The organism is Vreelandella stevensii S18214 (assembly GCF_000275725.1).
In the GTDB taxonomy this organism is placed as follows: domain Bacteria; phylum Pseudomonadota; class Gammaproteobacteria; order Pseudomonadales; family Halomonadaceae; genus Vreelandella; species Vreelandella stevensii.
This window is the reverse complement of record NZ_AJTS01000048.1, coordinates 1-55991: the sequence shown is the minus strand read 5'-3', so window position 1 is coordinate 55991 and position 55991 is coordinate 1. Positions and strand designations below refer to the sequence as shown.

Sequence of the window (55991 nt, the reverse complement as noted above, 5' to 3'; positions counted from 1 at the left end):
GATACTCAGGAACCCAAGGTGAAGGCCGCTGCCCAGCTGCCCTCCGGGTTCGACCCAGCCAGCCTGTACCGCAGCGTACACCACCCGCGCGGGCTGGCCATGGCCATTTTCGGGGCCAGCGACTGCCTTGGCGCCAGTGGCCTTGACTGGGAGACCCTGCGCCAGCAGCTCAACCCTGACCATATCGCCGTCTATGCGGGCAATTCGATTGGTCAATTGGATGACGAAGGCTGGGGCGGGCTGCTGAAGAGTCTGGTCAGTGGCCAGCGCGCAACGTCCAAGCAGATGCCCCTGGGGTACGGGCAGATGCCGGCCGATTTCCTCAATGCCTATGTACTGGGCAGCGTGGGTGGCACCGGCGCGGCGCTGGGCGCCTGCGCCAGCTTCCTCTACAACCTGCGCCTGGGCATCGACGATATTCGCGCCGGACGCCGCCGCGTGGTCATGGTCGGCACCGCCGATGCGCCGATCACCCCCGAGATCATCGAAGGCTTTCGGGCCATGGGCGCGCTGGCAGACGACGCCAGCTTGAAAGCCCTGGACGCCCTGACGCTGCTCACCGATGCCGACTACCAGCGCGCCTGCCGCCCGTTTGCCCGCAACTGCGGCTTCACCATGGCCGAAGCCAGCCAGTTCGTGCTGTTGATGGACGATACGCTGGCTCTGACGCTGGGGGCCGACATTCTGGGGGCCGTCCCCGATGTGTTCGTCAACGCCGACGGCTACAAGCGCTCCATTTCGGCGCCGGGGATCGGCAACTACATCACGCTGGGCAAGGCTGCGGCGCTGGTCAGGAACATGCTGGGAGAGACCGCGCTCAAGGAGCGTACCTATCTGCATGCCCATGGCACCAGTACACCCAAGAACCGCATCACGGAATCCCATGTATTCGATGAGATTGCCCGTGCGAACGGAATCGAGCAGTGGCCGGTGGTGGCCATCAAGGCGTTCATTGGCCACTCCCAGGGCTCTGCGGCGGGCGACCAGCTGGCCAGCGCCCTGGGCAGCTTCGCCCACGGCCTGCTGCCGGGCATTCCCACTCTGGATGCAGTGGCCGATGACGTTTACGCCGAGCGGCTGCGCTTTTTCACGACGCCCCAGGCGTTCAGCGCCGATGCGGCCTTCATCAACGCCAAAGGGTTTGGTGGCAATAACGCCACCGGCGTGGTGCTGTCCCCCCAGGTCACCGAGCAGCTGCTGCTCCAGCGCCATGGCAGCGCTGCCGTGGAGGCCTGGAAAGCCAAGCGGGAAACCGTGCGTGCCCAGGCCGCCGCGTATCTCAGCGAGGCGGACAAGGGCCACTACGCCCCGCGCTACCAGTTTGGCGAAGCCGTGCTGGAAGGCCCCGAGCTGGATATCCGGGCCGACCGCATTCATATCCCCGGCTACCACCAGGCGGTATCGCTGAACGTCGACAACCCGTTTGGCTCACTGAACGGCGAGGGGCAGTCATGAGCGCCCCACGCCGCAATATCGCAGTCTACCCCGGCACCTTCGATCCCATCACCAATGGCCACTTCGATCTCATCGAGCGTGGAGCGCGCATGTTCGATCAGGTGGTCATCGCCGTGGCGGCCAGCCCTGGCAAACGCCCCGCGCTGGAGCTGCCGACCCGTATCGCGCTGGCTCAGCAGGTGTGCGCGTCGCTGGAGAACGTGTCGGTGATCGGCTTCTCGTCGCTGCTCACCACCATGATGCACGAACAGGGCGCGACGATCATTCTGCGCGGCCTGCGCGCCGTCTCGGATTTCGAGTACGAACTACAGCTGGCCAACATGAATCGCGCCCAGAACCCCGAGCTGGAAAGTGTCTTTCTGACGCCTGCGGTGGAGAACTCCTACATTTCCTCGACCATAGTGCGTGAAATCGCCAAGCTGGGAGGCGATATTTCAGCGCTGGTGCATCCGCAGGTCGCAGAGGCGCTGCGTAAGCACTACACTAACTAGCCATCGCTATTGTTGAGTAAAACACTCGGGTATATCACCGCCCGAGTGTTCCGCCATTCGTGAGGTATGCCCATGGCCCTGATGATTACTGACGAATGCATTAACTGCGACGTCTGTGAACCCGAATGCCCCAACGATGCCATTTCTCCCGGCGAGGAGATCTATGTCATCGATCCCAACCTGTGCACCGAGTGCGTCGGCCACTTCGACGAGCCTCAGTGCCAGCAGGTGTGCCCGGTCGACTGTATTCCCCTGGACCCGGAGCGCCCCGAGACCCAGGCACAGCTGATGGAGAAGTACCGCATCATCACCGCAGCCTGACCCGTGCGTATCTGGGCGTTAGCCTGGCCCATCATTCTCTCCAACATCACCGTTCCGCTGCTGGGACTGGTGGATACCGCCGTGGTGGGCCACCTGCCCGACCCCCGCTACCTGGCAGGCGTCACGCTGGGGGCCACCCTGTTCAGCTTTCTCTATTGGGGGTTCGGGTTCCTGCGCATGGGCACCACTGGCCTGGTGGCGCAAGCCATGGGGCGCGATGCGCCCAGCGATGTACGCAACCTGCTGGGCCAGTCGCTAATCATCGCCATGGGAATTGGCGTGCTGCTGATCCTGCTGGGCTCCCCGTTGATCTCGCTGGGGCTGTGGCTGCTGGACGGCAGCGCCGAGGCCACCCCGCTGGCCCGGGAGTACGCTGAAATCCGCCTCTGGTCGGCCCCCGCCGTGCTGGCCAACTATGCCATCCTGGGCTGGTTCCTGGGGCAGCAGAATTCCCGAGTGACGCTGATGATCCTGCTGCTGACCAACGGCGTGAACATCCTTCTGGACGTTTGGTTCGTGGTGGGGCTGGGGATGACCAGCAACGGCGTCGCGCTGGCCAGCGTACTGGCCGACTACAGCGCGCTGGCATTTGGCGGTTATCTGGTGATGCGCCAACTGGGGCTTCTCGAGGGCCACTTTCAGCGCCAGCGGCTGCTGGCATGGAACGCCTATGCGGCGCTGTTCAATGTCAACGCCAACCTGTTCGTGCGCACCCTGGGGCTGCTGTTCGCCATGGCATTCTTCACCGCCCAGGGGGCTCGCCAGGGGGATACCGTGCTGGCCGCCAACGCCGTGCTGCTGCAGTTCATCATGCTGACCAGCTACGCCCTGGATGGCTTTGCCCACGCTGCAGAATCGCTGGTGGGCAGAGCCTACGGGCGCCGTGATTGGCCAGCGTTCGCCGCCACCGTCCGGGCCACGGCACGCTTCTCCTTCTGGACCGCCGGGGCCGCCGCCCTGCTGTTTGCGCTGGGCGGCAACCAGCTGATTGCCCTGCTCACCGGGCTCGAAGAAGTGCGCGCGGTGGCCGCCGTCTATCTGCCCTGGATGGTGCTGATGCCGTTGATCGCCGTGTGGAGCTACCTGCTGGACGGCGTTTTCATTGGTACCACCGCCGTCAGCCAAATGCGTAACAGCATCTTTGCCGGGCTGGCCGTCTACCTGCCCTGCTGGTGGTGGTTGCAGGACGCTGGCAATCATGGCCTGTGGCTGGCACTCACCCTGTTCACCGTGACACGTTCGCTGGTGCTGATTCTCTATTACCGCCACTACCGGCGCACCCGCTGGTGCGACCATCCAGCTCGCTAAGCTAGCGTTGAAGCCCACAACGGGCGGCTTTGGCCAATTACGCTAACGTGAGCTTGAGGGGGTCTGCTTCGTGAGTCGTCGAAGGGTGAAAATTATGCCGCACCGCCGTATATTAGCCGCGCACTTCCTAATAACGAATAAAGAGAGCACTCCATGCTAAAACTCATCTCGAAACCGGCGGTCAAGCTGGTCGAACGCTATTTACCCGACCCGTATATTTTTGTCCTGCTGCTGACCCTGGTAGCGGCAGTGGCGGCCATCGCCGTCGAACGACAAACGCCCCTGGCCGTGCTGCGCATGTGGGGGGATGGCTTCTGGGGCCTGCTGACCTTCTCCATGCAGATGCTGCTGGTGCTGGTCACCGGCTTCATGCTGGCCAGCTCGCCGCCGGTCAAACGTATCCTGCAGAAAATTGCCGGTACCGCTAAATCGCCGGGCGGGGCCATCATTCTGGTCACCCTGGTATCGCTGGCCGCCAGCTGGATCAACTGGGGCTTCGGCCTGGTCGTCGGTGCCCTGTTCGCCAAGGAACTGGCCCGCCTGATCAAGGTGGACTATCGCCTGCTGGTGGCCAGCGCCTACTCCGGCTTCGTGGTCTGGCACGGCGGGCTGGCTGGCTCGGTGCCGCTCACCATCGCCACCGAGGGGCATTTCTCTGCCGACCAGATCGGTGTCATCAGTACCAGCTCGACGATTTTTGCCTTCTTCAACCTGGCCATCGTGGTGTGTCTGTTCATTGCCGTACCGCTGGTCAATCGTCTGATGCTGCCGGATGAGAAGGACAGCGTCTATGTAGACCCCCGGCTTCTCGATGACGAGCCTGAGCCCGTTGGCCGCATTACCCGTCCTGCAGAAAAGCTCGAAAACAGCATGCCACTGGCCCTGCTGGTGGGTGTGCCTGGCCTGCTGTTCTTGCTGGATCACTTCTTGCTGCGCGGCGGTAGCCTGAACCTGAACGTGGTGAATTTCATGTTCCTGTTCCTGGCGATCGTGCTGCACCGCACGCCACGTAACCTGCTTACCAGCCTGAACGAGGCCATCAAGGGCGGCGCGGGCATCGTCATCCAGTTTCCCTTTTACGCCGGTATCATGGCCATCATGGTGCAGTCGGGTCTGGCCCAGAGCATGTCCGAGTGGCTGGTGTCGTTTGCCACCGCCAATTCGCTGCCCTTCTGGTCGTTCCTGAGTGCCGGTATCGTCAACCTGTTCGTGCCCTCCGGCGGCGGCCAGTGGGCCGTACAGGCACCGGTCATGCTACCGGCGGCCGAAGCGCTTGGGGCGGATATCGCTCGGGTCGCCATGGCGGTCGCCTGGGGCGATGCCTGGACCAACCTGCTGCAACCCTTCTGGGCGCTGCCGGTGCTGGCCATTGCCGGGCTCAAGGCCAAGGACATCATGGGCTTCTGCCTGATCCAGCTGTTCATTACCGGTGCGATCATCTCGGCGGGGCTGGTCTGGTTCTAAGCCCCCTGGTACGCTGTTGACCACCCGCCCCGCTCGGCCCGTGCGCCAGGGGGCGGGTATTTTTTGGCTTTCAAAAGGTGATCTCCATGACCGACACGACGCTTGAACACAGCCCACTGCCCGGCCAGCACGAGCTGTCCATGACGGTACTGATGACCCCGGACATGGCCAATTTCAGTGGCAAGGTGCACGGCGGTGCTATCCTGAAGAAGCTGGATGAGGTGGCTTACGCCTGTGCCAGCCGCTACTCGGGCCACTACGTGGTGACGCTCTCGGTGGATCAGGTGTTGTTCAAACAGCCCATCCATGTGGGTGAGCTGGTCACCTTTTTGGCCAGCGTCAATCACGTTGGCCGCTCATCCATGGAGATCGGCATCAAGGTGGTGGCCGAAGACATTCGCGACAAGCTGATACGCCACACCAACAGCTGCTACCTGACCATGGTGGCCGTGGACGAGCAGGGCAAACCGGCTCGCGTGCCGCCGCTGGCACTGGAGACGCCGCTACAGAAGCTGCGCTTCGAAAAAGCCGCCCTGCGCAAGAAGCTGCGCAAACAGGCCGAACAGGAAGAGGAGCGGGCCCAACAGCATCACCGGCAGCGCTAGATGCTGCCCTATTCGTCATGACAAGGAGTCACCATGCCCATCAGGCGGCGCTACCCCCATCTGCCCAAGGGGGTCGAATACGCACACATCGGCTGGGATTTACTGATCCTGACGGCAGTGGCCGTGAATTTGAGCCTGCTGCTGTTCGACTCGCTGTTTCTGATCGAGCCGCTCAATCAAGCCTTCGCTGCCATGGCCCCGAGCGCCCATGCGACCTACGACACGGCGATCCATAGCCGCTTCACCACCATCGACCTGATGTTTGTCGGCCTGTTCGTGGCCGATGTCCTGCTGGGCTGGACGGTGGCCATCGCCGAACGGCGCTATCACCGCTGGTTTTTCTACCCGTTCGTCCACTGGTACGACGTACTGGGCTGCATTCCGGTGGGCGGATTCCGGCTGCTGCGCATCCTGCGCGTGGTGTCGCTGCTGCACCGCTTGCATCGGCTTGGCCTCATCACGGTCACCCAGTGGCCGCTTTACCGCTTCTTTGCCAAATATTACGACATTCTGCTGGAAGAGCTCTCGGACCGTATCGCTCTGCGCCTACTGGGCAACGTTCAACAGCAGATCACGGCCAGCGACTCCCTCTCGGAGCGTGTCATCGAGCGGGTCATCATGCCGCGCAAACGTCAGCTGATCCATGAGATCACCCAGCGCCTGGAAGCCACCGCAGGGCAGGCCTATCAGCAGAACCGCAGCGCCATCCAGACCGCCATCAGCGAGCTGGTCAGCCGTACGCTGCGCGAAAGCCCGGAGATCCGTCGCCTGCAGCGCCTGCCCATGGGCCACGCGGCATCCAGCGCGCTGGAAGCGTCGCTGAGCGGCGTTGCCCAGCGGCTGGTGGACGAGATTGCCCAGCAGCTGCACTCCCCGGCCTTTCGCCAGCTGCTGGAGCAGACTGCCGATAGCGGCTTCGATAGTTGGCTGCAGGTCGACCAGGGTAGCCAGCAGGTGACCGAGCAGGTGCTGCTGGATATCCTGGAGATGCTCAAGGAGCAGGTAGCGCGACAGCGCTGGAAAGATCGCTATGATTGAGGCGGCTGGCCACGGGCCCTGGCATCAAACGGTGGTGGTGGCCAGCGGCGGCTGCGCCAGGCTGGCGCGTACGGTGTTCAGCGCCGACACCAGGGCAGGCCGGTCCGATGCGGCACCGATACAGATGCGTATGGCCTGAGGTGCCGGGGCACTGCCCACGCAGAAAGGCTCGGCGCTCTCCACCTTGACCCCCTGCTGCTGAAGCCGCATGCATAGCTCCAGGGCACGCACGCCCTCGGGCAGCGCCAGCCACACATTGCTTCCTGATGGCCGTTGGCCCAGGGCGTAGCCTGCCAGGAGCTGTTCGGCAAGCCCTTGGCGGGCCGTCAGCTCACCGGTTTGCCAGGCCAACAGTTCGCTGGCGGCTGGCTGATGAATCCAGTGGCAGACAACATCCACCATCAGCGGCGGCACCATCCAGCTTTGCGCCCGCACCCCCGCCGCAAGCCGCTCCAGGAGCGCTGGCGGTGCACGCAGCACGCCGATACGCAGGCCACCCGCCAGCACCTTGGCCGTGCTGAACACGAACAGCGTGCGCTCCGGGGCCAGCTGGTAGAGCGGCGTACCGCGCTGCTCTACCGGCAGGTACTGAACGCCATCTTCCAGTAGCCATATATCGTATCGCCGGGCCAGCGCCACCAGCTGGGTGCGGCGCTCTTCGCTGAGGCAGGTGCCCGTCGGGTTGTTCTGATCGGGGGTCAGATAGATCAGCCGTGGCGGCTGGCGTGCGCACTGCGCCTCCAGCGCTGCGATGCTCATGCCCTCCTGGTCGAAGGCGATACCGACCATTTTCAGATGTGCCTGCTGCGCGGCACTGATGGCGCCGGGATAGGTCAAGGCGTCGGCGGCGACCAGCTCGCCGGGACGCAGCAGAGTATTCAACACCAGGCTGATGGCGTGCTGGCCCCCTTGGGTCACCAGCAGCTCGTCGGCCGCCAGCGCCATGCCAAGCCTGCCCAGCCAGTGTGCCAGCTGCTGGCGATGGTGTTCGCTCCCTTGCGCGCCGGAGTAGGTAATTCCGCGTGTCAGTACCTCTGGGTCGCCGCTCAGGGCATGCAGCGCCGTACTCAGCGCCTGGGCTCTCAGCGGATGAGGCGGCGGCAAGCTCAAGCTGAGATCGGTCAGGCCGCTCTCCCGCTCATGGAGCGTGTCAAAGGCATGGGGCTGATGCGACTTGACGTAGGTGCCACTGCCCACCCGAGCCGTGACCCAACCCTGGTGTTCTGCTTCGGCATAGCCACGGGTGACCGTACCTACCGTCACACCCAACGCATCGGCCAGGCGCCGCTGAGGTGGCAAGCGCGTACCGGGCGCCAGCTCACCCCGCCGGATGGCCTCCCCAATGGCCAGGGCAATAGCGCGATAGCGGGGGCCGCTATGCGAATCGATGTGAGGCACCCAAATTGTCATGGTGACAATAAAACCTTTGACGGGAATTCAGCGGTCATTATGCTAACAATCAGGTGGGAAAAACAACTCAACCCAAAAAATTGTATGGGTACAAAATGAACAGTGAATGGTTAGTACTGGGCCCAGCAGCGCTTTACATGATGTCCATGACGCTCACTCCGGGCCCCAACAATCTCATGCTGACCGCCTCCGGGGCCAACTTTGGCTTTCGGCGCACCCTACCCCACATGTGGGGCATTCTGGGCGGCTGTTTTTTGCTGTTCTCGGCCATTGCGCTGGGGCTCGGCGTGCTGTTCGAACGCTTTCCCGTGGTGCAGAACCTGCTGCGCTGGGCTGGCAGCGGCTACTTGCTGTACCTGGCCTGGAAGATTGCCACGGCACCGCCGCCCAACCTGAACCGCCAGCAGCGCAGCGTGCCGCTCACCTTCTGGCAAGCCGCCATGTTTCAGTTCGCCAATCCAAAGGCGTGGGTGATGGGGCTGGCCCTCATGGCCAGCTTCTTGCCGCAGAGCGGGCAGCCCGTGGTGAACGCACTGGTATTGGCAAGCTTTGCCGAGCTGGTCGCATTGCCCTGCATTGCCCTCTGGGCCGCGTTTGGCAGCGCCATCGGGCAATGGATCAAGAGCGACCGGGCATGGCGGGCCTTTAATGTCACCATGGGCGTGCTCACCGCTGCCTGCGTGTGGCTGATACTGCGTTAGCCGCAGCGCACGGCCTCGATCAGCTCGTCACTGCCCAGCACAATGTTCAAACGATCTTCCCGGTAATCCATGGTCGCGGCGCTGTCAGGCCGCAATACCCGTACATGACGGGAACCGCTCTCGTCGCGCAGCGCTTCGACAAGGGCCTCGTCAAAAGAGGCGCCAATGGCATGGGCGACGGCGTTGGCATCACAGACCGCCTCGGCATCCACCGGCGTGCTGCCAACCACGGGAGGCTCGGGGGCTGGTTCACTGGGGGTCTGGGACGTACAAGCGGCCAGCAGCAAGGCAGCCAGCAGCGCCGCTAAGGCACGGGTAGGTCGGAAGGTGGAAAAGGGAAGTGGCATGCGTGTTCCTCAAGAAAAGCGCTTAATGGTCGTCCTCTAAAAGCAAGGGTCAGGCATGGCTGCCTGACCCTTGCTTGCTCAAAGCCCACCTTGATCAGCTAGCGGCATCCTGAACGGCACGACCACCTTCCTGAACATCCTGGCCAGCACCTGCCACGGTGTTACAGCCTGCCAGTGCACCCGCAGCCATCAGTAGAATGAAGCTTGTCGCCAGTAACTTTTTCATCGTGTTCTCCTTAACAGGTGATGTCGCCTTTGCGTCTTCACTTGGCTGGCATGAAGACATTACCCTTTGAGCCTAACAGATTTTCAGCATTTCGCCTGCTATGCTGAGCTTTTAGACCCATGCTTGCCCCACGCCCTACCTGGAGACGTCACTTGGCCGACCTGATTCTCGACCCCCGCCTGGAAGCGGATACCTTCCCACTGGCCGACCTGCCCCTGTGCCGGGTGCTGCTTATGAACGATGCCCGCTACCCCTGGGTGGTGCTGGTGCCCCGTGTTAACGACATCAGCGAGGTATTCGAGCTAAGCGACGCAGACCAGGCCCAGCTGTGGCGAGAAGCTGCGGCCCTGGGAGCGGCCATGAAAGAGGCCTATCACGGCGACAAACTCAATATCGCCACCCTGGGCAATGTGGTGAGCCAACTGCACCTTCACGTGGTGATCCGCTACCGCGACGATGCCAGCTGGCCCGCCCCGGTATGGGGCAACGGCACGCCTGAGCCGTATGAGCTTGCCGACCAGGGCAAACGGCGTGAACAGCTGCTGGCCCTGATCAATGGCTTGAGCGTTTAGGCTGCCTCAGCCGCCGGGCAGTACGCTGCGACTCGGCGGCTCGCTCAGCAGCGGGCCGCTGGCAGGCTGAGCCGCTCCCGCCAACGACAAGGAGACGCCCAGCGCCACGATCAGCGCGCCCCCTGTGAGGGCGACCCACCCCGCGATTTTTTCCACCGCTTGCCGACTCTGCTGCCGTTGCAGCCGCCTTGTTGCCCAGCCACGCGCCACGATGCTGGCCATGGCCAGCGCCGAAACGGTGATGCCGGTACCTAACGACATGACCAGCACCGCGGCCATCCCTACATGAAACTGCCCCAGCAGGCTGGCCGCCCCCAGCATCAACACGGCCCCGGTACAGGGGCGCATGCCAATGGCCCCCACCGTCATTAGCGCAGTACGCCACTCCAGCACCTGTTGCGGCTCGATATGGTGGGCTCCGCCGCAGCAGTGGGCATGATCGTGGCTGTGGCTGTGGCTGTGGCTGTGCTCATGATGGTGGGGCTCGGCCACCGGTGCCTGCGCGCGATGGGCGTGGCGCAGTTGCCTGATGGCGCGCCAGCATAGCCAGACGCCCAGCAGCGCCACCAGCAGAAAGCTCGCCTGTTCCACCCATACCACGCTCCCCATGGCTTGCCGAGTGACCCACCCCAGCCCGTGCACCAGCACCACTACCATGACGATGGCCGTCACACCCTGCAGCAAGGAAGCCGCAAACGACAGCCCCAGTGCACGCCGAGTCGCTCCCCCATGGGAAGCCAGGTAAGTGGCCAGCACCGCCTTGCCATGACCAGGCCCCGCAGCATGAAACACGCCATAGGCGAAGCTGACTCCCAGCAGCGTCATCCACGCACCCGTAGACGGCGTGCGGGAGAGTTCCGTGATGGCCAGCGTCAAGCTGCGATGCAAGTCGCGCTGCCAGCCCAACAACTGGTAGCTGACGCCCTGCAGATTGCTTTGCACGACCCAGACCAACAGGATGGCACACAGAATACCGCCTGCTGCCCAGGCCAACTGCTGTCGTGTTACCGGCATCCTCCCTCCACAGCTAAAAAGTTATAAAGTAACATTTTATACACGATAGCAGGTCGTCTGCGCTAGCGGCAATCCACCCTGCCGGTCTCGGCAAAATGACGCCCCAAGCCTGGCTCACCCTCTTCGTCCACATCCAGCAGGGCCGCCTGCAAGACCATTTCGGGGTCTGGGTCCGCCTCGATGATGCTCAGCTCGCAGGTGGGCTCACCATTCAACACCAGCGCCCCCTTGCTGGGGCCATCGTTATCGGCTTCATGCACCACTTCGATGTAATAGGTAGGGTCAAAGACCTGGTACTCCAGCACGTTGCCTTGCAACGGCTGAGGGCTCTCCAGGGGTAGTATGAACATGAAGGTCAAACGGCCATCCCGCTCCATGGCGGTATACTCCGTCACTTCGCCAAAGGCCTGGCGCTGGCGGTTGATACGCAGCTCGGTAAAGTAGTGCTGGGGCACCAGATTATTACGGATATCGCTGCCCAGCTGGTCCAGGCCCTCTTCCAGCGACGCGCCGGGCACCTGCTGCAGCTCCTCGAACACCACCAGGCTATAAAACGGGTCCATGCGCCAGGTTTGATGCACGCCGGTGGCCTCACCCGCTTCGTTGGTAATCACGCGCATGCTGAGATCGATCCAGCCATGGGGGTGCGCCCATACCTCACCGCTGGCCAGCCCAAGGCCCACGGCCAACGCGGCCCCTTTCATCCATCTCCATTGTTTGGCGACTGCCAGGGTCACGGTAACTCTCCTAATCTGCTTTGTAACTCCACCAGCCACGGGTCCAGCACGTAGGGGGGAATCGGCTGACTGCCGCTGAGCGCAGATACCCGCACCAGCGTGCCGCCGCCCGATTCGCTCACTTGAAGCTGCAACCGGTAGCCGGGCCAGCGGGCCAGCACCGCTTCCGCCCTCCCCAGGGACATATCGGCATGGCGCACCACATACCCCTGTTCGATCATCATCGCGACGGCTTCACGGAACGTCTGTTCGGTATCGGCACGGTAGTGCAGATCGCGGCTTTCCAGCGGCTGCGTCGTTGCACATCCAGCCAGCCACAGCAGTGTGACCAGCGCGGCTCCCCACTTGATGAAACGGCTCATAAGCCCCCCTGCCCCTGGGCCTGTTGAAAGGCCGTTTGAAAGCGTCCGCAAAAGTCATCGTTACTGGCGCTGTAGGCCTCGCGCTGCTCACCGAAGTGATCGAAACGGCGAATGTCCCGAGACAGGCGTAGCTGCGCGTCACTGACCAGCACCGATACACGCTCCACTTCCGTGGGCGTTTGCCCGACACCCGCACCAAAACGCCCGCCGCCCCCCAGGCCGATGCTGGAGCCGCGACCCACGCCCATCCCGCCAAACAGCCGGAAGCCGCTGCCGTAGGGGGAGTAATAATCATAACGGTCATAATATCCCACCAGCTCGCGCTCGCGGGAGGCGCTCACCAGACCAAGCCGAGTGTCGGTGGCGTCCAGGCTAAAGCCCCACTCTTCCAGCACATCGACAGCCCGAGTGACCGCCGCCAGGGAGTCGGCAGCCTGATGGACCGGGAATGCACAGGCCGCAGCAGGCCCAGGCTCGGCCTGAGGCAAGCGGTCTGGCACTGTCTGGCAGCCGGCCAAGGCCAGCAGGCAGGTCATGCTGATAGGGATAACCTTCATGTGAATTCCTCTTGCCCTCTGTGCGACTGGTGTGTGGTCCAGCAGCACGCTAAGCTCGCTGGCTAACACGAAAAAGAACGACAATACGCTGAGACAACGTTTCAAGGAGGTTGTGCGATGAATGTACTGCTTTGCCCGGATAGTTTTAAAGATGCCTTGAGCGCCGAACAAGCGGCCCAGGCCATGGCACACGGCATTACACGGGCGGCACCATCGGCCATCACGCACCTTTGCCCGCTGGCCGATGGCGGCGAGGGCAGTCTGGATGCCTTGATGGCAGCCACTCAGGCAGAGTGTCGCACGCTCACCGTTCAAGATGCCCTGGGCAGACCCCGCCAGGCCCGCTGGGGCTGGCTTGGCGAGCAGCGTACCGCGTTTATCGAGCTGGCAGAAGCCAGCGGCTTGCAGCACTTGAACAGCGACGAGCGCAACGCCCTGCACACCAGTACCCATGGCGTGGGCGAACTGTTCCTGGCGGCCCTGGACGCCGGTGCCACCCAGGCCCTGCTCCTGCTGGGCGGTAGCGCCACCAACGATGCGGGCGCCGGCATGCTCCAGGCGCTGGGGGCCAGGCTGCTCGACCAGTACGACCAACCGCTGCCTCCCGGCGGGGCTGCCCTGCAGCAGCTGGCCACGCTGGACCTCTCCACCCTGGACCCGAGGCTGGCCAGCCTGGACGTCACGGCCGCCGTGGACGTGGATAACCCGCTGCTCGGTGAGCGCGGTGCCAGCGCCGTGTTCGGGCCGCAAAAAGGGGCCAGCCCCGACGACGTGGCCACCCTCGACCGTGCTTTGGGGCACTTTGCCACGCTCGCCGCAGAAGCCTTGGGTCGCGATGACCGAGACATGCCGGGCGCGGGTGCCGCGGGCGGCATGGGCTTTGCCGCCAGCAGCTTCCTGAACGCCAAACTCTCGCCGGGTATCGACATGATCATGCAGCAGGCCCAGGTGAGCAGCCTGCTGGCCAAGGCGGATCTGGTGATCACCGGCGAAGGCCGCCTGGATGGCCAGAGTCTCTCTGGAAAGACCCCGATTGGCGTGGCCCGCGCCGCCCAGCGCCTGGGTAAGCCGGTCATCGTGCTGGCGGGCAGCCTGGGGGATGGCTGGCAGGCCTGCTTGAATGAAGGCGTCACCGCCGCCTTTGCCCTGGCCGACGGCCCCATGGGCCTGGAAGACGCCCTGCCGCGTACCGCTGAACTGCTCAGCGACCGCTGCGACAGCATAGCCCGGCTGTGGCTGGCTCATTGACGGCGGCGGCCCCCTTGAAAAATCGCCGAGTCGCCAACATCTCTTGATAAGTCGCGATGAGTCAGCCGTCGCCAGCTCACCGCCGGTCATGGCAGGCCGCTATGGTAGCGATGCAAAAAACCTGTTTTGCATTGGCCAACCAGGGCCTTAAGCTGGAAAAAACGAAACGATGGAGGAGCAGACAATGGAAGATACCAACAGCATTGGCCTACACGAAGGCAGCGCCAGCCAGCTTGCGGAAAAGCTGAATCATCTACTGGCCAACTACCAGATTTTCTACATGAACGTGCGGGGGTACCACTGGAACGTCAAGGGTAACGACTTTTTCGAGCTGCATGCCAAGTTCGAAGAGTTCTACACCGACCTGCTGACCAAAGTGGACGAAGTCGCCGAACGCATCCTGACCCTGGGGCACAAGCCCGTCCACGCCTACAGCGACTACATCGCCCTGTCGCGCATTCAGGAAGACAAGGACGTCCACGACGGCAAAACCTGCGTCAAAGGCGTGCTCACCGGATATCAGACATTGATCGAGCTGCAGCGCGAACTGCTGTCGCTGGCCTCGGATGCCGACGACGAAGGTACCGCCGCTCAGGCAGGCGATTACATTCGCGAGCAGGAAAAGACCGTCTGGATGCTCAACGCCTACCTGGGCAAGTAGGCCTCTCGGCGGCGCACCGCCGAGACACCACCCACGGCACCCTTGCGGTGCCGTTTTTGTTGCCCGCCAGTGTTGCTGGGCGGGCATGTCAGATCAGACCTGGCGACTGGCCGAGTCGGCGGTTTGCCTGGCCAGGGTTTCGATCAGGTCACGCAGCATGGTCCAGAACTCCGCCACGGAAGCGATTTCGACGCGCTCGTCCGGTGAGTGAGCCCCGCGAATCAAGGGCCCGAACGAGATCATGTCCAGATGAGGGTACTTGCTGCCCAGAATCCCGCACTCTAGCCCGGCATGAATGACCTTCACCTCCGGAGCGTGGCCCATCAGCGCCGCATGGCGAGTATTGAAGGTGCCCAGCAGCGGGCTTTCCGGGTTGGGCGCCCAGCCTGGGTAACCATTTTCGACCTTCACGCGGGCGCCCATCAGCCCGAACAGCGCCTGGAAGCGCCCGGCCATGGCCATCGCCGCGCTGTCGTGCAGCGAGCGCACCAATGCGCAGAGGTGAAAACGCCCCTGCTCCACGCTCAGCACGCCAAGATTGTTGGAGGTTTCGACCACTCCCGGCACATCGGCGCTCATCCGCTCGACCCCACAAGGAGCCGCATGCAAGGCGGCCAGCAGCATGGCGCTGGCGTCGCGGGTCAGCGGTTCGGCCTCGGTAGGGGCCGCTTGCGTAGCCGTCAGCACCAGGCCAGGGTCACCGCTACCCAGCTCCGCCTTGAGCGTTCTGGCGAGGGTTTCCACCGTGGCCAGCGCGGCCTCGACATCGTCGGCGGGCAGCGCCACCTGGGCAAAGGCTTCACGGGGAATGGCATTGCGCAGGGTGCCGCCCTGATAGCTCACCAGCCGCGCATCGAAGGCTTCCAGCGCCCACAGCACGCGTACCAGCAGTCGGTTGGCGTTGCCCAGCGGCTTGTCGATATCCATGCCCGAATGACCGCCCTTGAGGCCGGTCAAGGAGAGCGAGATGACCTGCTCATCGGGCTGCAGCGCCGCACCTGGCAGCTGGGCGTCCACCACCACGTCGGCACCGCCCGCGCAGCCGATATAGACCTGGCCACGGTCTTCACTGTCGAGGTTGAGCAGCAGTGCCCCCTCGAGCCACTGCTCGGCCAGATTGAGCGCCCCGCCCATGGAGGTTTCTTCCTCCAGGGTGAACAGCGCTTCCAGCGGCCCGTGGGTCAGTTCCGGGTCCTCCAGCACGGCCAGAATGGCGGCCACGCCCATGCCGTTGTCGGCCCCCAGCGTGGTGCCTTCAGCGTGCAGCCACCCCTCCTTGACCACCGTGCGGATGGGATCCCGCGTGAAATCGTGGGCCTGGCCAGCGTTGGCCTGCGCCACCATGTCCAGGTGCCCCTGCAGGATGATGCCCGGCGCTGCCTCACACCCCGGTGATGCGGGCTTACGGATACGCAGGTTGCCGAAGGCATCCCGGTCATGGGCAAGCCCCAGGCCATCGGCCCAGGCTTCCAGCTTGGCGACCAGCGCTGCCTCGTGGCCCGATGGCCGAGGGGTATTACACAGCGTGCGAAAATGCTGCCACACCAACGTGGGCGCGAGCGCTTCTAGATGTGCGTTCATGGAAACTCTTCGTCATCGATAACCGAGCTACTTTAACCGCTCCTGCCCATCCGAGAAAAGCATCGACGCGGTCATCAGCTGCTGTGTCACTCGGCGCAGTTGCTGCGTGGCTTCGCGCGGGGCATCGGCCAGCGGCTGATTCTGGTAGGCCCAGGCCACCAGCTGCTGATGCGCTAGCCGGGCCTCTCCCAGCGGCATACGACTGGCCTCCCGCCCTAGCGCCTGCAAGGCAGCCCGCGCCAGGGCGGGGTCGCGATGGGCGTAAGCCACGTCGCGGATCGTTTGTCGCTCCACGGCACTCAGCGGCCGTTCAGGCAGCTCGGACAGCAGCAGCGCCACCACCGGCGCGGGCAAGTCGCGTAGCTCGAAGGCCAATAGCCCCTGCAAAGAAGCCACAAAACCTTGCTGCATACTCTGCAATACGGCCTGGCCGGTCTCGTTCAACGACTTGGCGACCATGATGGCATACTCCCCCGTGGCGGCTTCCCGGGTCACGCCCAGGCGCACCGGCGTGAACCCAAGGGCCAGCCAGAATGACAGCAGCCCCGCCTCCGCGCCGAAGGTGGCGCCATACAGCGCGACGCCCTGCTCTGCTGCGCTGGCCATATCGGCTGCCAACAGCCTGTGCCCCAAACCTTCGCGTCGCCGCTCGGGGTGAGCCGCAATGCGCACCACCCTGCGCCAGCTAGCGGTCAACGCCTCGCGATGCCCCCCGTGAGCCGCCAGGGACTGGGCCAGCAAATGCCCCTGGGGCCGCCGCTGGCCCAGTGCCACCTGCTCGGCCAGCGCCGGGTCAAAGCCGCCCTCCTCCCGAGTGACCAGCACCGCCAGCGGCGCCGTCTCGGTGCCCCCCGTGAAAGCAGCCGAGGTGTGGCCCTGGCTTGCCATCATCATGCGCAGCCGCGTGCCGGGGCCATCCATCAGCTGGCGCAAGTCGCTGGGGGTGGTGCGATAGTGCGACTGCACCAGCAGGCCAAACAGCTGCTCCAGCAGCGGTTCGTTGGCGGCCAGCTGTGCCTGGCTCACGCTGAGGGTCTGCGCGTCGATAAGGCCATGCGCGTGGGCCTCAGGCAGCGGCGCGTTCAGCAGCAGCGCCTGTTGAATGACGCTTTCCAGAGGGTCATTGGCTGCCCAGCGAATCGGGGTTTCCAGGGTCAGCTCCCGCCATTGGGGCGTCTGGCGCTCGAGCACCTGCCGAAAACGCAGCGCAAAGCCCCGGCCAGAGCCCTCGTAACCATGCACCGTCGTGGCAAAGGCCATACGCGGGAACGCGGCCAGCCAGCGGGCCAGCATGGCCGCCGGGAGTGCCGCGGCCTCATCCACCAGCAGCAGCGCCCCATTGCCCCCCAAGATACCCTGGGCCAACTGGGTGTCGAGCACGTCTGGTGGCAAGAAGCACAGCGAGCTCCCCGTGGCAGGCAGCTGCACCTCGTGGCCATGGCGCTGCGCCTCAGGGCACAGCGCCATGACACGCTCGAACAGGCTGTCCACCGCGCTGGCCCTGGGGGCGGTGACCAGCAACTGCGGGTAGCTCCCCTGCTGCAGCAAGCGCGCGCAGGCAATGCCCAGCGCCGCGCTTTTCCCGCGCCCTCGGTCGGCCGTTATGACCAGCGGGCGGCGACGCTTGAGCTTGCTCAGGGCCGTGACCGCACGGGCCTGGTCGGGCGTCAGGCAGGCGGGGTCTTCAGGGCGGCGTGGCGAGGGCTGCCCGGCGGGCAGCCTGGAAAGCACCAGCGGGCCAGCCACCGGCCAGCGCACCACCTGAGGCGAAGCACCCAGCTGGCGTGCCAAACGTGCCAAGTAAAAGCTGCTCAGCGCCGTCCAGTGCCAGGGATAGTCGGCAAAGCGTGCGTAGTTCGGGTCGGGGCGCTCACCCCAAGGCTCGGGGGTTACCAGCAGCAGTATACCGCCCGCCGTCAGGGTGCCGGCCAGCGCCCCCAGGGCGTCCGGGTCCAGCCCGTCACGACCGCTGACGTCCATGACGATCAGCTGATGCTCGGCCCCCAGCCGCGTGCGCGCTTTACCTGCAGGCAAGCAAGGCGCCACGGGGGCTTCCTGCGGGTCGCCCACCCACAAGGGCGCTTGCCATGGCTGGGCGTGCCACAGCATTAGTGCCAGACGGCGAGTGTGCTCGGCGGGTCCGCTGAGCCACACGAGCCCCCGCCAACGGCGGCGTTGCCAGCGCCGCGCATGGCCCACCACTAGCGCCATGCGGCGGTCATCACTTGCTTCGCTCATCACGCTCCTCAAGGGTCGATTGCTTACAACTTTGGTACAACAAGGCGCACATTTTCAACGCTTTCAAGCGCTATCCAGACCTGCCCAGCCGTTTAAATAACGACATAAGCATATGTTTTAAAAACACTTTCATATCGAGCGATGTTTCATAGCGTGCGTTAACTTCCTGCAAATCCTGATATTGCGCCGCAGCGGGGGGAGTGTGCTAGCTTAGCGGTACAGCCTTGGCCGCTTTTACTTTACGTAAACGTCAGCCCTACTCGCTGTGCTTTCCTGCTTTCAGGTAATCAACACTAATAACGCCAACCGCCAAAGTACCAGGAAATTGATAATGAAAAAGACTACAAAATTTGCCTTGACCAGCCTTGCCGCTGGCGTCGCATTTGCCGCTCTCACCACGACGGCCCAGGCACAAGAGCAGTGGACCATGACGTCCACCTGGCCCGACAACCTCGATCTGATCAAGCTCGATCAGCACTGGGCCGAGCTGGTCAACCAGCTGGCGGGAGACGAAGTTCAGATCAACTTCCGCGCGGGCGGTACGCTGATGCCCGGCACGGAAGTGTTCGATGCCACCGAGACCGGCAGTATCGAAGCCGCCGGCGACTGGCCAGGCTATTGGGCCGGCCTGAACCCCGCATTCTCACCGCTGGCCACCACCACCAGCCTGTTCAACGCCGTTGACTACATCAACTGGATTCAGCAGTGGGGCGGCCGCGAACTGTACGAAGAGATTTACGGCCAGTACAACATGATGTACCTGCCCTATGCCGCGCTCAACAACGAGTCCGGCTTCATGGGCCGTACGCCCATCGAAAGCATCGCCGACCTGGAAGGCAAGCGTCTGCGTCTCTCGGGCCGTGACCAGGGCCGCGTGCTGGAAGCCCTGGGTGGCTCTCAGGTAACCCTGGCCGGTGGCGAAGTCTATCAGGCCATCGAGCGTGGCGTGATCGATGCCGGTGAGTTCTCGACCCCCGGCGTGGATTACAACGCAGGCTTTGCCGAAGTGGCCGACTACTGGGCCACGCCTGGCTGGCACCAGTCCGCCAGCGTCTTCGGGGTCATGATCAACCTCGACGCCTGGAACGCGCTGTCGGAAGAGACCCAGCAGAAGCTGCGCATCGCTGCCGACGCCACCATGGCCTGGTCACTGGCTTGGTCCGAGCGCGAGTCCACCGATGCCACCCAGAAATTCATCGATGCGGGTATCACCATCAACCAGTTCTCGGAAGAGGATCTGGCCCGCATTCAGGAGATCACCAACGAGGTCATCGTGCGCGGCGCCTGTGAAAACAGTGACCACGCCAAGGTCTACCACTCCATGGTGACCTACCTGGAAGACTACGCCAAATGGCGTGACGTCTCGGCTCCTTTCAACATGAGCCGCACCATGGATAACCTGCCCTCACTGGAAGAGATCGAAGCCTGCCTGTAAGGCGTTTCTGCGCCGCCCCGGGCCGACCGGGGCGGTTTTGTATGCTGACCGCGGAGATCTTCCATGAATGCGATTGCCAAGGCGATCGATGCAATCAATGAGCTGTTTGGGCGATTGATCGCGCCATTGATTGCCATCATTACCCTCATCGTGCTGTACGACATTGCGTCACGCTTTTTTCTCGGCCGCCCCAGTGACTGGGCGTTCGATGTTACCAAGATGCTGTTTGGTGCCCACTTCATGCTGATGGCCGCCTACGGTTTGCGCCATCACGCCCATGTCGAGGTCGACGTGTTGAAACGTTTGCTGTCCCGCAAGCGCCAGGCCCTGATCGAAGTCCTGGGCTACCTGATTTTCTTCGTTCCCTTCATCTGGATGCTGCTGACCTACGGCTGGCGCTTCTTCGAACGCTCCTACACCCGGGGTGAGACCACCTACGGCATGGTGTCGATTCCCGTCTACCCGATCAAAGGCGTTATCGTGGTGGCGGCTGCCCTCATCCTGCTGCAGGCCATTGCCATCGTACTGCGGGCCATCATGCAGTTGCGCGAGGAGAAATCGGCATGAACCTGAGTCCTGAACTGCTGGCGCTGGTGATGTTTGGCGGGCTGCTGATCGGCCTGTTCATGGGCCATCCGCTGGCCTTCGTGCTCGGCGGCGTCGCCGTCATCGGCGCCTTTCTCGGCCCTGGCGAGCGGGTGCTGGGCACTCTGATCAACAACATCTTCGGCAACGCCATGGACAACTACGTGCTAGTTGCCATACCGCTGTTCGTCCTGATGGCACGGTTTCTCAACGATTCCGGGGTCACCGAAAAGATGTTCGATGCCATGCGCCTGCTGCTGGCCAACCTGCGGGGCGGGCTGGCGCTGACCGTGGTCATCGTCTCTGTCCTGCTGGCCGCCACCACCGGTATCGTGGGCGCCTCCATTGCCGTCATGGGCATGATTGCACTGGTGCCGATGCTCAAGTATGGCTACAACAAGGAGCTGAGCACCGGGGTCATCATGGCCAGCGGCTGTCTGGGCATCCTGATCCCGCCCAGCATCATGCTGATCCTGATGGCCAGCTACTCGCCGGTATCGGTAGGCGCCCTGTTTGCAGGGGCGATGATTCCCGGCCTGATGCTGGGGGTGATGTACGCGCTCTACGTACTGCTGATCTGCTACTTCAAGCCCTCCTATGGCCCTCCGGTACCCAAGGAAGAGCGTGCGGAAGTCAGCACTCGGCAACTGCTGATCATGCTGGGCAAGTACGTGGTGCCGCCCATGTCGCTGATCCTCGGGGTACTCGGCGCGCTCTTCACCGGCGTGGCCACCGCTACCGAGGCCTCGGCCATCGGCGTGTTCATTGCCTTTATCCTGTTTTTGATTTTTGGTGACCGCCGGGTCTCCACCTGCTTCAAGACGCTGCTAGAAGCAGGCAAGACCACTACCATGGTCATGCTGGTGCTGGTGGGCGCGACGGCCTTCACCGGGGTGTTCTCACGGGGCGGCGGCATGCAGGTGATTCAGGACCTGCTGCTGGCCATGCCGGGCGGCACCACCGGCGCGCTGATCATGATGCTGTTTCTGGTGTTCATTCTGGGCATGTTCCTGGACTGGACGGGCATCGTCCTGCTCAGCTTCCCGATCATGCTGCCCATCGTTCAGCAAATGGGCGTCGATCCGCTGTGGTTCGTGGTGATGGTGGCCGTAGTGCTGCAAACCTCCTTCCTCACCCCACCGTTTGGCTATGCGCTCTTCTATCTGAAAGGGGTCTCCCCGCCGGGTGTGGAGATCGTCGATCTCTACAAAGCGGTCATCCCCTTCGTGGCGCTGATTCTGCTGGCCTGCCTGCTGATGTCGTTCTTCCCTTGGCTGGTCACCGGCCTGCCACGCATGCTGCTGGGCTAAACTGACGCCCTCGCGTTGCCGCCTTGCCGGGCAAGGCGGCAAATATCAGGAAGATGACGAAGCACCACGCCCCGTTGCCGGGGCGCTGGCGCGTACGATGGGCGTCACCGGTAATACTTTCCGCTCCCCCGCGACCTGCCCACTGGCGATTTGCGCCAGCAGCAGGGCCACCGCCTCGTCCACCATGGGCTCGACCGGCTGTTGAACGGTGGTGAGCCGATAGCTCGGCCAGACCGCCATGGGGATATCGTCGAACCCTACCACCGCCACGTCCTCAGGCACGCGTAGCCCCAGCTCGCCGCTGAGCGTATCGATTACCGCAATGGCCATATGGTCATTGGCGGCAAAGACCGCATCCGGGTAGGGCGCCGCCTCGAACAGCTTGCGGGTCGCCGCCTGGGCTGTCGCGAAGTCATAGTCGCCGCATGCCTCGCCCCAACAGCTGACACCCTGCGCCGCCAGCGCCTCCATGAAGCCATCACGCCGCTGGCTGCTGGTAGAAGAGTCGGCAAGCCCGGCCACCAGCGCGATGCGCCGATAACCGCCAGAGACCAGAAACTCACCCACCCAATAGCCTCCACGATAGTTATCGCTGGCGACCTGGCTGACCCCCTCGAAGGCCACCGTACGGTTGATCAACACCACCGGAATGCCTCGGGAGACGCACTCGCTGGCCAGCGAAGAGGAAAGCGTCGCTGCTAGCATCAGAATGCCGTCTGCCTGGCTCTGCAGAATGTCCGCCATGACGCCCGCCGTCTGCTGCTCGTTGCTGCTCATGAACAGCAGCAGGTGATAGCCATGCTGCTGAAACCGCCGCGCGGCATACTCCAGCATCTGGGCGTAGAACGGGTTGTCCAGCTGGGTCATGACGACCGCGATGGTGCGCGACGAGCGCGTAATCAAGGAGCGGGCGATGGCATTGGGGCGGTAGCCCAACTGCTGGGCCGCCGCCAATACCTTTTCCCGGGTCTGGGGGGCAATGCTGGCGTGGGGAGAGAAGCAGCGACTGACCGCCGACTGCGACACCCCCGCCAGTTCTGCCACTTGCCGTGACGTCACGGGCCGTTTTTTCATGCTCATCCTCTGGTTGGTCGCAAGGCCCCGGCACCCGCCGCGCTAGGCGTGTTGACGCTGATGGGCCATCAGCGCCATCAGGCGGCGGTCACGCCAGGCCTGGCGTTCGGCCAGCTGCGCTTCCGACAATATCTCGCGACGCTCCTGCGCCAGGCGTAGTCCACGACACCGGCTGGGGCGTTCAGGTCGATGGTCTCGAAAGGCCCCATGAACGACCAGCGCAGCCCCAGCCCGTGTTTGACCGTTTTATCCAGGTCCTCGGCGGACACATAGCCATCGCGGAAGAGGCGCAGCGCTTCGTTGAGCAAGGCGCCCTGCAGCCGATTGAGAATGAACCCCTGCACCTCACGCTTGACCAGAATGGGCGCCTGCCCCACTTCCTGCATCAGCACCAGGGTACGCTCGACCACCGCTGCATGGGTCTGCTCCGAGGGCGCGACCCGCCCTGGCAGGCGCATTGTAAATGGGGCCTGCAAGACCCGCACCCGGTTCAACATAGCATGCTCCAAAAGTGTTTGCATTCGTATGCAACAGGCCCTAGCCTTATTCTGCTCCATCATGCTGACCCTACCCAACTGACCCTACCCAACTGACTCTACCCAACTGACTCTACCCAATAACAATCCTTTCAGGAGAGCGTCATGATTCGCCACCTCAAAGCCGGTGCCTCCCTCGAAACCCGCGCCGAAGCGGACCGCCAGGTACGCGAAACCGTCGAGCGTACGCTGGCCGACATCCAGGCCCGAGGCGACGCCGCCATCCGCGAGCTGTCGGAAAAGTTCGATGGCTGGTCACCGGAAAACTTCCGTTTGAGCGAAGCCGAGATTGCTCAGGCCATGAGCGAAGTGTCCGAGCGTGACCTGGACGACATCCGCTTTGCCCAGGCCCAGATACGTCGCTTTGCCGAGGCGCAGCTGGCCTCCATGCAGCCGGTCGAGATCGAAACCCGCCCCGGCGTCATCCTTGGCCACAAACATCTGCCGATGAACGCGGTGGGCTGCTATATCCCCGGGGGTTCCTACCCTATGGTGGCGTCTGCCCACATGAGCGTCCTGACGGCCAAGGTCGCCGGGGTGAAACGCGTCATCGCGGCGGCGCCGCCCTACAAGGGCAAGCCCCACCCCGCCATCGTAGCGGCCATGCACCTGGCAGGCGCGGATGAGATTCTGGTACTCGGCGGCGTTCAGGCCGTGGGTGCCATGGCCATCGGCAGCGACTCCATCGCGCCAGTGGACATGCTGGTGGGCCCCGGCAACGCGTTCGTCGCCGAGGCCAAGCGCCAGCTATATGGCCGTGTCGGCATCGACCTGTTCGCGGGCCCCACCGAGACGCTGGTGATTGCCGACGAGAGCGTGGATGGCTTGCTGTGCGCCACCGACCTGCTGGGGCAGGCAGAGCATGGCCCGACCTCCCCCGCCGCCCTGCTGACCAATTCCGAAGCGCTGGCCCGGGACACTCTGGCGGCCATCGAGGAACTGCTGCAGAAACTGCCCACCGCCGATATCGCGCGCCAGGCCTGGGAGAGTCATGGAGAAATCATCGTCTGTGACAGCCACGAGGAAATGCTGCAAGTGGCCAACGAGATGGCTTACGAGCACGTTCAGGTCATGACCGAAGACCCAGACTTCTACCTGGAGAACATGACCAACTACGGCGCGCTGTTCCTCGGCCCGCGCACCAACGTCGCCTATGGGGACAAGGTGATTGGCACCAACCACACGCTGCCCACCAAAAAGGCAGCGCGCTACACGGGCGGCCTGTGGGTGGGCAAGTTCCTCAAGACCTGCACCTATCAGCGGGTATTGACCGATGAAGCCTCGGCAGAGATCGGCAGCTACTGCTCACGACTCTGCATGCTGGAAGGCTTTGCAGGTCACGCCGAACAGGCCAACGAGCGCGTGCGCCGCTATGGCAAACAGGAGGTGCCCTACGCCTCGGCGGTGGACGCATGAACCTTCCCCAGGCCCCCGGCTTCAGGCTGGACGGCATGCAGGCGCTGGTCACGGGCAGCGCGCTGATGGTGAACGGCGGCTGGACCGCCCACTGAAGGAGCCCCACGGGTACACGCCTCGACCCTGCCCCACGGGCAGGGTTTTTTAATGGGCGGCCGATGAGCTGCACCCCATCGGCGCAGGTGATACTATTTGCAACCGCTATTTTTTCGCATTGACGAGCCACGCAGCTTCTCGTCCAAGGAGATCACGACGTGTCCACGCCCGCTCGCCGCTCATCATCGGCTCTGCTGTCAGGGGTCGCTTCACGCTTTGCGCTGTCGCTCAACCCCTGGTCTATGGCGCTGTTTCTCATCGCGCTGACCGTGGCACTGCCGATTCTGGTGGTTCTGGGCCATATCGTGCTGCCCACCGACGGCATCTGGCAGCACCTGGCCAGTACCGTCCTGCCCCGCTATCTCAGCAATACCTTCTGGCTGGTGCTGTGGGTAGGCCTCGGTACCTTGGTGATTGGCACGGGAACCGCCTGGCTGGTGGTCATGTGCCGCTTTCCAGGCAAGCGCATCTTCGAGTGGGCGCTGCTGCTGCCGCTGGCCGTTCCCACCTACGTGATCGCCTATGCCTACACGGATTTCCTGCAGGTGGCCGGGCCGCTGCAGAGCATGCTGCGGGAGTGGTTCGACTGGCGAGTGGGCGACTACTACTTTCCCAACATTCGCTCGTTGGGGGGCGCCATCACGCTGATCACCTTCGTGCTCTACCCCTATGTCTACCTGCTGGCCAGGGCCTCGTTTCTGGAGCAGTCGGTGTGCGTGCTGGACGTGGGACGCACGCTGGGGCGCGGGCCGTGGCACCTGTTTGGCACCGTGGCCCTGCCCCTGGCGCGGCCTGCGCTGGTGGGCGGCGTGTCGCTGGTGCTGATGGAAACCCTCAATGAGTTCGGGGCAGTGCAATTCTTTGGCGTGGACACCTTCACCACCGGTATCTACCGCACCTGGTTCGGACTGGGCGAGCCGGTGGCGGCCGCACAGCTGGCGGCCTGCCTGCTGACCTTCGTGATCGTGCTGGTACTGCTGGAGCGCTGGTCACGGGGCAAGCGGCGTTACTTCCATACCTCCAGCCGTTACCAGCAGCTGCCCGAGTACCGTCTGCGCGGCTGGCAGGCCACCGGTGCGTTTCTGGCCTGCCTGCTGCCCATCACCATCGGCTTCCTGCTGCCCAGCGGCCTGCTCTTGAACATGGCGATTCGGATTGGCGACAGCCTGTTCGGCACGCGCTTCATCGGCTTCGCCCTGAACAGCCTGTCGCTGTCGGCCATTGCGGCCCTGATTGCGGTGGGGCTGGCGGTGCTGCTGAGCTATGGCGTACGCCTCAACAACTCCCCCAGCGCACGCCTGTTCACCCGCATTGCGGCCATGGGCTACGCCATTCCGGGCTCCGTGGTGGCGGTCGGCATTCTGATTCCCTTTGCCTGGCTGGACCACACCCTCAACTCCTGGCTGCACGCCAACTACGGCAAGATTATCGGGCTGGTCTTCAGCGGCACGGCCTTCATTCTGATCTACGCCTACGTGGTGCGCTTTCTGGCGGTGTCGTTCAATGCCGTGGAAGCCAGCCTGGGCAAGGTCACCCCCAGCATGGATGCCGCCTCGCGCACCCTGGGCCAAACCGCAGGGGGCACGCTGCGACGCATTCATACGCCCCTGATGCGCAGTAGCCTGTTGGCGGCGGGGATTCTGGTCTTCGTCGATGCCATGAAGGAGCTGCCGGCCACCATCATCCTGCGGCCGTTCAACTTCGATACGCTGGCGGTGCGCGCCCATAACCTGGCGTCGGACGAGCGGCTGGCGGAGGCCTCTACGGCCTCACTGACCATCGTGGTGGTGGGGATCCTACCGGTGATTCTCCTCAGCCTGGCCATGCGCCGAGCGCGCCCCGGCAGCCAGGCCGAGTAAGTTCAAACACACGCCTTCCCGCGCCTCAGCGTGGGAAGATGAAGACCTGGGAGTGGTCCAGATCGATGTCGATGGGCTGGCCCTCCTGGGGCAGGAACACCCCAGGTACACGGGCATGCAGGTGCGCTTCCTGGCCATCGCTGCCATGGGCACACAGGTGGATCAGGCTGGTGCGGCCCAGCAGCTTGGCCATGACCACGTGGCTATGGCTGTGCGCTTCGGCTGGCAGGTCTCGCTCCTGAATGCGCAGCGCCTCGGGGCGAATCATCACCTGCACGTCACTGCCTTCCGGCAGCCAGCTGGCATCCACCGCGCCCACGGGGGTCTGCACTCGCCCGCCTTGCACCACTCCCGCCAGCTCGTTGACCTCGCCAAAGAAAGTCACCACGAAGGGGTCGATGGGCGCACAGTAAAGCTCGCGAGGCGTGCCGGTCTGGACGATCTTGCCATCGCGCATCAGTGCGATGCGGTCCGCCATGAACATCGCCTCTTCCGGGTCGTGGGTCACCAGCAGCGTGGCCGAACCCAGCTTTTTCAACACGTGCAGCGTGTCGTCTCGGATACGATCCCGCAGCCGGGCATCCAGGCTGGAAAAGGGCTCGTCCAGCAGCATCAGCCGCGGCGTAGGCGCCAGCGCGCGGGCCAGCGCGACACGCTGCTGCTGGCCTCCCGACAGCATGTGCGGGTAAGTTTCGGCATAGGCGGCCATGCCCAGCTGGTCCAACAGTTCCAAAGCACGCGCGCGGCGCTGGCTGGAGGGCAGCTGTTTCAGGCCAAAGGTGACATTTTCCAGCACGCTCAGATGGGGAAACAGCGCCGAATCCTGGAACGCCAGGCCCACGTTGCGCTTTTCGGGCGGCACATGGCGCTTGCCAGGGGCAGCGATGGCCTGCCCGTCCAGGCTGACCTCGCCTTCCTGCACCACCTCCAGGCCTGCCGCGATACGCAGCAGGGTGGTCTTGCCGCAGCCGGAAGGACCCAGCAGGCACACCACTTCGCCCTGGCCGATCTCCAGATCGATGCCCTTGACCACCTTATTGGCTGCAAACGTGTGCTCGACACCCCGCAGCGACAGCGCCGCCGCCGGTGCTGCCACCTCTGAAAATGACACCGTTGCCGTCATTCGTTCACCCATGGTTAGTGCGCAGCGCAGATGCCTGACTGCGAACACGGTTGAAAGTTATTTGCATTCTATTTTCTATTGGCGGCAGATGCACGCACATGCACAAAAAGTGTTGCGTGTCATTATCATTTCGCTTGACGTCCATGGAACAAGACGCTTCAATAGGCGCAGTTTGCCAATGCAACTTATTATCATAAACATTTAGGGTGTATGTTATGAAAAAGACACGTCTTGCAGTCTCTGTCGCCGCCGTCATGGCTGGCTCGGCATTTGCTAGCAGCACACTGGCTAACGAGGTCAACATCTACTCCGCTCGCCACTACGACTCAGACGAGATTCTGTACAACGCGTTCACCGAAGAAACGGGGATCAAGGTGAATGTACTGGAAGGCGACGCCAATCAGTTGATGGAGCGTATGCAGCGTGAAGGCGTGGCCAGCCCTGCCGACGTCATGCTGACCGTGGATGCCGGCAACCTGTGGCGTGCCGAGCAGGATGGCCTGTTCCAGGCCGTGGATTCCGACGTGCTGAACGAGCGCCTGCCGGAGTCCATGCGTCATCCCGAAGGCATGTGGTTTGGCTTCAGCCAGCGCGCACGGGTGATTTTCTACAACCGTGAGAACTTCGACCCGAGCCAGATCGCTACCTATGAAGACCTGGCCGACCCGCAGTTCGAAGGCAAGATCTGTATCCGCTCTTCCAACAACATCTACAACCAGTCTCTGCTGGCCTCGATGATCGAGCACCACGGTGCGGAAGAAGCGCAAGAGTGGGCACAGGGCGTGGTCAACAACCTGGCGCGCAACCCGGAAGGCGGTGATACCGACCAGATTCTGGGCGTGGCCAGCGGCGAATGCGAGCTGGGCGTGGCCAACCACTACTACTATGTTCGTCTGCTGCACTCCAGCGAAGCTTCCGACCGCGAAGCCGCCCGTAAAGTGGGCGTGATCTTCCCGAACCAGGATGATCGCGGCACGCACATCAACGTGGGTGGTGCAGGTCTGGTCGCCAACGCGCAGAACGCCGAGAACGGCATCCGCTTCCTCGAGTTCCTGGCTTCCGACCAGGCCCAGGAAGTGCTGGCCGAGCGTAACTACGAGTTCCCGGTGGTCGATGGCGTGAAGAAGAACCCGGTTCTGGAGTCCTGGGGCGACTTCCAGCGCGACGAAGTGAACATCAGCGAGCTGGGTAACAACAACCCGGAAGCCGTGCGCATTTTCGACCGCGTCAACTGGCGCTAAGCGCTGGCCCAGGCAGTATGCAAAACCCCACCGCAAGGTGGGGTTTTTGTGTGGATGGCCAGTCAACCAGGGTTTGAACGGCGCCTCCTCTAGTGTGCTTCGTCCCAGTTGGCGCCGCTCTGGGCTTCCACGATCAGCGGCACGCTCAGTGTGGCCGCCGACTGCATCCGTGCACTGACCTCCTCGATGAACGCGTCTACCTGCGTTTCAGCCACCTCGAACACCAGTTCGTCGTGCACCTGCATGACCATCAGGGCATCGAACGCCCCTTCCGCCAGCCACGCATCCACGTCGATCATCGCCTGCTTGATGATGTCTGCCGCCGTGCCCTGCATGGGCGCGTTGATTGCGGTGCGCTCGGCCCCCTGACGGCGGTTGCGGTTCTGCGAGTGGATCTCGGGCAGGTAGAGCCGCCGCCCCATGACGGTCTCGACGAAGCCGTTGTCGGCGGCCTGACTGCGAATGCGATCCATGTAGCGGGCAACGCCGGGGTAACGGTCGAAGTAGCGGTCGATGTAGGTCTGCGCCTGCTGGCGTTCGAGATGCAGCTGACGCGACAGCCCCCAGGCGCTCATGCCATAGATCAAACCGAAGTTGATCGCCTTGGCACTGCGGCGCTGGTCGGCGGTGACCTTGTCCAGCGCGGTGCCAAACACTTCGGCGGCGGTGGCGGTATGGATGTCGCGGCCCTGTTCGAAGGCTTCCAGCAGCCCCTTGTCTTCCGACAGGTGGGCCATGATGCGCAGCTCGATCTGCGAGTAGTCCGCGGCCACGATGCGATACCCGGGGCGGGCCACGAAGGCCTGGCGAATCTTGCGCCCCTCTTCGGTACGGATCGGAATGTTCTGCAGGTTCGGGTCCGACGAGGAGAGCCGCCCGGTGGCGGTCACCGCCTGGTGATAGCTGGTGTGCACGCGGCCGGTTTTCTTGTTCAACAGGCGCGGCAGCTTGTCGGTATAGGTGGACTTCAGCTTGGCCAGGCCACGGTGCTGCATGATCACCTTGGGCAAGGGGTAGTCCAGCGCCAGCTCTTCCAGCACGGCTTCGGCGGTGGAAGGCGCGCCCTTGGGCGTTTTCTTGATGACCGGAATTTTCTGCTCTTCGAACAGAATCTGGCCCAGCTGCTTGGGGGACCCCAGGTTGAACTCGCGGCCCGCCAGCTCGAAGGCTTCACTTTCAAGCTCGCGAATACGCTGCTCCAGCTGCTGGCTCTGCTGGTGCAGGCGCTCGGCATCCAGCGCCACCCCGTTACGCTCGATCCGCGACAGCACCTTGATCAGCGGCAGCTCCAGGTGATCGAGCACCTCGGCCAGGCGGCCTTCCTGCTCGACCTGCGGGCGCAGCGTCTGCTGCAGGCGCAGGGTAATGTCCACGTCTTCACAGGCGTAGGGCGCGGCCTGCTCCAGGGCTATCTGGTTGAAGGTGAGCTGCTTGGCGCCTTTCCCGGCAATCTCCTCGAAGGAGATGGTCTTTTCCCCCAGGTACTTGAGGGCCAGCGAATCCATGTCGTGGCGGGTCGCGGTGGAGTTGAGCACGTAGGACGCCAGCATGGTATCGGCAAACGGCCCCGTGACGTGAATATCCACGTTGGCCAATACGGAAATATCGTACTTGAGGTTCTGGCCGATCTTGGTTTTGCCGGGATCTTCCAGCAGCGGCTTGAGCGCCTCGAGAACGCTGCGGCGGTCGAGCTGGGCAGGCGCATCCAGATAGTCGTGGGCCAGCGGGATATAGGCCGCTTCACCGGGTTCCAGCGCCAGGCCGACCCCGACGATCTCGGCATCCATGTAGTTGAGGCTGGTGGTTTCCAGATCGAAGCAGAAGCGCTCGGCGCTGCGCAGCCGCTCAAGCCACGCGTCCAGTTCGGCCTGCTCGGTGATCACGTGGTCGCGGCGTGGGCCTGGGGCCGTGCCCGACGCCACCTGCTCGGCCTGCGGGGTTGGCTGGCCGCCGCTGACGTCGTCCACGCCCTCGTCCTTGCCCTCCAGCAGCTCCGCCAGCCACTGCTTGAACTCCATCTCCTTGTAGAGCGCCACCAGCGCTTCCCGATCCGGGTGAGCGATCTCCAGGTCGTCCAGCCCTACGGGCAGGTCGCAGTCGACCTTGATGGTGGCCAGCCGATAGGAGAGAAACGCCTGTTCGCGGTGCTCTTCCAGTTTTTTGGGGAGCGTCTTGGCTCCTCGAAAGCCCAGCGTGGTGACCCGTTCCAGGTCGCCATAGATGGTCTCCAGCCCGCCACCCATGCCTTGCAGCAGGCCAATGGCGGTTTTTTCTCCCACGCCGGGCACGCCAGGAATGTTGTCCACCTTGTCGCCCATCAGCGCGAGGAAGTCGATGATCAGCGCAGGCGGCAGCCCAAATTTCTCCTCGACACCGGCCTCATCCAGGGTCTCTTCCTTCATGGTATTGACCAGCGTGATATGGCGATTCACCAGCTGGGCCATGTCCTTGTCGCCGGTGGAGATCACCGCGTCACGCCCGGCCTGGGTGGCATGATGCGCCAGCGTGCCGATGACATCGTCGGCTTCGACGCCTTCGATGCACAGCAGCGGCAGCCCCAGCGCTTTCACGCAGGCGTGTAGCGGCTCGATCTGGCTACGCAGGTCATCGGGCATCGGCGGGCGGTGGGACTTGTAGTCGCTGTACATGTCGTCGCGAAACGTCTTGCCCGGCGCATCGAAGACCACCGCCATGGGGCTATCGGGGTAGTCCTTGATCAGCCGCTTGAGCATGTTCAGCACGCCTTTCACGGCGCCCGTGGGCTGGCCGTTGGAGTTCGTCAGCGGCGGCAGCGCGTGGAACGCACGGTAAAGGTACGAAGAGCCATCAACTAGCACGATAGGGGCACGGGCCATAACCAGATTCCATAGTCAGCAGAACAGTAAGAGCGTCTATTCTGCAATGATACGCGTTCGGCGGCGCGACTGCAGAAAAGCACTGTGAAAGCGCCCCTTCACCGCTCACAGCGCTGCCAACTGACGCGCCAAGCCGCTACAATGACCGGCTTAGCAACCTGGGCGAGATTCTCATGGCTGTATTTACTCCGCTGAGCGACGCACAGGTCGCCGCGTTTCTGGAAAAATTCGATGTTGGCAGCCTGGTGTCCCTTCAGGGCGTGGCAGGCGGCACGGAAAACTCGACGTTTTTCGTGACTACCGAGCGCCGCGAAATGGTGCTCACGCTGTTCGAACAAGGCGAGCACGAAGAGCTGCCGTTCTTCGTCGAGCTGCTGGACTACCTGGATGAACACGGCCTGCCCGTACCAGGCACCATTCATGACCGCGAAGGGGTGGCGCTGCACAGCCTGGCGGGCAAACCGGCCCTGCTGTTCCCGCGCTTGCCCGGCAAGCATCCCACCGCCCCCAACCTGGCCCAGTGCCAGGCGCTGGGCAGCGCGCTGGGACGTATGCACAAGGTCTCGCAGCATTTTCCGGGGCATCGTCCCAACCCCCGCAACCTGCACTGGCTGCGCGCCGTGCACCACAAGGTGCTGACCTACATCAGCCCCGACGACCAGACCCTGATGAAAAACGAGGTCGATGATTTCGAGACCGCGTTCAGCCAGTATGGTGCGCTGCCCCAGGGGGCGCTGCACGGTGACCTGTTCCGTGACAACACCCTGTATGAAGGCGACCAGTTGGGCGGCATCATCGACTTCTACAATGGCTGCACCGGCGACCTGCTGTTCGACCTGGCCATCGTCATCAACGACTGGGCCTCCAACGAGGACGGCAGCCTGAACGCCGAGCGCTATCAGGCGATTTTGAGCGCCTACCAGGCACGCCGCCCACTGACCGACACCGAGCGGGCCCTGTGGCCCACCATGCTGCGCTTGACGGCGTTGCGCTACTGGCTGTCGCGCCTGCTGGTGGTATATGTGGACCCGCCTGCCCATGACCTTACCCCCCACGACCCCGAGCGTTTCCGCGTGATCCTCAAGGCACGCATCGCGCTGGGGGCACTCCCTATCCCGGAGGCTTCCTGATGAGTGACATGGCCGCAACCAGCAGCCCCGCCGTACGCGCCCGCCGTACCTGGAACATGGACCAGTGGGGCAGCGGTTACTTCGATGTCGATGACCACGGCCAGGCGCTGGTGCGCCCCCTGGGCAGCGATGCCGAAGGCCCTGCCCTGCCGATCAGCGCGCTGGTTCGCCAGCTGCAGCAGGCCGGCCTGCGCTTACCGGTGCTGGTGCGCTTCAGCGACATTCTTCACGACCGCGTCGAGCAGCTGTGTGGCGCCTTCGACGCCGCCATGCAGGATGTGGCCTATGAGGGCGGCTACACGGCGGTGTACCCGATCAAGGTCAACCAGCAGCGCCGCGTGGTCGAAGAGATTCTGGCCACCTCGGAGCGAGGCAACGGTCGCGTAGGGCTCGAAGCAGGCAGCAAACCCGAGCTGCTGGCGGTGCTGGCGCTCTCCGACGGCGGTTCGTCGCTGATCGTCTGCAACGGCTATAAAGACCGTGAATACGTGCGTCTGGCGCTGTTGGGCGAGAAGCTGGGCCACCGCGTCTATCTGGTGGTGGAAAAACTCTCCGAGCTGGACCTGATTCTGGAAGAAGCCCGGGAGCTGGACGTGACGCCGCGTATCGGCCTGCGCGCGCGGCTGGCCTCGGTGGGCAAGGGCAAGTGGCAGAACACCGGTGGCGAAAAGTCCAAGTTTGGCCTCACCGCCAGCCAGATCCTGGAAGTGGTGGACACCCTGCGCGCCCAGGACGCCCTGGCCAGCCTGCAGCTGGTGCACTTCCACCTGGGCTCCCAGATCGCCAACATCCGCGACATCCAGCGCGGCCTGCGCGAATGTGCGCGCTTCTACCAGAACCTGATGGCGCTGGGCGCCCCCATTGACACCGTGGACGTGGGTGGCGGCCTGGGGATCGACTACGAAGGCACCCGCTCGCGCAGCTACTGCTCGGCCAACTACTCCATGCAGGAGTACGCGCGCAACGTGGTCAGCGCCTTCGCTCAGCTGTGCCAGGAAGCCGACTTGCCACAGCCGCACCTGATCAGTGAATCCGGCCGCTCGTTGACCGCTCACCATGCGGTGCTGATCACCAACGTGATCGGTGAAGAGCGTATCGACCACACGCCGCCGGTGCGCAGCGTTACCGACGACCCCCAAGTGGATGAGCTGTGGCGCGTGCTGGACCAGCTGGCCGAACACCAGGAGCCCAGGGTGCTGGTCGAAGCCTGGCACGACCTGCTGCAAGCCGTCAGCGAGCTTCAGGACCGCTTCGTGCTGGGCTTGAGCAGCATCAGCGCCCGCGCCGAAGGCGAACGCCTCTACATGGCTGCCTGCGCGCGCCTGCGGGGCAAGCTCGATACCCGCAACCGTGCCCACCGGGAAATCATGGACGAGCTGGCCGAGAAACTGGCCGACAAGCTGTTCGTCAATTTCTCGCTGTTCCAGTCGGTGCCGGATGTCTGGGGGATCGAGCAGATTTTCCCGGTACTGCCACTCAGCGGGCTGGACCAGGCGCCCACTCGCCGCGCGGTGATTCAGGACATCACCTGTGACTCCGACGGCCGCATTGACAGCTACGTGGACGGCCAGGGCGTCGAGAGCACGCTACCGCTGCCGGAGTGGGCCAACGATGACGAGCGCTGGCTGGGCTTTTTCCTGGTAGGGGCTTACCAGGAGATTCTCGGCGACCTGCACAACCTGTTCGGCGACACCGACTCGGTGGATGCCGCGCTGGGCGCCGACGGCGAGTGGGTGCTCTCCAACCCGCAGGCAGGCGACACCGTGGCGGACGTGCTGGCCTACGTCAATTTCGATGCTCGCGTCCTGAAACAGAAGCTGACCGAACAGCTGGTAACCAGCGGCTTCTCGGCCGAAGAGCAGGCGCACTTTGCCGCCAGCCTGACCGAAGGACTGGAAGGCTACACTTATCTGGAGTAACGCTCTGGGGTAAGGGGGGAGGAGTAAGGGGCCAAGAGCAAGGGGGCAGGAGCCCCCTTCTCGCCTGACATTCCAGCATAAAAAAAGCCACCGTTGCCCAGGGCAGCGGTGGCTTTTGACGTTCAGCCGGTGGGGTCGTTTATTCGACCACGCTGGTGTTGATCTCCAGCCCGCCGGTGAGCGTGAAGCGCAGTGATGCGCCGCGAGTCAGCTCGCCTACACCCGCAGGCGTGCCGGTCAGGATGACATCGCCGGGCTCCAGGGTGAAATGACGGCTCATTTCCGCGACCAGCGTCGGGATCGCAAAAATCATGTCCGAGCCTTCACCGTGCTGGCGCTCCTCGCCGTCGATTTCCAGCGTAAAGCTCAGCGCGTTCCAGTTGGGCACGCGGCTCAACGGCAGGAACGGCGACAGCGGGCAAGCCCCATCAAAGGCCTTGGCGATTTCCCAGGGATGGCCTTTCTCTTTCAACGCGGTTTGCACATCGCGCAGCGTCAGATCCATCGCTAGGCCGATACCGACGATGGCGCGCTCCGCTTCATCCTGCGTGGCGTGGGTTAGGGTTTCCCCTACCAGCAGCGCCAGCTCGACTTCATAGTGCACCTCACCGCGTGAAAACGGCGGGTCCAACGGCTTGGTCAAATCCACCACGCTGGTGGCCGGTTTGATGAACAGCAGCGGCTCACTGGGAACCGGGTTGTCCAGTTCCTTCGCATGGTCGGCGTAGTTGCGGCCTACACACACGACTTTGCCCAGCGCGTGGGGAAACTCCTGGCCATCGGTAAACTGTGGAACAAAACGCATGGCGGGTATTCTCCTTCTCATTATGCGTGCCGCATTCGCAACGACAGGCGCACTAGTCTACCCCACCCTGGCGCTTGTTCCACAACCCTCCCGCTGCTTTTCTTGCACCCTGGCTTATGTACCCAAAGTACGTAAACGTTTAAACGCCCGGCTGCCAAGGCTGGTCAGGCCCATGGGCCAGAAACGCTGGGCGCTGCTTGGGGGCGGCAAACGGCGCACCGCAGCGGTTGTCCGGCCGATTGAACACGAAAAAGACATTGCTGCGCGGGTCCGGCGACAGGTTCGCATTGGAAGCGTGCAGCGTGTTGCAATCGAACAGCAGCAAGCCCCCTGCTCGCCCCTTTGGCGCCTCGATGCCGTATTGGCCGACCATATGACGCAGTGCCTCCTGGCTGGGCACCCCGACCTCCTGGGCTTTCAACGAGCTTTTGTGGTTGTCCTCGGGGGTTTCGCCAAGGCAGGGGACGAACGCTTTGTGCGACCCTGGAATCAGCATCAGCGGGCCGTTGAACTCGTGGTTATCGGTGAGAATCAGCGATGCACTGACCGCATGCATGTTAGGCATACCGTCTTCGGCGTGCCAGGTCTCGAAATCCGAGTGCCAGTTGAACCCCTTGCCTGCAAAGCCGGGCTTGTAGTTGATGCGCGATTGATGCACGTAAGGGTCGTCACCGATGATCTGACGTGCCGCTCCTGCCAGCCGCTCGTCGCTGGCCAGCGCCCCCAAACGGGCAGAGAGATGGTGCACGGCGAACAGCGAACGAATCTCCTGGCTTTCCGGCTCGGTGATGCTGAACTCCCGCCCACGGTAAGCATCGTTGCTCATCAACGACTCGATTTCATCGCGAAGCGCATCCAGCTCGTCGCCATGGATCAGGTCTGGAATAAACAGATAGCCCTTGCGCTCGAACTCATCCAGCTGCGCTTGGGTCAGCGGCCCCGGCAGCGCTCGCCCTTTGACCACATCGTCACGGCGTGCCTGGGTCAACGATGCTGGCGCCGTGGCCAGCCGAGTAGGATAGAGGTCCACTCGCGTATTGCTGGCAGAAGGGGTATCTGCCATGTCGCTGTACTGCTTGTGGGCCGTCAGGTTTTTGAGAGGTGTATTGCCGACTGTCATCTAATCCACTCCTTGTATGATTAAATTTCAGTTAAAACGTGTCTCATTCAGAAACACAGTGCAGGGAGAAGCCTAGCCCACGCATGACGGCTTGCAACCCTTGGGAACCCCGCGCATAACGTGCGTTATGACATTTTTTTCATGCTCATGGACACCCCGTTGAGGCCCACCGCAGCAACCACCCTGCGCACAGCGCACTACGGGCGAATTTCAATGTTTGATAAACATCGGGCCAAAAAAAGCGCCGCTCGAGAGAAGCGGCGCGGGTGGCGGGCGAGGGACGTGCGCTAACCCAGGCATATATGGCCGTAGATGAAATCCCGGTCGAAGCCCGTATTACGCGCCATCTCTTCCGGCTGCAGCAACTTGATGCTGCTACGCGTCTTGCGGATCAGCTTCTTCTGCTCCAACGCGGTCATGCAGCGGCTGACGTGCACGCTGGTCATGCCCAGAAGCTCTCCTACGATGTCCTGGGTCACCGGAAAGGAGAATACGTTGCTGTTCAGCAGGCCTTTGAAATTGAATCGCGCATAGACTTCCAACAAGAAGTGCGCCACTCGCTCTTCTGACCGATGATGCGTACAACTTCGCAAACGCTCGATGGTAATATTGTCGTTGACCATGACATACGAGGTAATGGCCTTGCGGATTTCGTCGTTGGTTTTAAACAACGCATGCAAATCATCTACCGATACTTTTTCCAACTTGCAATGTGTCAGCGAGAGAATCACGATATCGTGACTTTCGAAAAAGCTTTCTCGCATTCCGATAATATCGCCCGGCATGAAGACGTTACAAATATCTTGCCCACGTGTAGAAGTGGCATGGGATAGACTTGCCCAGCCCTCTTTCACCACGAAGATATCGGCACGCCCCTCGCATAGCGAAAAGACTTTCTGGTTTCTCTTCAGCTCGACAGGTTTTTGTCGAACGTTGGTCAAGGCCTCCAGTGACTCTGCCCCCAGCTCACCGTACAGCCCCAACACTTCACCAATACTTATACAACCACCCTCGGCCCCCAGGGGGCCCGGCAAACCATTGCGACTTCTATCTTCCACTAGATTATACTCTTCTGCAGTAACCTTATTCATCTCTACACTCCTTTGTAGTTAGACAAATGCTATACTCACCCGGAATTTTTTATAATTTCTATACACTAAAAGGAAGATAACGCGACAAAAATATAGACAACTATAAACATACAAACAAGAAACTTTCATAGTTTGCGCTATCAAATACCCAAAAACCCAAAACTATTAACATTTGTTAAACACATTACAAAAACTCAAGAAAACTAACAGTATGAAAACAACTCCCAATACAAACAGGCTGTCGCCATCACGATGATAAAGCTTAAAAAAACTGGCTAATAAAAAACCAACCCTCCTCTCCCCACTCCTTTCAACCCTTTACCCAAACATATACCCGCCTCTCAAACAGCCATTTAAAGCAGAAGGCCCAATTCTCTTGGGTTAGCAAAAAAGTCAATTCTATAAAGCATTAAAACAACCGACCAACTAGAAAAACAACAAAAGACAAGAAGCGAAGCAACATCAATAAATCACTTTAATGCAGAGAAAGGAGCTTTCGATGTCACACTATTGCCACACAGTCCTCTTAGGCTAATAGTGACATATGTTGCCCAAAACCCCGTACCAGGAGCGCCGCCATGAGCCATACAGCCCAGCCAGACCTGATGCATACGCTGCAAGAGGCAGCCCGGCTGGCTGGAAAAATCCTCACTGAGGGGTATCACAAAGCGGGGGGTATCGACTTCGAACGCAAGGGAAGCTCGGACTTCGTCACCCATTACGATCAGGCAGCTGAGCACGCCATTATCGATACCATTCAGCGTGCGCATCCAGACGTGGGATTTCTTGGCGAGGAAACGGGCGTTACGCCGTCTCGCAGTAGCGACCTCACCGTCATCATCGACCCGCTCGACGGCACCAATAACTTCCTGCACCGGGTGCCGCATTTTTCGGTTTCTATCGCGGTGCGCCAAGGCGCAACGCTCATACAGGGTGTGGTCTATCATCCCTTACTGGACGAAATGCTCTGGGCCGTTCGCGGGCAAGGGGCCTACCAAGGGTCAAGACGATTACCTATCTTACCGGCCCGCCCTCTCAACGAGATGCTGGTTGGCACCTGCTTGCCTTACCATCATAAAGGCGACTGTACGACGAGCCAACGCCAGCTCGCGGCACTGATGCCCCATGTGGCAGGCATTCGCAGCCCCGGCTCTGCGGCATTGGAAATTGCCTATGTCGGCATGGGCAGGTTTGACGCCTTCTGGTCTCAAGGTGCGGAGCTAGAGCTTTGGGATATTGCAGCGGGTATTGTCATCGCACGTGAGGCTGGGTGCCAGGTTAGCGACCTTGCTGGCCACGATGCCCCCACCGAGTGGAACAGCTTGCTGATCGCCCACCCCGAGCAGCATGGCATACTCAGGAGCCTGCTCAATGAGTGACTGGGTTCAAAATATTTGGAGGAGCTTTCCCGGTAAGAGTGTGCCAAAGATATCGCTAAAATTGGCTGGCGATGAGCAAGCAGCAATCCCATACGAGACACATACGAAAAAGCCGCCCCGAAGGGCGGCTTGATCTTGTTCTCTAACGCTTTGCTTTAAACCACTTTTAGTGGTGCCGACACCAGGAGTCGAACCCGGGACCTACTGATTACAAGTCAGTTGCTCTACCAACTGAGCTATGTCGGCGCGTCGCGTTTTCTTGAGAATTTGATTGAGTTGCCGTTAAGCTAGCCAATCAACAAGAAATCTTGTTGGCAATGGCTGGGGTACCAGGATTCGAACCTGGGAATGCCGATACCAAAAACCGGTGCCTTACCACTTGGCGATACCCCAACGTTGTGGTGGCCAGAGACGGAATCGAACCGCCGACACGGGGATTTTCAATCCCCTGCTCTACCAACTGAGCTATCTGGCCCTTGCCAACGGTGCGTATTAAACCAAAAGCTTCTGTTTTCGTCAACACCTTTGTGAAACTTTCTTTCTCGTCACATGCTTAGGGCACATTGGGCCGCGTGAGCCACGGCCACGCCTGCGCCCTTTGCGGGTAACGGCGGAGCCCTGGCGGGGGCTTATGCCTGGCTGGGGGGCACGTACCCTTCGGCCTGGTCGGTGGCTTCGTTGTCCAGGAAGCGTTCCATCTGCTCCATCAGGTAGGCGCGTGCTTCGGGGTCGAGCATGTTCAAGTGCTTTTCATTGATCAGGCGGGTTTGCAGGGCCTGCCACTCTTGCCAGGCGGGCTGTGACACCGTGGCCTGTATTTCCTGGCCCTGCTTGCCGGGCAGCGGCGGGAAAGGTAGCGCGGGCAGCTCTTTTTGGTACTTGCGGCAAAAAACGGTGTTGCTCATGGAATAGCTCCTGGGCGGATGCCTAATGAAAATCGTGCCAGTCGTCAGCGCGCTGGGCCCGGTGCCGGGTCCAGGTCAAACGGCGCCAGCTGGCTCAGCAGCGATTTGACGGGTGCCGCCAAGCCTAACGCAGGTGGCTGGTGAACGTCATACCATAGGCCATTTTCGCGCACTCCGGCGAGCCGTTCACAGCTCACTGGCTGCGGAGTGATCAAAAGCTTGAAGTGGCTGAAGGTATGCGTAAAGGCGGGCAGCGGCGCCAGGCGCCGGGCGGCGACGACATTATCCTCCAGCCAGTGGTTCAGCTCGCCGTGGCGCTCAAACTGCGGCAGGCTCCAGAGCCCGCCCCACAGGCCGCTGGGCGGGCGTTGTTCCAGCCACACGCGCCCCTGGGGATCCTGCAGCATCAGCATGAGGGTTTCACGGGTGGGGGTAACTTTTTTGGGCTTCGATTCCGGGAAGCGCTGCGGCTCGCCCAGGGCGTAGGCGCGGCAGACGTCGTTGAACGGGCAAATTAGGCAATCAGGCTTGCTGCGTTTGCACAGCGTGGCGCCAAAATCCATCACCGCCTGGGTGTAGTCGGCCAACCGCGTGGTGGGGGTGAAGTACTCGGCCAGCGCCCACAGGGAGCGCTCTACCGCAGGCTGGCCGGGCCAGCCCGCCACGGCGTGCAGCCGTGTCAGCGAACGCTTGACGTTGCCATCCAGAATGGCGGCCTGCTGGCCGGTGCTTTGGGCAATGATCGCCCCGGCAGTGGAACGGCCGATGCCGGGCAGCGTCATCAGCGTATCGACGCTCTGGGTGGGCAGCTCGCCGCCATGCTCGGCCAGCGCCAGCTGGGCCGCCTTGTGCAGGTTGCGGGCGCGGGCGTAGTAGCCCAGCCCTGTCCAGAGGTGCAGCACTTCATCCTGAGGGGCGCAGGCCAGGGCCTCCAGCGTGGGGAAGCGCTCCATGAAACGTTCGAAGTAAGGGATTACCGTGGCCACCTGGGTTTGCTGCAGCATGATTTCCGACACCCAGACGCGGTAGGCGCTGCGGGGTGACTGCCAGGGCAGGTCGTGGCGGCCATACTGGTCGAACCAGCGCAGTAGACGGTGTTGAAACTCATCGGCCGCCAGGCACGGCGTAGGCATCTCGGCCATGGTCACTCCTGAAGTGCTGGCATGAAAAAAGCGCCGGCGGTAAGGCCGGCGCATGCAGGGGGTGGTGCCTCCTTCTCCATAAGAAGGCAGGCGTATCAATTGAACAGGCGGCGAATACCTTCGCGTAGCTCCTGGCCCGCGCCCTCGCCCAGGCGCTCGTCGATGCGCTCGATGGTGGTGCCCAGGCGCTCTTCGAGCTCTTCTTCCAGACGGCCGCCCGCTTCAGTGCGCAGCAAATCCACCACGCTGGCCTGGAACGCGGTGCGGTCGAAGCGGCACCATTCGGCTTTATCATCCCCCAGGTGGCCTTCACAGCGGATGGGCAGCGGCAGCTGCTCCAGGCGCGGGTTCACTTGGCAGGCGGCGTCGGCGGTATCGACAAGGCGTGCATTGGCCAGCGTCATGAAGTCCTGAGAGGTCAGGTTGAGCTCGCCCTCGCCTTGCACTTCGATACCCGGCAGAGTGATCGACAAGTCATCGCTGTGCACGACGCCGTTGCGTACCTGGAACGTGGCGTCGAAGCGCTCGAAGCGCGTATCGGGATGCCACTCACGGGTGGTGCCCTGGCCTTCCAGCAGCGCCGCCAGCTCGCACATCTCACGGGAGATATTGGTACGCAGGATAGCGCCTTCGTTCAGCCGGGCATCCAGCTCGCCGTTGAGGTTGCTGAGCAGCACCTGACGGCTGTTGCCTTGGGTCGTCAAGCTGCCTTCCAGATTGAAGCGGCCGCGCAGCGGGGCCTCTTCGTCACTGAAGGTTTCGATCAACGGGGCCACTTGCACATTGCTGATGCGCGGCGCGAATTGCCAGGTCATCACGCTGTCGGTGGCGTCCAGCGCGCCGGTGGCATTGAGTTCGCCGCCATAGAAACGCGATTCGAAGCCGGTCAGGCGATGGTTGCCCTCGTCACCGCGCAGCGCCAGCTGGGTGTCGTTGAAGGTCATGCCCGCCAGCTGCAGCTCGCCGACGCTGAGATCCCCCTGCAGGGTCAGGCCGCTGAGCCACTCCTGGGGCAGCAGGGCTTCTTCGGACTGGGCAAAGGCGCTGCGCAGCAGGCCTCGGCTGGCTTGCTCGGGGGCGGCAGGCCGCGGCAGGTAGTGGTCCAGGTTGAGCTGGTCACCGTCCAGATTGAAGCTCAATTGGCTGCCATCCAGAGCAGCACTCACGTCGCCGGTAAAGGTGCTGTCATCGATGACCAACGAGAGGCGTGGCAAGGCGATGCGCGAGAGATCACCTTCGACCGGGCTGGTCAGGGCCACGTCGCTCAGCGCCGCTTCGCTGGTGGTATTGAGCGTTGCGCCAGTGCGCGAGATCCAGGGCCGCAGGGTAAAGGGGGCTGCGGTGAGCTGGCCGCTGTACTGGGGCGCTTCCAGCAGCTGTTCGAGGTTGAGGTGGCCGCTGACCCGCAGGCCATCCGGCCCGGTCAGTTGCAGGTCCTTCAACTGGGCGGTCTGCGCGGCCAGGTCGCCTTCCAAGCCGAATGCCAGCGAAAGGGCCAGGCTTCCCTGCCAGTTGTCGGCATGGCGCAGGCCGGCATCCAGCACGCCCTGGCGAATGCTGAGCTGCTGCTCGCCCATGCGCGCCACGATTTCAGCCGCTTTCAGGCTGAGCTGCTGGGGCTCGCTGTTGGCGCCTGGGCGGGTCTGCGTGGTGAGCTGGGTATTCTCCAGAGTGATCTGCTCATCCTGCAGGCCAAGGCGCAGGCGAGTTTCCAGGTTGACCTCGCTGGTCATGTCCGGCGTGCGCTCCAGCACTTCGGCATCCAGGCGGTTGTGCCGGGAGAGCGTGAACATGGCCTTGAGCGGGAAGGAGCGCACTGGGTTGACGTTGGTACCCGAAATGTTCAGCGGCTGTACCCGCCACAGGGCCTGGCTCTGTTCATCGCGGTAGCGAATATCCGCCCCTTTGACTTCTACGCTGGCGATGTTCAGCACCACCGAGAGGTTGCCCGCATCGGCATTGGGGCCTGCACTGGCCGGTGCCAGCACGGTTTCGGCGGACTCGTTGCTGTGTTCGGAGAGGCGCTCCAGCAGCGGCTCCCAGTTGCCCTCGCCTTCGGCATTTTTCACCAGGTTCAGGCGCATACCGTCGAGCGTCAGGCCATCCACGGCGATTTCACCCCGTAGCAGCGGCGCGAAGGCCACGCTCACCTCGGCCCGGTTGATCGCCGCGAAAGCAGACTCGTCCACCGACTGTTCGGGCAGCCAGGCACGGGCCTGCTCGACGCTGACACCGATACGCGGGTAGAACGACCAGCTGATCGGGCCTTCCAGCGCCAGATTGAGCCCTGTCTGCTCTTCCACCACGGCGGTCAGCCGGGGCTTGAAGTCTTCCGGGTCCAGAAAGGTGGTGACGTAGACCACGGCAGCGACGGCGGCGATGGCAAGAATGCCGATGGCCGCCAGTAAAATACGGAGTAGCTGTTTCATTAACCTTTCCCTTGGGGGTCTAGCTCTACAAAATCACTGGTGGCCGGGAGGCCCGGTTCCGTTGGCTCGGCATCGGCGATAGGCCGATAGCCCAATTTGGATAGCAGCACGCGGTCGGCCAGCGGCAGCGTGGTGGTGGCAATACGCAGTACACGGCCCTCTTCCTTGGCCTGCTCGCCCATCAGCGCCATCAGCCGTGAGCCCACGCCACGCCGCCGCGTGGTCTTGCGCACGCACAGCTCGGATAGCCACCAGGCGCGGTCATCGCCCTCCTGCACCGCCACGGCTCCCAGCAGGCGGTCGTTGAACAGGGCGCAGGCAAACACGTGCTGCCCTTGTAAATGCTGCTCTATGAAGGGTAAAACCCTGGTGGTCGGCATGCGCTCTTGCGGTGCGTCTTCATAGATACGCACGAGGTCGATACGCACTTGCTCATCGGCGTCCCATCGGGCCTGGTCGACGTATTGCAGTGTCACCGGCATGGTGAAATCCTCGTTGCCAATGCAGCCAGGCTGCTGTTTGAGCGCCGCAATGGGCGGCGACATTTCACGCATTGTAGCGGATGGGGGGGCCGATTCTCTATAATGCTTGTTTTGGCCGCAGCCGCCGCCCGCCGATTATTCCTCAGAGTGCGCCTCGGCGCAGGAGATGCAACATGTCAGCGCGTATTGCCACGGTTAGCCGTGACACCAACGAAACGCAGATCACGGTCAGCGTCAACCTTGATGGTGAAGGCCATCTTCGCTGCCAGACGGGCGTTCCGTTTTTGGACCATATGCTTGACCAGGTGGCTCGGCACGGAATGGTCGACCTCGATATCGACGCCAAGGGCGACCTGCATATCGACGACCATCACACCGTCGAAGACCTGGGCATCACCCTGGGCCAGGCCTTTCATGAGGCGATTGGCGACAAGCGCGGCATTTACCGTTACGGCCACGCCTACGTGCCGCTGGACGAAGCGCTCTCACGGGTGGTCATCGATTTCTCCGGGCGTCCCGGCCTCTTCATGAACGTGGAATTTACCCGCGATACCATCGGCAGCATGGACACCCAGCTGTTCTGGGAATTCTTCCAGGGCTTCGTGAACCATGCGCGGGTGACGCTGCACATCGACAACATCAAGGGCTTCAACGCCCACCATCAGGCAGAAACCATCTTCAAGGCCTTTGGCCGCGCCCTGCGCATGGCCGTGTCGGAAGACCCCCGCATGGCCGGGCAGATGCCCTCCACCAAAGGGTGCCTGTAATGCCTAACGCAGCGATCAGCCATCGCTCGATGACCTCGACAAGGAGCGCTTCATGACCATTGCCGTGATTGATTATGGAATGGGCAACCTGCACTCGGTCGCCAAGGCGCTCGAACACGTCACCCATGAGAACGTGATCATTACCCGTGATCCCCGGCGCATTCTGGGCGCGACCCGCGTGGTGCTACCTGGCCAGGGGGCCATCCGCGACTGCGTGGGCGAGTTGGAGCGTACCGAGCTGCGCGGGCTGGTGGAGGAGATTCTGACCCGCCAGGCCAAGCCGCTGCTGGGTATCTGCGTGGGTCAGCAAATGCTGATGGAGCGCAGCGAAGAGAATGGCGGCGTGGACTGCCTGGGCTTCTTCCAGGGCAGCGTCGACCGCTTCCCGGCGGATATGCGCGATGCCCAGGAGCAGCGTTTGAAAGTGCCGCACATGGGCTGGAACCTGGTCGCCCAGCATCATGACCACCCGCTGTGGGCCGGCATCGATGACCGCGAACACTTCTATTTCGTGCACAGCTACTACGTGAATGCCGCCGACGATGCCCAGGTATTCGGCACGACGGACTACGGTCGCGTCAGCGCCCACGTGGCGATTGGCCGCGATGCCACCTTCGCGGTGCAGTTTCACCCGGAAAAAAGCTCCCGCGCAGGCCTTCGCCTGCTGGAAAATTTTGTCACCTGGACGCCCTGAGAGGTTTCACTATGTTGGTAATTCCCGCGATTGATCTCAAAGACGGCCAGTGTGTGCGCTTGAAGCAGGGCCGCATGGACGAAGCCACTTCCTACGGCGACGACCCGGTGGCCATGGCCGCGCGCTGGGTAGAAGCCGGTGCGCGTCGCTTGCATCTGGTGGACCTGAACGGCGCTTTCGAAGGCAAACCGGTCAATGGCGACGCGGTGACGGCCATTGCCCGCGCCTACCCGAACCTGCCCATTCAGATCGGCGGTGGCATCCGCTCGGCGGACACCATCGAGCACTACCTGAACGCCGGGGTCTCTTACGTGATCATCGGTACCAAGGCGGTCAAGGAGCCGGAATTCGTCGGTGAAATGTGCCGCGCCTTCCCGGGCCACATCATCGTGGGCCTGGATGCCAAGGATGGCTTCGTGGCCACCGACGGCTGGGCTGAGGTATCCACCGTGAAGGCCACCGAGCTTGCCAAGCGCTTCGCCAACGATGGCGTCTCCAGCATCGTCTACACCGACATCGCCCGCGATGGCATGATGCAGGGCGTGAACGTGGAAGCCACCGCGGCGTTGGCCCGCGAAGGCGGCCTGCCGGTGATCGCCTCGGGCGGCGTCACCAACCTGGATGACATTCGCGCGCTGTGCGACGTGGCCGACAGCGGCATTCTGGGGGCGATTACCGGACGCGCCATCTACGAAGGCAGCCTGGATGTCGCCGAAGCCCAGCGCCTGAGCGACGAGCTGAGCGGAGGCCGTGCATGAGCCTGGCCAAGCGCATTATTCCCTGCCTGGACGTCGATGCCGGGCGCGTGGTGAAGGGCGTGAACTTCGTCGGTATCCGCGATGCCGGTGACCCGGTGGAGATCGCCCAGCGCTACAACCAGCAAGGCGCCGACGAAATCACCTTCCTCGACATCACCGCCAGCCACGAAGACCGCGCCACCACCGTGGACATGGTCGAGCGGATCGCTGGCGAGGTGTTCATCCCGCTGACCGTGGGGGGCGGCATTCGCACCTGCGACGATATTCGCACCATGCTCAACGCGGGTGCCGACAAGGTGTCGATCAACACCGCCGCCGTGACCAACCCGGAGTTCGTGCGGGAAGCCGCCGACCGGTTTGGCAGCCAGTGCATCGTGGTGGCCATCGACGCCAAGAAGGTTTCTCAGGAGGGCGAACCCGACCGCTGGGAAATCTTCACCCACGGTGGGCGCCGCCCGACGGGCCTGGATGCCGTCGAGTGGGCCAAGAAAATGGTCGAGTTCGGCGCAGGCGAGCTACTGCTGACCAGCATGGACCGCGACGGCACCAAAATCGGGTTCGATCTGGGCGTGACCCACGCCATTTCCGAGGCCGTCAGCGTGCCGGTGATTGCCTCGGGCGGCGTCGGCAACCTGGACCATCTGGTGGACGGCGTATTGAAAGGCGGTGCGGATGCGGTATTGGCCGCCAGCATTTTCCATTTTGGCGAGCACACGATTCCCGAGGCCAAGCGTTACATGGCCGAACGTGGCATCGAGATGCGCCTTTAGGAGAGTGACATGCCCCGTGCCTGCACCTGGTTAGGTGGCCTGGCAATGCTTTGGCTGAGCGCATCTGCCTCGGCCTTTTCTATGCCTGACTGGCCACCGGCCTTCGAACTGGACCACACGCTGGTGCAAACCAGCCTGTTGACTCGACACTTCAGCCCCGACCCGGAGCACACCAACCAGCAGGATCTGGTGAGTGTCGAGTTGCACAACCCTGACCGCTGGCTGGCGGGTGCCGCCTGGTTCAAGAACTCCTTCGACCAGCCCACCTGGTACTTCTACGCTGGGCGGGAGTTTCCGCTGGGGCAGCTGGGCGACAACATCAACGTGCGCGCCAAGCTCACCGGCGGGCTGCTGCGGGGCTACAAGGATGAGTTCCGCGACAAGATTCCCTTCAACCGCTACGAAATCGCCCCCGCCCTTCTGCCCAGCGTGGGCATTCAATGGGGGCGCGTCGAGTCGGACCTGATCGTGTTCGGCACAGCGGGCATGATGATCACGGCGGGCGTCCGTTTTTAAGGCCGTTCGTTCGCAAGACCCAAGGGCGGCTACTCGTCGCCCTCTTCCAGCGAAAGCCCCAAGTTGCTGATGCCGCTGTTGCGCCCCAGCAGGCGAATCTCTTTTAGCGCCGCTTTGGTGAGCGGCTCGCTGACGGCTTCCAGCACCGCATCCTGAAAGTCGTTTTCATCGGCCATCAGCGGGTGGTCGCGGATGATCAGCGCCAGCGCCTGTGCATCCACCTCTCCCTCGGTCAGCTCGATGAATGCCCGCACTCCTGCCCGGGAAGTGCGGCTCACGTCCAGCACCGCTTCCGGAGACTCACCCTGCAAGGTATCCAGCAGCGCCGAGATCGAGACCACGGCGTCCAGCGCGCGGCGCGCCCCGAAACTGTCATCGTTGGCCGGTGGCTCGCACTCCGCCAGCTTTTCCGCCTGACGGGCAAAGTCGATACTGGCATTGGGCACGCTCAAGCGCTCCCACACCAGGCTCAGCACGGTACGCAGGGTATGCCCATCACCGTGGCCTGTGGTTTGCTCGTAGAGGGCGTAGTTGGGTAGCAGCCGCTCGCACAAGGCCGCCATGAAGGCTTGCTGGGCGGGCAGCGGCAGCAGTTGCAGACGCTGATAGAATCCTGTGGGTTTTGCCACCATGCTGATGTCCTGGGTCACTATGTTGATGAAGAGGGTATTGATGAAACGGTATTGATAAACGGTATTGGTGAAGTGGACGCGATACGTTATCGTCCCACACTCGCGGCGGGCAAGCTCCGCCGCGCTTGATGTGTGCGGCCGGCGAGGAGATTACCATGCATATTCATCTGCTACAGCACGGCCCTGACCATGGACCCGCTCGCCTGCAAGACTGGCTGGAGAGCATGGGCCATAGTTACACCGTTTTTCATCTATACGCAGGGGAGCTGACCCCGCGCCCTGGCGAGTGCGACGCGCTCATCGTGCTGAGCGGCCCCGACGCGCTGTTCAGCGCCCCGCCCGCCTGGCAAAAGGCAGAGCGCAAGCTCATCCACCGCTACCTCGATGGCCAAAAACCCGTCATGGGCATTGGCCTGGGGGCGCTATGGATCGCTGAAGCCCTGGGCGCCGTCATCGCCCCCGGCACCTACCCCGAAACGGGCTGGCACCCTGTCACCCTGGCGCCAGAGAGTACCTTTGACCTGCCCGAGCAGTTCGATGCCTTCATGTGGCACCGCCTGGTATTTAGTCTGCCTGACGGCGCACTGCCCCTGGGCGGCAGTGCGGCGGCGCCGCTCCAGGGGTTCAGTTGGGATGCTGGTCGCGTGGTGGCGCTGTTATGCCATCTCGAAATGACCCAGGCCAGCGCGGCTTCCTTGCTGAATGCCGAGGCGCTCCCCACGGCCAGGAGCCCTTCCGCCGGGCGCTTCCTGCAAACCGGCGATCAGATACAGGCAGATCCCAAGCGCTTTCAGCGTCTGGCGCCGCTGCTGGACCGGGTCATGACCCAGTGGCTCAAAAGCCTCTGATACGTATCGGCCGCCGCTAGGCACTCCACTGCCGAGCGGCGGCCAGGCAGCTTTCCCAGTCCCCTACGTGCAGTTCGGGTGCGAGTTTGTCGAGTGGCCAGCCCAGAATGCCCATCGCCCAGGTCGTCCAGCATAGTCCATGTCACAACGCCTCAAGGGCATCGCTAAGCTTGTCGACGGGGATGACTTCCATGCCTTTGGGCGACTGCTTTGGCGCATTGGCGCGCGGCACGATGGCGCGCAAGAAGCCATGCTTGGCTGCCTCGGTAATACGCTCCTGCCCGCTGGGCACGGGGCGAATCTCGCCGGAAAGCCCCACTTCGCCAAACACGACCAGCTCCTTGGGCAGCGCACGGTTTTGCAGGCTCGACACTACCGCCAGCAGCACCGCCAAGTCGGCACTGGTTTCCAGCACCTTGACCCCGCCCACCACGTTCAAGAACACGTCCTGGTCACCGGTGAACAGCCCACCATGCCGGTTCAATACCGCCAGCAGCATGGCCAAGCGGTTCTGATCGACCCCAACGGCGACCCGGCGCGGGTTCCCCAAGGCTGACTCATCGACCAGCGCCTGCACTTCCACCAGTATCGGCCGCGTGCCTTCCCATACCACCATCACCAGGCTGCCGGGAGCCTGCTCTTCCTGGCGCGACAGGAAGATGGCACTGGGGTTTTTCACTTCCTTCAAGCCCTGCTCCAGCATGGCGAACACACCCAGCTCGTTCACCGCGCCGAAGCGGTTCTTCTGGCCACGCAGGGTGCGAAAACGCGAGTCCGCCCCGCCCTCCAGCAGCAGCGAGGCATCGATCATGTGCTCGAGCACCTTGGGGCCTGCCAGGGTGCCATCCTTGGTGACATGCCCCACCAGCAGCAGGACGGTGTTCGTCTGCTTGGCAAAGCGGGTCAGCGCTGCGGCAGACTCGCGCACCTGCGCCACGCCACCGGGCGCCGAGCTGATATCCTCCAGGTGCATGGTCTGAATAGAGTCGATGACCAGAATCTCGGGCTTTTCACGCTCGGCAACGGCCAGAATGGTCTCGACGCTGGTTTCCGCCAACATTTTCAAGCCGTTGGTGGGAAGCTGCAGGCGATGCGCTCGCATGGCGACCTGGGAAAGCGACTCCTCGCCGGTCACATAGAGGATGCGGCGTTGCTGAGCCAGCTTGCAGGCCGTTTGCAGCAGCAGCGTCGACTTGCCCGCCCCGGGGTTCCCGCCCAGCAGCACGGCCGAGCCCGGTACCAGGCCGCCTCCCAATACACGGTCGAACTCGGCAAAAGTGGAGGTCAACCGTGGCACTTCGCTGAGGTCGACGTTACTGAGGTCCACGACTTCCTTCGAGAGGTTGCCCGCATAGCCAGCGCGCCCGGTCGCCGTCGTTCCGCTGCCAGGCCGCGCACTGGTCAACCGGATCTCACTGAGCGTATTCCACTCCTGACAGCTGGTGCACTGCCCCTGCCACTTGCGATACTCGGCACCACACTCGGTACACACAAAGGCGCTCTTTGCTTTTGCCAACGCTAGCCGCTCCTGTCTCGCATGACTGTACTTGCCACTGTTGTTGCAACGGTTGTTAAAACGATTGTTGCGACGGTCGTTAAGACGGCTGTAACGACCGTCATTGCTACTGTTTCACCACCGCCAGACATACAAAAGGCGGCCAATGGCCGCCTTGATGCGATGCGCTCAGCGATTACTGGCGACGCAGTTGCAGCATCTCGCCGTTTTCAAAGCGACGACGCTCCGGGTCGATCAGCTCGAGCGTACGCTCGTCGATCCGCTGGAAGTAGTAGATCTGGCCGTCACCGTCCGGTGTCAGTTCGTAGACCGTCGCGTCGGGGTCGGCAGGCGTACCCGTCAGCACTTCCCAGTTACCAGCGTAGTTTTCATCGGGCGGTGTCTGGGGGTGGTTGCGGTAAGTCGCATTCAAGGTAAAGGTACGCTCTTCCGGAGCGGCCATTTCTTCACCCTGCATGGTCACATCCAGGTCAATGCCGTCACAGTTACGGCAGGGCAGAGTACCCTGATAGTTAGCCTGTGAGGCGCTCATGCCTGCGTCGTCGCGCTGATCCGTCGGGCCAGCTGCGCAGCCCGCCAGCAGTGCCAACATAGCCGAACCGGCTAGCAAACTCCTGAATTGCATTGCGTGTCTCCTTATGGTGTTGGACATACATTTCTTTCGCGCGCTTATGACAGCATAACCGCTACAAGGTGCGACGCCCACCCCTTCACAGGAGAAGTATGGGCCGAATCGCGGCCAATGGGAATGCTTGCGCTCTTGCGGCCATCAGGCGACCATGGGGATATTCACATCCGCACAATCAGGTTACCCCCATGAGCCAATACTGGAGCCCTGCCGTCAGGGATCTTACCCCGTATATTCCCGGCGAGCAGCCCCGCGAGCGCGTGATCAAGCTCAACACCAACGAGAACCCCTACCCCCCGGCCCCTGGTGTCAGCCAGGCGCTGGCCCAATACCCTACCGACCATTTACGGCTCTACCCCGACCCTACCTCACTGGCGCTGCGTGAAACCCTGGCCAGCCGCTACGGCGTCAGCGTCGCGGAAACCTTCGTGGGCAACGGCTCCGATGAAGTCCTGGCCTTCGCGTTTCAGGCATTTTTTTGCCAAGGGGCACCTCTCGATGTACCCAGCATCACCTACAGTTTCTATCCGGTATATGCCAACCTTTACGGCGTAGAGCTGCGCAAGCATCCCTTGAATGCCCAGTGGGAAGTGGATATGGATGCGTTGGCCAGCGCGAGTGAGCGAAGCGGCGTCATCTTTGCCAACCCTAACGCCCCCACGGGCCATGCTCACCCGCTGGAAGCCATCGAGGCGCTTCTGCAGAAAGTCACCGACCGCGTGGTGCTGGTGGATGAGGCGTACGTGGATTTCGGCGCTGACAGCGCCGTGTCGCTGATTAGCCGCTACCCGAACCTGCTGGTCACGGGCACGTTCTCCAAGTCACGTAGCTTGGCAGGATTGAGGCTAGGCTATGCAATTGGCTCCAGCGAGCTGATCGAAGGCCTGCAGCGGGTCAAGGACTCCTTCAACTCTTACCCCGTAGATAGCCTGGCCAGCCTGGTGGGCATCGAAGCCCTGAAGGATACCGAACACTTCGACGCCTGCCGCAATAACGTGATCGCCACCCGGGAGCGCACCCGCCAGCGCCTGGAGCGGCTTGGATTCGAGGTATTGCCTTCCAAGGCCAACTTCCTGTTTGCCCAGCACCCTCACCATGAAGGCGCCCAGCTCTTCGCTGGCCTGCGTGAGCGCGGCATTCTGGTCAGGCACTTCAACACCGAGGCGCTGAACAACTTTCTGCGCATTACCATCGGCACCGACGACGAAATGGACAGCTTTATCGAAGCCATGGAAACGCTCTGCGCCTGACGATGCTCACACCCAGCCTTTGGCTGGGTGTTTCGACGTATGCTACGCACAGCAAAAAGCCCCGAACACAATGTGCTCGGGGCTTTCTACGATATAAGTGCCTGACGATGACCTACTCTCACATGGGGAGACCCCACACTACCATCGGCGCTAAGCGGTTTCACTTCTGAGTTCGGCATGGGATCAGGTGGTTCACGCGTGCTATGGTCGTCAGGCGTAACAGGTAATGCATATCATGCTGAGGTGTTCTTGACGTGTATTGTGTGCGTCTCTTGTCAGCAAGCGCTCTGGCTCACTGCGGCGTATCCGGTGTTGCGAGTGCGTTCACACTCTTCGTTATCATCACGACCAGACCCCTTGGGTGTTATAGGGTCAAGCCTCACGGGCCATTAGTACACGTTAGCTCAACGCCTTGCAGCGCTTCCACACCGTGCCTATCAACCAGCTGGTCTCGCTGGGCCCTTCAGGAGGCTCTAGGCCTCGGGGATGTCTCATCTTGAAGGGGGCTTCCCGCTTAGATGCTTTCAGCGGTTATCCCGTCCGACCATAGCTACCCGGCAATGCCACTGGCGTGACAACCGGAACACCAGAGGGTCGTCCACTCCGGTCCTCTCGTACTAGGAGCAGCTCTTCTCAAACATCCAACGCCCACGGCAGATAGGGACCGAACTGTCTCACGACGTTCTAAACCCAGCTCGCGTACCACTTTAAATGGCGAACAGCCATACCCTTGGGACCGACTTCAGCCCCAGGATGTGATGAGCCGACATCGAGGTGCCAAACACCGCCGTCGATGTGAACTCTTGGGCGGTATCAGCCTGTTATCCCCGGAGTACCTTTTATCCGTTGAGCGATGGCCCTTCCATACAGAACCACCGGATCACTAGAACCTGCTTTCGCACCTGCTCGACGTGTCTGTCTCGCAGTCAAGCACCCTTATGCTCTTGCACTCATTGCACGATGTCCGACCGTGCTGAGGGTACCTTCGTGCTCCTCCGTTACGCTTTGGGAGGAGACCGCCCCAGTCAAACTACCCACCACACACTGTCCTCGATCCGGATCACGGACCTGAGTGAGAACGCCAATGATGCCAGGCTGGTATTTCAAGGTTGGCTCCCCTCGAACTGGCGTCCGAGGTTCAAAGCCTCCCAGCTATCCTACACAGGCAACATCAGCGTCCAGTGTGAAGCTATAGTAAAGGTTCACGGGGTCTTTCCGTCTAGCCGCGGGTACACCGCATCTTCACGGCGATTTCAATTTCACTGAGTCTCGGGTGGAGACAGCGTGGCCATCATTACGCCATTCGTGCAGGTCGGAACTTACCCGACAAGGAATTTCGCTACCTTAGGACCGTTATAGTTACGGCCGCCGTTTACCGGGGCTTCGATCAAGAGCTTCGGACGAATCCTAACACCATCACTTAACCTTCCGGCACCGGGCAGGCGTCACACCCTATACGTCCTCTTGCGAGTTGGCAGAGTGCTGTGTTTTTACTAAACAGTTGCAGCCACCTGGTATCTTCGACCGGTTCGGGCTTGGAGAGCAAGTCTCGTCACCCTACGCCGGCGTGCCTTCTCCCGAAGTTACGGCACCATTTTGCCTAGTTCCTTCACCCGAGTTCTCTCAAGCGCCTTGGGATTCTCACCCTGACCACCTGTGTCGGTTTGGGGTACGGTCGCACATGATCTGAAGCTTAGAGGCTTTTCCTGGAAGCGTGGCATCAATGACTTCGACACCGTAGTGTCTTCGTTTCGTGTCTCGGCCTTGAAGGGTCCCGGATTTACCTGAGACCCCAGCCTACTCACTTTCACCAGGACAACCAACGCCTGGCTCACCTAGCCTTCTCCGTCCCCCCATCGCAATCATGTCCGGTACGGGAATATTGACCCGTTTCCCATCGACTACGCCTTTCGGCCTCGCCTTAGGGGCCGACTCACTCTGCTCCGATTAGCGTCGAACAGAAACCCTTGGTCTTCCGGCGAGGGAGTTTTTCACTCCCTTTATCGTTACTCATGTCAGCATTCGCACTCGTGATACCTCCAGCATGCTTCTCAACACACCTTCATCGGCTTACACGACGCTCCTCTACCGCTCATCCGTAAGGATGAACCCGTAGCTTCGGTACCTGGTTTAGCCCCGTTACATCTTCCGCGCAGGCCGACTCGACTAGTGAGCTATTACGCTTTCTTTAAAGGATGGCTGCTTCTAAGCCAACCTCCTAGCTGTCTGAGCCTTCCCACATCGTTTCCCACTTAACCAGGATTTGGGGACCTTAGCTGACGGTCTGGGTTGTTTCCCTTTTCACGACGGACGTTAGCACCCGCCGTGTGTCTCCCACGCTTGCACTCACCGGTATTCGGAGTTTGCCTCGGGTTGGTAAGTCGGGATGACCCCCTAGCCGAAACAGTGCTCTACCCCCGGCGGTGATACGTGAGGCGCTACCTAAATAGCTTTCGAGGAGAACCAGCTATCTCCGAGCTTGATTAGCCTTTCACTCCGATCCACAAGTCATCCAAATCTTTTTCAACAGATCCTGGTTCGGGCCTCCAGTTGATGTTACTCAACCTTCACCCTGCTCATGGATAGATCGCTCGGTTTCGGGTCTATATCCAGCGACTGTGTCGCCCAGTTAAGACTCGGTTTCCCTACGGCTCCCCTATACGGTTAACCTCGCCACTGAATATAAGTCGCTGACCCATTATACAAAAGGTACGCAGTCACAGAACAAGTCTGCTCCTACTGCTTGTACGCACACGGTTTCAGGATCTATTTCACTCCCCTCTCCGGGGTTCTTTTCGCCTTTCCCTCACGGTACTGGTTCACTATCGGTCAGCCAGGAGTATTTAGCCTTGGAGGATGGTCCCCCCGTCTTCAGTCAAGGTTTCTCGTGCCCCGACCTACTCGATTTCACGTGATCAGATTTTCGACTACGGGGCTATCACCCGCTATGGCCAGACTTCCCAGTCTGTTCGTCTAATCCGTCACACGCTTAAGGGCTGGTCCCCGTTCGCTCGCCGCTACTAGGGGAATCTCGGTTGATTTCTTTTCCTCAGGGTACTTAGATGTTTCAGTTCCCCTGGTTCGCCTCCTGCCCCTATGTATTCAGGACAGGATACTCATCTTGTGATGAGTGGGTTTCCCCATTCAGAGATGTCCGGGTCGCAGGTCGTTTGCCACCTCACCGAACCTTATCGCAGGCTACCACGTCTTTCATCGCCTCTGGCTGCCTAGGCATCCACCGTGTGCGCTTCATTGCTTGACCCTATAACCCGAAGGAGTCTGGGGTTCGCAATGATAACGATTGCCGGATACGCTTGAGACGTATCACAATACAATTTACGTAA

General features: G+C 62.1%; 50 protein-coding genes, 3 tRNA genes and 2 rRNA genes (1 of these 55 running past the window's edge). 27 read left to right on the top strand and 28 right to left on the bottom strand.

The window, feature by feature from the left end:
• The 7 genes from HSS18214_RS0115060 to HSS18214_RS0115030 form a co-directional block, all read left to right on the top strand.
• Positions 1 to 1455 carry the 3' portion of a beta-ketoacyl synthase gene (locus tag HSS18214_RS0115060; protein ID WP_016916104.1) on the top strand. 429 nt of this gene lie to the left of the window's left edge, so the window shows 1455 of its 1884 coding nt (coding positions 430-1884); its start codon lies off the left edge, out of view; it ends in the stop codon at positions 1453 to 1455.
• On the top strand, positions 1452 to 1946 hold the full coding sequence (coaD, locus tag HSS18214_RS0115055) for a pantetheine-phosphate adenylyltransferase (protein ID WP_016916103.1): 495 nt from the start codon (positions 1452 to 1454) through the stop codon (positions 1944 to 1946). The genes HSS18214_RS0115060 and coaD overlap by 4 nt, the downstream gene beginning before the upstream one ends.
• 72 nt (positions 1947 to 2018) lie before the next feature.
• On the top strand, positions 2019 to 2267 hold the full coding sequence (locus HSS18214_RS0115050) for a YfhL family 4Fe-4S dicluster ferredoxin (protein WP_016916102.1): 249 nt from the start codon (positions 2019 to 2021) through the stop codon (positions 2265 to 2267).
• Positions 2268 to 2270: 3 nt separating this feature from the next.
• Complete coding sequence (locus tag HSS18214_RS0115045) at positions 2271 to 3575, top strand: MATE family efflux transporter (protein ID WP_016916101.1); 1305 nt, start codon at positions 2271 to 2273, stop codon at positions 3573 to 3575.
• A gap of 153 nt (positions 3576 to 3728) precedes the next feature.
• Positions 3729 to 5039, top strand: coding sequence for a short-chain fatty acid transporter (locus tag HSS18214_RS0115040; protein WP_016916100.1), 1311 nt, complete (start codon positions 3729 to 3731; stop codon positions 5037 to 5039).
• Positions 5040 to 5125: 86 nt separating this feature from the next.
• Positions 5126 to 5644, top strand: a complete 519-nt coding sequence (locus HSS18214_RS0115035; protein ID WP_016916099.1) for an acyl-CoA thioesterase — start codon at positions 5126 to 5128, stop codon at positions 5642 to 5644.
• Positions 5645 to 5677: 33 nt separating this feature from the next.
• Positions 5678 to 6682 (top strand): hypothetical protein, encoded by a 1005-nt coding sequence (locus HSS18214_RS0115030; protein WP_016916098.1) that lies wholly within the window; start codon positions 5678 to 5680, stop codon positions 6680 to 6682.
• A 24-nt stretch (positions 6683 to 6706) separates the two neighbouring features.
• Here the strand turns inward: HSS18214_RS0115030 and HSS18214_RS0115025 are convergent, their stop codons facing one another.
• Positions 6707 to 8092 carry an aminotransferase-like domain-containing protein gene (locus tag HSS18214_RS0115025; protein WP_016916097.1) on the bottom strand — a complete coding sequence of 462 codons (1386 nt, stop codon included), beginning with the start codon at positions 8090 to 8092 and terminating at the stop codon, positions 6707 to 6709.
• A gap of 95 nt (positions 8093 to 8187) precedes the next feature.
• Between HSS18214_RS0115025 and HSS18214_RS0115020 the strand changes: the two genes are divergently transcribed.
• Complete coding sequence (locus tag HSS18214_RS0115020) at positions 8188 to 8793, top strand: LysE family translocator (RefSeq protein ID WP_026001975.1); 606 nt, start codon at positions 8188 to 8190, stop codon at positions 8791 to 8793.
• Here HSS18214_RS0115020 and HSS18214_RS0115015 read toward each other — a convergent pair.
• Together HSS18214_RS0115015 and HSS18214_RS0115010 are read right to left on the bottom strand one after the other, a co-directional pair.
• Positions 8790 to 9140 (bottom strand): I78 family peptidase inhibitor, encoded by a 351-nt coding sequence (locus tag HSS18214_RS0115015; RefSeq protein ID WP_016916095.1) that lies wholly within the window; start codon positions 9138 to 9140, stop codon positions 8790 to 8792. The two genes, HSS18214_RS0115020 and HSS18214_RS0115015, sit on opposite strands and share 4 nt — an antisense overlap.
• A gap of 94 nt (positions 9141 to 9234) precedes the next feature.
• Positions 9235 to 9366 carry an entericidin A/B family lipoprotein gene (locus HSS18214_RS0115010; protein ID WP_016916094.1) on the bottom strand — a complete coding sequence of 44 codons (132 nt, stop codon included), beginning with the start codon at positions 9364 to 9366 and terminating at the stop codon, positions 9235 to 9237.
• Positions 9367 to 9518: 152 nt separating this feature from the next.
• Between HSS18214_RS0115010 and HSS18214_RS0115005 the strand changes: the two genes are divergently transcribed.
• A complete protein-coding gene (locus HSS18214_RS0115005; RefSeq protein ID WP_016916093.1) occupies positions 9519 to 9938 on the top strand; it encodes an HIT domain-containing protein in 420 nt (139 codons plus the stop codon).
• 6 nt (positions 9939 to 9944) lie between these two features.
• Here the strand turns inward: HSS18214_RS0115005 and HSS18214_RS0115000 are convergent, their stop codons facing one another.
• From HSS18214_RS0115000 to HSS18214_RS0114985, 4 genes are all read right to left on the bottom strand, one after another.
• Complete coding sequence (locus HSS18214_RS0115000) at positions 9945 to 10952, bottom strand: nickel/cobalt transporter (RefSeq protein WP_016916092.1); 1008 nt, start codon at positions 10950 to 10952, stop codon at positions 9945 to 9947.
• Positions 10953 to 11014: 62 nt separating this feature from the next.
• The gene (locus HSS18214_RS0114995) at positions 11015 to 11656 is read right to left on the bottom strand and encodes a DUF1007 family protein (RefSeq protein WP_016916091.1); all 642 of its coding nucleotides are present in this window, start codon (positions 11654 to 11656) and stop codon (positions 11015 to 11017) included.
• A gap of 29 nt (positions 11657 to 11685) precedes the next feature.
• Positions 11686 to 12051, bottom strand: a complete 366-nt coding sequence (locus tag HSS18214_RS0114990) for a lipoprotein (protein ID WP_016916090.1) — start codon at positions 12049 to 12051, stop codon at positions 11686 to 11688.
• On the bottom strand, positions 12048 to 12608 hold the full coding sequence (locus HSS18214_RS0114985) for a hypothetical protein (protein ID WP_016916089.1): 561 nt from the start codon (positions 12606 to 12608) through the stop codon (positions 12048 to 12050). Before HSS18214_RS0114985 ends, HSS18214_RS0114990 begins: the two co-directional genes overlap by 4 nt.
• A gap of 117 nt (positions 12609 to 12725) precedes the next feature.
• On the opposite strand from HSS18214_RS0114985, the gene HSS18214_RS0114980 reads away from it, so the two are divergent.
• Positions 12726 to 13856, top strand: coding sequence for a glycerate kinase (locus HSS18214_RS0114980; RefSeq protein WP_016916088.1), 1131 nt, complete (start codon positions 12726 to 12728; stop codon positions 13854 to 13856).
• A 184-nt stretch (positions 13857 to 14040) separates the two neighbouring features.
• On the top strand, positions 14041 to 14517 hold the full coding sequence (locus HSS18214_RS0114975) for a Dps family protein (RefSeq protein WP_016916087.1): 477 nt from the start codon (positions 14041 to 14043) through the stop codon (positions 14515 to 14517).
• 93 nt (positions 14518 to 14610) lie between these two features.
• Here the strand turns inward: HSS18214_RS0114975 and HSS18214_RS0114970 are convergent, their stop codons facing one another.
• Together HSS18214_RS0114970 and HSS18214_RS18330 are read right to left on the bottom strand one after the other, a co-directional pair.
• Complete coding sequence (locus HSS18214_RS0114970; RefSeq protein ID WP_016916086.1) at positions 14611 to 16098, bottom strand: aminoacyl-histidine dipeptidase; 1488 nt, start codon at positions 16096 to 16098, stop codon at positions 14611 to 14613.
• A 27-nt stretch (positions 16099 to 16125) separates the two neighbouring features.
• On the bottom strand, positions 16126 to 18336 hold the full coding sequence (locus tag HSS18214_RS18330; RefSeq protein ID WP_016916085.1) for a tRNA(Met) cytidine acetyltransferase TmcA: 2211 nt from the start codon (positions 18334 to 18336) through the stop codon (positions 16126 to 16128).
• A gap of 331 nt (positions 18337 to 18667) precedes the next feature.
• Here HSS18214_RS18330 and dctP point away from each other — a divergent pair, with 331 nt between their 5' ends.
• The 3 genes from dctP (at position 18668) to HSS18214_RS0114950 (ending at position 21666) form a co-directional block, all read left to right on the top strand.
• Positions 18668 to 19771 (top strand): TRAP transporter substrate-binding protein DctP, encoded by a 1104-nt coding sequence (gene dctP / locus HSS18214_RS0114960; RefSeq protein WP_016916084.1) that lies wholly within the window; start codon positions 18668 to 18670, stop codon positions 19769 to 19771.
• Positions 19772 to 19834: 63 nt separating this feature from the next.
• On the top strand, positions 19835 to 20338 hold the full coding sequence (locus tag HSS18214_RS0114955) for a TRAP transporter small permease subunit (protein ID WP_016916083.1): 504 nt from the start codon (positions 19835 to 19837) through the stop codon (positions 20336 to 20338).
• The gene (locus HSS18214_RS0114950) at positions 20335 to 21666 is read left to right on the top strand and encodes a TRAP transporter large permease (RefSeq protein ID WP_016916082.1); all 1332 of its coding nucleotides are present in this window, start codon (positions 20335 to 20337) and stop codon (positions 21664 to 21666) included. The genes HSS18214_RS0114955 and HSS18214_RS0114950 overlap by 4 nt, the downstream gene beginning before the upstream one ends.
• A gap of 45 nt (positions 21667 to 21711) precedes the next feature.
• Here the strand turns inward: HSS18214_RS0114950 and HSS18214_RS0114945 are convergent, their stop codons facing one another.
• Positions 21712 to 22740: a LacI family DNA-binding transcriptional regulator gene (locus tag HSS18214_RS0114945; RefSeq protein ID WP_016916081.1), complete on the bottom strand. Its 1029-nt coding sequence runs from the start codon at positions 22738 to 22740 to the stop codon at positions 21712 to 21714.
• 77 nt (positions 22741 to 22817) lie between these two features.
• Positions 22818 to 23237, bottom strand: coding sequence for a 3-hydroxyacyl-CoA dehydrogenase family protein (locus HSS18214_RS0114940; RefSeq protein ID WP_026001974.1), 420 nt, complete (start codon positions 23235 to 23237; stop codon positions 22818 to 22820).
• 144 nt (positions 23238 to 23381) lie between these two features.
• Between HSS18214_RS0114940 and hisD the strand changes: the two genes are divergently transcribed.
• Both hisD and HSS18214_RS0114925 read left to right on the top strand, forming a co-directional pair.
• Positions 23382 to 24692 (top strand): histidinol dehydrogenase, encoded by a 1311-nt coding sequence (hisD, locus tag HSS18214_RS0114935; RefSeq protein ID WP_016916080.1) that lies wholly within the window; start codon positions 23382 to 23384, stop codon positions 24690 to 24692.
• Positions 24693 to 24946: 254 nt separating this feature from the next.
• Positions 24947 to 26647: an ABC transporter permease gene (locus HSS18214_RS0114925; protein ID WP_016916078.1), complete on the top strand. Its 1701-nt coding sequence runs from the start codon at positions 24947 to 24949 to the stop codon at positions 26645 to 26647.
• Between the two features lie 25 nt (positions 26648 to 26672).
• Here the strand turns inward: HSS18214_RS0114925 and HSS18214_RS0114920 are convergent, their stop codons facing one another.
• Entirely contained in the window at positions 26673 to 27770 is a 1098-nt protein-coding gene (locus HSS18214_RS0114920; protein WP_016916077.1) for an ABC transporter ATP-binding protein, read from the bottom strand.
• Between the two features lie 215 nt (positions 27771 to 27985).
• Here HSS18214_RS0114920 and HSS18214_RS0114915 point away from each other — a divergent pair, with 215 nt between their 5' ends.
• Positions 27986 to 29011 carry a Fe(3+) ABC transporter substrate-binding protein gene (locus HSS18214_RS0114915; protein ID WP_016916076.1) on the top strand — a complete coding sequence of 342 codons (1026 nt, stop codon included), beginning with the start codon at positions 27986 to 27988 and terminating at the stop codon, positions 29009 to 29011.
• An 89-nt stretch (positions 29012 to 29100) separates the two neighbouring features.
• Here the strand turns inward: HSS18214_RS0114915 and polA are convergent, their stop codons facing one another.
• Complete coding sequence (polA, locus tag HSS18214_RS0114910; RefSeq protein ID WP_016916075.1) at positions 29101 to 31866, bottom strand: DNA polymerase I; 2766 nt, start codon at positions 31864 to 31866, stop codon at positions 29101 to 29103.
• A gap of 173 nt (positions 31867 to 32039) precedes the next feature.
• On the opposite strand from polA, the gene HSS18214_RS0114905 reads away from it, so the two are divergent.
• Together HSS18214_RS0114905 and speA are read left to right on the top strand one after the other, a co-directional pair.
• Entirely contained in the window at positions 32040 to 32996 is a 957-nt protein-coding gene (locus HSS18214_RS0114905) for a homoserine kinase (protein ID WP_016916074.1), read from the top strand.
• A gap of 8 nt (positions 32997 to 33004) precedes the next feature.
• Complete coding sequence (speA, locus tag HSS18214_RS0114900) at positions 33005 to 34915, top strand: biosynthetic arginine decarboxylase (protein ID WP_167538928.1); 1911 nt, start codon at positions 33005 to 33007, stop codon at positions 34913 to 34915.
• 139 nt (positions 34916 to 35054) lie between these two features.
• Here the strand turns inward: speA and HSS18214_RS0114895 are convergent, their stop codons facing one another.
• From HSS18214_RS0114895 to HSS18214_RS0114885, 3 genes are all read right to left on the bottom strand, one after another.
• A complete protein-coding gene (locus HSS18214_RS0114895; RefSeq protein WP_016916072.1) occupies positions 35055 to 35720 on the bottom strand; it encodes a fumarylacetoacetate hydrolase family protein in 666 nt (221 codons plus the stop codon).
• Between the two features lie 139 nt (positions 35721 to 35859).
• Positions 35860 to 36840, bottom strand: a complete 981-nt coding sequence (gene thpD, locus HSS18214_RS0114890; RefSeq protein ID WP_016916071.1) for an ectoine hydroxylase — start codon at positions 36838 to 36840, stop codon at positions 35860 to 35862.
• A gap of 287 nt (positions 36841 to 37127) precedes the next feature.
• Complete coding sequence (locus tag HSS18214_RS0114885; RefSeq protein ID WP_016916070.1) at positions 37128 to 37931, bottom strand: Crp/Fnr family transcriptional regulator; 804 nt, start codon at positions 37929 to 37931, stop codon at positions 37128 to 37130.
• A gap of 578 nt (positions 37932 to 38509) precedes the next feature.
• Here HSS18214_RS0114885 and HSS18214_RS0114880 point away from each other — a divergent pair.
• Positions 38510 to 39310: an inositol monophosphatase family protein gene (locus tag HSS18214_RS0114880; RefSeq protein ID WP_016916069.1), complete on the top strand. Its 801-nt coding sequence runs from the start codon at positions 38510 to 38512 to the stop codon at positions 39308 to 39310.
• 170 nt (positions 39311 to 39480) lie between these two features.
• On the opposite strand, the gene HSS18214_RS0114875 is transcribed toward HSS18214_RS0114880, so the two are convergent.
• The 7 genes from HSS18214_RS0114875 to HSS18214_RS0114845 all read right to left on the bottom strand — a co-directional run bounded on the left by HSS18214_RS0114875 (position 39481) and on the right by HSS18214_RS0114845 (position 44268).
• Positions 39481 to 39556, bottom strand: a tRNA-Thr gene (locus HSS18214_RS0114875).
• Between the two features lie 72 nt (positions 39557 to 39628).
• A tRNA-Gln gene (locus HSS18214_RS0114870) sits at positions 39629 to 39703 on the bottom strand.
• Positions 39704 to 39709: 6 nt separating this feature from the next.
• Positions 39710 to 39785 (bottom strand) — tRNA-Phe (locus tag HSS18214_RS0114865).
• Between the two features lie 154 nt (positions 39786 to 39939).
• Positions 39940 to 40215 carry an oxidative damage protection protein gene (locus tag HSS18214_RS0114860; RefSeq protein ID WP_016916068.1) on the bottom strand — a complete coding sequence of 92 codons (276 nt, stop codon included), beginning with the start codon at positions 40213 to 40215 and terminating at the stop codon, positions 39940 to 39942.
• A 44-nt stretch (positions 40216 to 40259) separates the two neighbouring features.
• The gene (gene mutY / locus HSS18214_RS0114855) at positions 40260 to 41357 is read right to left on the bottom strand and encodes an A/G-specific adenine glycosylase (RefSeq protein ID WP_026001973.1); all 1098 of its coding nucleotides are present in this window, start codon (positions 41355 to 41357) and stop codon (positions 40260 to 40262) included.
• 95 nt (positions 41358 to 41452) lie between these two features.
• On the bottom strand, positions 41453 to 43786 hold the full coding sequence (locus tag HSS18214_RS0114850; protein WP_016916066.1) for an AsmA family protein: 2334 nt from the start codon (positions 43784 to 43786) through the stop codon (positions 41453 to 41455).
• On the bottom strand, positions 43786 to 44268 hold the full coding sequence (locus HSS18214_RS0114845; protein ID WP_026001972.1) for an acetyl-CoA sensor PanZ family protein: 483 nt from the start codon (positions 44266 to 44268) through the stop codon (positions 43786 to 43788). The genes HSS18214_RS0114850 and HSS18214_RS0114845 overlap by 1 nt, the downstream gene beginning before the upstream one ends.
• A 173-nt stretch (positions 44269 to 44441) precedes the next feature.
• On the opposite strand from HSS18214_RS0114845, the gene hisB reads away from it, so the two are divergent.
• Genes hisB through HSS18214_RS0114820 form a run of 5 tightly spaced genes read left to right on the top strand, consistent with a single transcriptional unit; the run spans position 44442 to position 47773 of the window.
• Positions 44442 to 45035, top strand: a complete 594-nt coding sequence (hisB, locus tag HSS18214_RS0114840) for an imidazoleglycerol-phosphate dehydratase HisB (RefSeq protein ID WP_016916064.1) — start codon at positions 44442 to 44444, stop codon at positions 45033 to 45035.
• Between the two features lie 52 nt (positions 45036 to 45087).
• On the top strand, positions 45088 to 45729 hold the full coding sequence (gene hisH, locus HSS18214_RS0114835; RefSeq protein ID WP_016916063.1) for an imidazole glycerol phosphate synthase subunit HisH: 642 nt from the start codon (positions 45088 to 45090) through the stop codon (positions 45727 to 45729).
• 11 nt (positions 45730 to 45740) lie between these two features.
• A complete protein-coding gene (hisA, locus tag HSS18214_RS0114830; protein ID WP_016916062.1) occupies positions 45741 to 46487 on the top strand; it encodes a 1-(5-phosphoribosyl)-5-[(5-phosphoribosylamino)methylideneamino]imidazole-4-carboxamide isomerase in 747 nt (248 codons plus the stop codon).
• Entirely contained in the window at positions 46484 to 47257 is a 774-nt protein-coding gene (gene hisF / locus HSS18214_RS0114825) for an imidazole glycerol phosphate synthase subunit HisF (protein ID WP_016916061.1), read from the top strand. The genes hisA and hisF overlap by 4 nt, the downstream gene beginning before the upstream one ends.
• Before the next feature lie 9 nt (positions 47258 to 47266).
• On the top strand, positions 47267 to 47773 hold the full coding sequence (locus HSS18214_RS0114820) for a hypothetical protein (RefSeq protein ID WP_016916060.1): 507 nt from the start codon (positions 47267 to 47269) through the stop codon (positions 47771 to 47773).
• 29 nt (positions 47774 to 47802) lie between these two features.
• Here the strand turns inward: HSS18214_RS0114820 and HSS18214_RS0114815 are convergent, their stop codons facing one another.
• The gene (locus HSS18214_RS0114815) at positions 47803 to 48405 is read right to left on the bottom strand and encodes a YjaG family protein (protein WP_016916059.1); all 603 of its coding nucleotides are present in this window, start codon (positions 48403 to 48405) and stop codon (positions 47803 to 47805) included.
• Positions 48406 to 48560: 155 nt separating this feature from the next.
• On the opposite strand from HSS18214_RS0114815, the gene HSS18214_RS0114810 reads away from it, so the two are divergent.
• Positions 48561 to 49253, top strand: coding sequence for a type 1 glutamine amidotransferase (locus HSS18214_RS0114810; protein ID WP_016916058.1), 693 nt, complete (start codon positions 48561 to 48563; stop codon positions 49251 to 49253).
• Positions 49254 to 49395: 142 nt separating this feature from the next.
• Here the strand turns inward: HSS18214_RS0114810 and radA are convergent, their stop codons facing one another.
• Both radA and HSS18214_RS0114800 read right to left on the bottom strand, forming a co-directional pair.
• Entirely contained in the window at positions 49396 to 50769 is a 1374-nt protein-coding gene (gene radA / locus HSS18214_RS0114805; protein WP_026001971.1) for a DNA repair protein RadA, read from the bottom strand.
• A gap of 175 nt (positions 50770 to 50944) precedes the next feature.
• Positions 50945 to 51394 (bottom strand): copper resistance protein NlpE N-terminal domain-containing protein, encoded by a 450-nt coding sequence (locus tag HSS18214_RS0114800; protein WP_026001970.1) that lies wholly within the window; start codon positions 51392 to 51394, stop codon positions 50945 to 50947.
• A gap of 191 nt (positions 51395 to 51585) precedes the next feature.
• On the opposite strand from HSS18214_RS0114800, the gene hisC reads away from it, so the two are divergent.
• Entirely contained in the window at positions 51586 to 52647 is a 1062-nt protein-coding gene (hisC, locus tag HSS18214_RS0114795; protein ID WP_016916055.1) for a histidinol-phosphate transaminase, read from the top strand.
• 99 nt (positions 52648 to 52746) lie between these two features.
• Here hisC and rrf read toward each other — a convergent pair.
• Positions 52747 to 52862: ribosomal RNA gene (gene rrf, locus HSS18214_RS0114790) — 5S ribosomal RNA — on the bottom strand.
• A gap of 153 nt (positions 52863 to 53015) precedes the next feature.
• Positions 53016 to 55909: ribosomal RNA gene (locus HSS18214_RS0114785) — 23S ribosomal RNA — on the bottom strand.
• Positions 55910 to 55991: the final 82 nt, after the last annotated feature.

Excerpts from the sequence above, each read along its gene's own strand:
- coaD (WP_016916103.1), top strand. The coding sequence starts at position 1,452 with ATGAGCGCCCCACGCCGCAATATCGCAGTCTACCCCGGCACCTTCGAT.
- HSS18214_RS0115050 (WP_016916102.1), top strand. The coding sequence starts at position 2,019 with ATGGCCCTGATGATTACTGACGAATGCATTAACTGCGACGTCTGTGAA.
- HSS18214_RS0115040 (WP_016916100.1), top strand. The coding sequence starts at position 3,729 with ATGCTAAAACTCATCTCGAAACCGGCGGTCAAGCTGGTCGAACGCTAT.
- HSS18214_RS0115035 (WP_016916099.1), top strand. The coding sequence starts at position 5,126 with ATGACCGACACGACGCTTGAACACAGCCCACTGCCCGGCCAGCACGAG.
- HSS18214_RS0115030 (WP_016916098.1), top strand. The coding sequence starts at position 5,678 with ATGCCCATCAGGCGGCGCTACCCCCATCTGCCCAAGGGGGTCGAATAC.
- HSS18214_RS0115025 (WP_016916097.1), bottom strand. The coding sequence starts at position 8,092 with ATGACAATTTGGGTGCCTCACATCGATTCGCATAGCGGCCCCCGCTAT.
- HSS18214_RS0115020 (WP_026001975.1), top strand. The coding sequence starts at position 8,188 with ATGAACAGTGAATGGTTAGTACTGGGCCCAGCAGCGCTTTACATGATG.
- HSS18214_RS0115015 (WP_016916095.1), bottom strand. The coding sequence starts at position 9,140 with ATGCCACTTCCCTTTTCCACCTTCCGACCTACCCGTGCCTTAGCGGCG.
- HSS18214_RS0115010 (WP_016916094.1), bottom strand. The coding sequence starts at position 9,366 with ATGAAAAAGTTACTGGCGACAAGCTTCATTCTACTGATGGCTGCGGGT.
- HSS18214_RS0115000 (WP_016916092.1), bottom strand. The coding sequence starts at position 10,952 with ATGCCGGTAACACGACAGCAGTTGGCCTGGGCAGCAGGCGGTATTCTG.
- HSS18214_RS0114995 (WP_016916091.1), bottom strand. The coding sequence starts at position 11,656 with ATGAAAGGGGCCGCGTTGGCCGTGGGCCTTGGGCTGGCCAGCGGTGAG.
- HSS18214_RS0114990 (WP_016916090.1), bottom strand. The coding sequence starts at position 12,051 with ATGAGCCGTTTCATCAAGTGGGGAGCCGCGCTGGTCACACTGCTGTGG.
- HSS18214_RS0114985 (WP_016916089.1), bottom strand. The coding sequence starts at position 12,608 with ATGAAGGTTATCCCTATCAGCATGACCTGCCTGCTGGCCTTGGCCGGC.
- HSS18214_RS0114980 (WP_016916088.1), top strand. The coding sequence starts at position 12,726 with ATGAATGTACTGCTTTGCCCGGATAGTTTTAAAGATGCCTTGAGCGCC.
- HSS18214_RS0114975 (WP_016916087.1), top strand. The coding sequence starts at position 14,041 with ATGGAAGATACCAACAGCATTGGCCTACACGAAGGCAGCGCCAGCCAG.
- HSS18214_RS0114970 (WP_016916086.1), bottom strand. The coding sequence starts at position 16,098 with ATGAACGCACATCTAGAAGCGCTCGCGCCCACGTTGGTGTGGCAGCAT.
- HSS18214_RS18330 (WP_016916085.1), bottom strand. The coding sequence starts at position 18,336 with ATGAGCGAAGCAAGTGATGACCGCCGCATGGCGCTAGTGGTGGGCCAT.
- dctP (WP_016916084.1), top strand. The coding sequence starts at position 18,668 with ATGAAAAAGACTACAAAATTTGCCTTGACCAGCCTTGCCGCTGGCGTC.
- HSS18214_RS0114955 (WP_016916083.1), top strand. The coding sequence starts at position 19,835 with ATGAATGCGATTGCCAAGGCGATCGATGCAATCAATGAGCTGTTTGGG.
- HSS18214_RS0114950 (WP_016916082.1), top strand. The coding sequence starts at position 20,335 with ATGAACCTGAGTCCTGAACTGCTGGCGCTGGTGATGTTTGGCGGGCTG.
- HSS18214_RS0114945 (WP_016916081.1), bottom strand. The coding sequence starts at position 22,740 with ATGAAAAAACGGCCCGTGACGTCACGGCAAGTGGCAGAACTGGCGGGG.
- HSS18214_RS0114940 (WP_026001974.1), bottom strand. The coding sequence starts at position 23,237 with ATGTTGAACCGGGTGCGGGTCTTGCAGGCCCCATTTACAATGCGCCTG.
- hisD (WP_016916080.1), top strand. The coding sequence starts at position 23,382 with ATGATTCGCCACCTCAAAGCCGGTGCCTCCCTCGAAACCCGCGCCGAA.
- HSS18214_RS0114920 (WP_016916077.1), bottom strand. The coding sequence starts at position 27,770 with ATGACGGCAACGGTGTCATTTTCAGAGGTGGCAGCACCGGCGGCGGCG.
- HSS18214_RS0114915 (WP_016916076.1), top strand. The coding sequence starts at position 27,986 with ATGAAAAAGACACGTCTTGCAGTCTCTGTCGCCGCCGTCATGGCTGGC.
- polA (WP_016916075.1), bottom strand. The coding sequence starts at position 31,866 with ATGGCCCGTGCCCCTATCGTGCTAGTTGATGGCTCTTCGTACCTTTAC.
- HSS18214_RS0114905 (WP_016916074.1), top strand. The coding sequence starts at position 32,040 with ATGGCTGTATTTACTCCGCTGAGCGACGCACAGGTCGCCGCGTTTCTG.
- speA (WP_167538928.1), top strand. The coding sequence starts at position 33,005 with ATGGCCGCAACCAGCAGCCCCGCCGTACGCGCCCGCCGTACCTGGAAC.
- HSS18214_RS0114895 (WP_016916072.1), bottom strand. The coding sequence starts at position 35,720 with ATGCGTTTTGTTCCACAGTTTACCGATGGCCAGGAGTTTCCCCACGCG.
- thpD (WP_016916071.1), bottom strand. The coding sequence starts at position 36,840 with ATGACAGTCGGCAATACACCTCTCAAAAACCTGACGGCCCACAAGCAG.
- HSS18214_RS0114885 (WP_016916070.1), bottom strand. The coding sequence starts at position 37,931 with ATGAATAAGGTTACTGCAGAAGAGTATAATCTAGTGGAAGATAGAAGT.
- HSS18214_RS0114880 (WP_016916069.1), top strand. The coding sequence starts at position 38,510 with ATGAGCCATACAGCCCAGCCAGACCTGATGCATACGCTGCAAGAGGCA.
- HSS18214_RS0114860 (WP_016916068.1), bottom strand. The coding sequence starts at position 40,215 with ATGAGCAACACCGTTTTTTGCCGCAAGTACCAAAAAGAGCTGCCCGCG.
- mutY (WP_026001973.1), bottom strand. The coding sequence starts at position 41,357 with ATGGCCGAGATGCCTACGCCGTGCCTGGCGGCCGATGAGTTTCAACAC.
- HSS18214_RS0114850 (WP_016916066.1), bottom strand. The coding sequence starts at position 43,786 with ATGAAACAGCTACTCCGTATTTTACTGGCGGCCATCGGCATTCTTGCC.
- HSS18214_RS0114845 (WP_026001972.1), bottom strand. The coding sequence starts at position 44,268 with ATGCCGGTGACACTGCAATACGTCGACCAGGCCCGATGGGACGCCGAT.
- hisB (WP_016916064.1), top strand. The coding sequence starts at position 44,442 with ATGTCAGCGCGTATTGCCACGGTTAGCCGTGACACCAACGAAACGCAG.
- hisH (WP_016916063.1), top strand. The coding sequence starts at position 45,088 with ATGACCATTGCCGTGATTGATTATGGAATGGGCAACCTGCACTCGGTC.
- hisA (WP_016916062.1), top strand. The coding sequence starts at position 45,741 with ATGTTGGTAATTCCCGCGATTGATCTCAAAGACGGCCAGTGTGTGCGC.
- hisF (WP_016916061.1), top strand. The coding sequence starts at position 46,484 with ATGAGCCTGGCCAAGCGCATTATTCCCTGCCTGGACGTCGATGCCGGG.
- HSS18214_RS0114820 (WP_016916060.1), top strand. The coding sequence starts at position 47,267 with ATGCCCCGTGCCTGCACCTGGTTAGGTGGCCTGGCAATGCTTTGGCTG.
- HSS18214_RS0114815 (WP_016916059.1), bottom strand. The coding sequence starts at position 48,405 with ATGGTGGCAAAACCCACAGGATTCTATCAGCGTCTGCAACTGCTGCCG.
- HSS18214_RS0114810 (WP_016916058.1), top strand. The coding sequence starts at position 48,561 with ATGCATATTCATCTGCTACAGCACGGCCCTGACCATGGACCCGCTCGC.
- HSS18214_RS0114800 (WP_026001970.1), bottom strand. The coding sequence starts at position 51,394 with ATGCAATTCAGGAGTTTGCTAGCCGGTTCGGCTATGTTGGCACTGCTG.
- hisC (WP_016916055.1), top strand. The coding sequence starts at position 51,586 with ATGAGCCAATACTGGAGCCCTGCCGTCAGGGATCTTACCCCGTATATT.